The following is a 56,234-nucleotide window of genomic DNA, read 5'->3' on the forward strand; positions in this document are numbered from 1 at the left end:
ACTGAACCACCCCATGCCGCGCGCATTCGGCCTGGTAGCGGGCCGCGGTGTACTCACTGCCCCTATCGGAGTGAAAGATCACACCGTCCACGTCATGATCTGAGCTGAACGACGTCATGCTCGCGCTACGTGAGGGCCATGCCATCACACCCGCTCGGGAGATGAGCGATGGCCTTCTGCGCTTCATGGCCATCGCGACCACTTTGATCACTCGCGGCCGGGATGTGGATCTCGGTGGCTTGCCGGACCACGAACGCCCTGTGACCGTGGTCATCGAAGAACTGGAGAACGGGCTACATCCCTCGCAGGCGGGTAAAGCTCTCGAACTCGTACGTAGGGCAGTCAAGGACGACGGAGCGCAGGTGCTGTTCACCACGCACAGTCCCGCACTGCTATCAGGACTATCCGCCGAGGACCACAGGTCCGTCATCGTTTGTTCACGGGACCCGGAGACGCAGGAGTCGATGCTCACTCCACTACCCGAGCTGGACGGATATCCCCGGCTTATGGCCCAGGGCGACCTGGGGTCCGTCGTGACCGCGGGACTGCTGAGCGAGGAGCGGCACAGCGACTTCTCCGAGTTCGACCGGCTCATGGGGATCAGCTGATCATGGCTCGCCGCGTGGAGTTCGTGGACACATCGATCCTCTGCAATCTTCTCGACGTACCGGGCAAGAACCAGCACCAGCGAGAGATCGCGGAAGAGCTGCGGCTGAAGCGACGCCAGTGCGATCTAATCCTGCCCGTCACCGCGAATCGAGACCGGCAACCACATCGCACAGCTCGGGAACGGGCACGACCGACGGGATCGAGCAGAGAAGCTTCATGCGCTCCTCGACCTGGTCATCAGGGGTCAGGCGCCGTGGGTACTGCACACAGTGGAGTGGGGCGAGCTCTTTCTGCGCGAACTCCTCGGAGGCGGCGGCACGGGAATCGGACTTGCGGACCACGCGATGAGTGGGCTTGGCCTCGGCGACCTGTGCATCCTGACCGAGCGGGAGATGTACAGACGACGCGTGGCCGGGGTCGAAGTCGGGATATGGACGCTGGACGGACAGCTCAAAGCGCACGAGTGACCTGACCCTGCCGCGGGACAACGGCGTACGGACGGCCGCCGCGATCGGGGGCCGTCCGTACGCCGATGAGACGTCAGAACGGGCAGGTGCTGCGAAACTCCTCGACGAGCAGGCCGCTGCTCGGGCCGGGGCAGAGGAACGTGCCGTAGCGGGTGTCGTCGTCGACGAACCGCTTCATCCAGGCCACGGCGTACTTGCCGATGGTGGTGTTGGTCGTGTTCGGCGCGAAGTGGGTGGCGTTGTTCAGCTCCAGGTACGCCTTGTCGAGCGACGAGGGCAGGCTGGTGTAGAAGGGCACCGCGTGCGAGGCGACCGGCGCGACCGTGTCGTTGTCCGCACCGATGATCAGCGTGGGGGTCTGCACGCCCGGCCAGGTCTTGTCGAGGTTCCACGGCGTCAGTGGGACCGCGGCCCGCAGGGAGGGCCGGTCGGCCACGGCCTCCAGCGTGCCGCCGCCGCCCATCGAGTGGCCCATGACGCCGAGCCTGGTCGCGTCCACCCGGCCGCGGACCGAGCTGCGCTGGGTCAGGTAGTCGAGCGCGGCCAGCAGTTGCCGGCCCCGGCTGTCGGGCTGGTCGAGCCTCGTCAGCGTGTCGATGTTGAACACCACGAAGCCGTGCGAGGCGAGCCGGGCGGCCAGCCAGGCGAGGCTCGACTTGTCGGCCGTGTAGCCGGGGGCGACGGCCACGCCGCCGAAGGTCCCCTCGGACGTGGTCGTCGGGTAGTAGATGGTCCCACCGCCGAAGCCGCTCACCGACAGCGACGACACGTCGATCTGCGCGGTCGCGTACGGCCCGCGCGACGCCTCCAGCAGGGCGTCGGTGGGGTCGGGGCCGTGTACGGCGGCGTGGGCGGCGGGAGCGGCGAGGCCGCCGGCCAGTGCGAGCAGCACGACGAGCGCCAGCGTCGTGACCGCGGAGGACATGCGTCGCAGCAGTGGGGTTGGGGGGTGTGTCGGCACGTCGGTGCACTCCCTGGGGGTAGGAGTGGGACCGGCCACGCGGGCCGGTTCCCGCGAAACGGTTTGACCGCCGTCACTGTCGCGCCGTCAACCCCGGACGCGCATCGGTGAAATCACCGGTCCCCGCGACTCACCGGCCTCACGACAGAAGGCGGGTCAGTTCGACCCGGGAGCGCACGCCGAGCCTGGCGAAGATGTTCCTCAGGTGGTGCTCGACCGTCCGCGGGCTGATGAACAGCCGGGCCGCCACCTCGCGGTTCGTCGCGCCCTCCGCCACGAGGCCGGCGATCTGGAACTGCTGCGCCGTGAGCAGCCGGCCGGCCTCGGAGCGGGAGCCCGAGGGCCGCACCGACTCCCCGGCCGCGCGCAACTCCGCGCGAGCGTGCTCGCTCCACCGGCGGGCGCCGTACCGCTCGAACGTCTCCAGGGCGCCGTGCAGATGCTCGCGGGCGGCGCCGGGGCGGCGCGACCGCCGGAGCATGCCGCCGTACAGCAGCCGCGTGCGCGCGGTCTCGAACGCGCACGCGCCCTGACGGTGCAGTTCCAGCGCCTGTGTGAAGCGCTCCCCGGCCTCGGCCGGAGGCGCGAGCAGCGCGTGGCACCGGGCGGCCAGCGCCAGCCGGTCGGGGTCGCGGGTGCTGTCGGCCCAGCGGTCCAGCACGACCAGCGCGTCCCGCGCCTGCGCGAGGTCCCCGGTGCGTACGGCGCTCTCGACGAGCAGCGGCGTCGCCATCACCCGCACGACGAGGGGGTCGCCGGTGCGGGCCACCGCGCGCAGGCGGTTCACGGCGTCGGCGTGGCGGTTCGCCGCGACGTCCAGGTGGGCCAGGGCCAGCGTGCCGAGCGCCTCGGCCACGCTGACGCCGTGGGCGGCGGCGAGCTCGACAGCCCGCGCCGCACGCAGGGCGCAGGTCTCCTCGTCGCCCGCGACGGCGGCGGTGAACGCGAGCCAGGCGAGGTGCTGCGCGCCGCTGGTGGCCCGGCCCGTCTCCTGCGCCAGGCGCAGGCCGTCCATGGCGTTGGCCGCGACCGCGTCGTAACGGCCGCTCCACAGCTGGGCCTGGATCAGGACCTCCAGCATCTGCGGCATGCTGGCGACCGCGCCGTGGGCACGCGCCACCTCGACCGCCCGGGACGCCAGGGTGAGCGCGTCGGCGCCGTTGCCGAGCAGGAGGTTCGCGACGCCGCCCCACACGAGCACCGAGGGGCTGCCGACCGAGGGCGTCACCTGGGCGACGTGGCGCAGCGACGCGGTGGCCTCGCGGTGCCGGCCCCGGAACGTCGCGGCCATGCCCGCGAGATACTCCAGCGCCAGGCGCGTGACGTGGTCGTCGTCGGGCCGTCGCAGCGCCTCGGCCCGCCGCGCGATCGCCAGGAACCGGCGGTTGTCCCCCGCCAGGTAGCTCGCCTCGCCCGCCCGGACCAGCGCGCGTACGGCCTGCTCGCGGTCGGTGTGCAGCAACCGCTCCGCGGCGTCGAGCAGCGTGTCGCAGGCGCTGTCGGTCTTGCCCGCACGCAATTCCAGGCTGCCCCTCACCAGTTCGGCCCGGCCGCGCACCTCGGCCCCGGCCGCGAGCGTGTCGATCCGGGACAGCAGCGACCTCGCGCGCTGTGGCTGTCCCGCCTGCCAGGCGTGCCGGGCGGCGGCGGCCAGCCGTGCGGCCCTGGCCTCGCCCTGCCCGGTGAGCTCGGCCGCCCGTTCGAGGACGCGGAACGGTTCGGGGAAGGCCACCGCCTTCGGCACCGCCGCGAGTGCCCGTACGAGGTCGTCGGCGAGTTGATCGGGGGGCCCGTCGAGGGCGGCGGCGCGGTGCCAGGCCCGCCGCAGCCGCTGGTGCTCCCCATCCAGAAGGCTCGCCAGCAGGCGGTGCGCGGCCCGCCGCCGGGCCAGGGACGACTCGGCGTACGCCACGTGCCGCAGGATCGGGTCGGCGAGGTCGAAGCCGCCGTCCGGCGACTCGACGACGACGCCCGCGGTCTCCGCCGCCTCCAGGGCCGCCAGCCCGCACCGCGACTCGGCCGCGCGCACCAGCGTGACCGCGTCGATGCCGGGATCGGCCGCGATCAGCAGGACGAGGTCGGCGGTGCCGGCGGGCAGGCCGCGGAGCCGGTCGGCGTACGCCCGCCACAGCCGTCCATCGCGCGGCGGCGTCTCGGGCGGTGGCGCCGAGCCCTCGCGGTGCCCGTCGGTCAGCGAACCGGCGAGTTCGGCCAGCGCGAGCGGGTTGCCCCGGGCCGCCCGGACCAGCGCCGCGCGCAGGTCCCCCGGGAGACCTTCGGGGATGAGGTCGTCGAGCACCTGCCGGGACGCCCGCTCGTCGAGCGGGGCGAGCGGAAGCGGCGGCAGGTCGCCGGGGGCCGTCCCGGGCTCCGCGGAGGCCAGCAGCACCGCGACGGGGGCCGTCCGCACCCGGCGGGCCACGAAGCAGATCGCCTCCCGGCTGGGGGCGTCGAGCCACTGGAGGTCGTCGGCGCACACCAGCACCGGGCGCCCGGCGGCCTGCAGGAGCCGCAGCAGCGCGGCCGGCAGCGCCAGGCCGCCCGCGCCGGCGCCGGTCCGCAGCGCCTCGGCGAGCACCCGCGCGCCGGATCCCCGGCCCGGCGCCGGCGCGTCCAGCCGGTCCGCGATCGGGCGGAGCAGGGCGTGCAGCCCGGCGTACGGCAGGTGGGTCTCGCCTCGCACACCCTGGGTGCGGAGCACGAGGAGCCCCTGCTCGTCCGGGGTGCCGGTGGCCGCGTGCGCGGCGGCGAGGTCGAGCAGTGCGGTCTTGCCCATACCCGGTCCGCCGAGGAGGAGCAGGCATCCGCCCGCACCGGCCCCGGCCCGGTCCACGAGCGCGCGCAGCGCGTCCGACTCCTTGTCACGACCCCTTAACGCCCCCGACCGAACACCGGTCAAATAAGACATGCATCAGTGTTACGCGCACATTACGCAATTGAGAAGGGCTTCCAATAAGTAACCCCGCCGGGCACGCACCCGGCGGGGTTATCAGGAGTGGTGACGCGTGGGGCGTCAGACGCAGACCGTGCGGACGACCTCCGCGAGACGGTCCGCCACGGCCTTGGCCTGGTCGTGCGACTCGGCCTCGACCATGACCCGGATCATGGGTTCGGTGCCGCTCGGGCGGATCAGCACGCGGCCCGTCTCCCCGAGCTCGGCCTCCGCCTCGGCCACGGCCGCCCGCAGTTCGGGCGCGGACGCCTTCGACTTCGCCACGTCCCGGACGTTGACGAGCACCTGCGGCAGCTTCGTCATCACCGACGCGAGGTCGGCGAGGGAGCGGCCCTGCCGGGCCACCTCGGCCATCAGGTGGAGCGAGGTGAGCAGGCCGTCCCCGGTGGTGGCGTGGTCCAGCATGATCACATGACCGGACTGCTCGCCGCCGAGGGTGTAGCCGCCGTCCTGCATCGCCTCCAGGACGTACCGGTCGCCGACCGCGGTCTCCACCACCGACAGGCCTGCCTCCCGCAAGGCGAGCTTGAACCCCAGGTTGGACATGACCGTCGCGACGACCGTGTCCTTGACGAGGCGGCCGTCGGCGTGCATCGACAGGGCCAGGATCGCCATGATCTGGTCGCCGTCGACCTCCTCGCCCGTCCCGGTCACCGCGAGGCAGCGGTCGGCGTCGCCGTCGTAGGCGATGCCCAGGTCGGCGCCGCTTTCGACGACGGCCTCCCGCAGGGCGGCCAGGTGGGTCGAGCCCACGCCGTCGTTGATGTTCAACCCGTCCGGGGCGGCGCCGATGGTCTCCACGGCCGCGCCGGCGCGCAGCAGCGCCTCCGGGGCGACCATGTGCGCCGCGCCGTGCGCGCAGTCGACGACGACCCGCAGCCCGTCGAGGCGGTGGGGCAGGGTGGTCAGCAGGTGTGAGACGTACCGGTCGGCCTCGCCGTACGCCTCCCGGACCCGGCCCACGGACGCGCCGACCGGGCGGTCCCACTTCTCCCCGAGCCGTTGCTCGATCTCGTTCTCCACCGCGTCGGGCAGCTTGTAGCCGCCGCGGGTGAAGAACTTGATGCCGTTGTCCGGCGCGGGGTTGTGCGACGCGGAGAGCATGACGCCGAGGTCGGCGCCCAGCGCGTTGGTCAGGTACGCGACCGCCGGGGTGGGCAGCACGCCGAGCCGCAGGACGTCCACGCCAGACGACGCGAGGCCGGCGACCACGGCGGCCTCCAGGAACTCTCCTGAAGCCCGCGGGTCCCGGCCTACGACCGCGATCGGGCGGCCGCGCCGCCCGACACTGGCGTGGAACGCCCCGGCGTCGCCGAGCACGTGCGCGGCGGCCACGGACAGGTCCATGGCCAGTTCCGCGGTGAGGTCGCGCCCGGCGACCCCACGTACCCCGTCGGTGCCGAAGAGGCGCCCCCGCGAGGGGGCGCCTACGGGCTCCCGCGACATTAACGCTTGCTGTACTGCGGAGCCTTGCGGGCCTTCTTGAGGCCGTACTTCTTCCGCTCCGTGGCGCGGGCGTCACGGGTGAGGAAGCCGGCCTTCTTCAGCGGCGGGCGGTTGACCTCGGCGTCCAGAGCGGCGAGCGCGCGGGACAGGCCCATGCGCAGCGCGCCGGCCTGGCCGGTCACGCCACCGCCGTCGATGCGGGCGATGACGTCGAACGCGTCCTCGGCGCCGAGCACGACGAACGGCTCGTTGACCAGCTGCTGGTGCACCTTGTTCGGGAAGTAGCTGTCCAGCGAGCGGCCGTTGATCGTCCACTTGCCGGTGCCCGGCACGATGCGGACACGGGCGATGGCCTCCTTGCGGCGGCCGGTGCCGTACGAGTTGCCCGTGGTGACGGGCTTGCGCACGACGCCCTCGCCGGCGGGGGCCGACTCGGTGGTGTACTCGGAGGGGAACTCCTCCGCGGAGTAGTCTTCCGGCTCGCCCTCGACGAGCGTCTCGATACCGGTGGGCTCGGCCACGGTTCTCCTCTTAACTTTCCTGGCTCGCGATTACTGGGCGATCTGGGTGATCTGGAAGGGCACCGGCTGCTGGGCCTGGTGCGGGTGCTCGCCGCCGGCGTACACCTTGAGCTTCTTGGCCATCTTGCGGCCCAGGGCGTTCTTGGGAAGCATGCCGCGGACGGCCTTCTCCACGGCCCGGTCCGGGCGCTTCTCCATGAGCTCGCCGTAGCTGACGGCGCGCAGACCGCCGGGGTAGCCCGAGTGGCGGTACGCCTTCTTCTGCTCGAGCTTGTTGCCGCTCAGGGCGATCTTGTCGGCGTTGATGACGATGACGAAGTCACCCGTGTCGACATGCGGAGCGAAGATCGGCTTGTGCTTCCCGCGGAGCAGGGTCGCCACCTGGCTGGCCAGCCGGCCGAGTACGACGTCGGTCGCGTCGATGACGTACCACTGACGTTCGACGTCGTTGGGCTTCGGTGAGAACGTGCGCACGGCAGTGCCTTCTGTCGGAATGTGAACTCTCGGTAGGTTGCGCAGGCACGGCGACAACCTCCGTCTCCACATATACGGGAGAAGACGCCGGACGCGCCGTGCACCGGTCTGCAGGCAGACCGATCCACACACAACGAACTAGCAGACTACCGACCCGATGCCGCCTGGTCAAAACGGCGAGAGGGACGGGCCATTGGAACGACTCATTTGAACGTTCATCAAATCCATACCCAATGGCCTCTTCTTCCCCATGACGCAGATCCCTATATTTGACTGCGGTATGTCGCAGACCCCTCACAAAAATCACACCTTCCGTGGCCCCTTAAGGGGGACTCAGATGGGTCTGCTGGCGTGCGCCGTGGCCATCCTGCTCACCGGCGTCGTGATCGGCAGGATGAGCGCCAGGTCGAGCGAGGTCGACGACGTCTATCTGCGCAAGTCGGAGCCGTCCCCGTCGCCCGGCGCGAGCACGGCGGGCGCGGTGCCGCGCGACCGGCCCACCCTCGACCACGTGCTGCGCACCGTGGCTCCGGTCGTCCCCCGGCAGGTGCCGCAGCGCCGGCCCCAGAAGGAAAGGCCGCCCTCCACATTGATCGACGGCTCCGGCGGCGGCTCCCAGTACTCCGTCATCACTCCGGGGACGGACGGTGGCGGCGACGCGTACGAAGCCGAGTCGATGCGGTCCGCCTCGATGGAGGCCGAGGTCGTGCGCCTGGTCAACGCCGAGCGCCGCAGGCACGGCTGCCGGCCCCTGCGCGTGGACCCCCGCCTGGTGGAGTCCGCCCGCGCGCACTCGGACGAGATGGCGTCGAGCAAGCTGTTCCGGCACAGCTCCCCAGGGGGCGCCTCTCCCTGGGACCGCATGGGCGCGGCGGGCTACTCCGACGGCGGGGCCGAGACGATCGCCAGGGGCTACCAGACCGCCGAGGCGGTCGTACGCGGCTGGATGGCCGGGCGGAGCGACCGCGCCACGCTGCTCGACTGCCGCCTGGTCGCGACCGGGGTCGGTGTGAGCACGGGCGAGGGCGGCCCGTGGTGGACCGAGGACTTCGGGTATTCCTGACCCTTCCTCGTCTGTCCAATTAGCCGACTAATCTCAGCGGCATGGGTTATCCCGGCGACCAGCAACCACCTCCGCCGCATCATCCCCCGGATCCCCGCAGGCGGGACCTGCCGCCGTACTCGGGCGGGGACGACTCGCCCCTCGCCGGCCATCGCGACGCGCCCCCCTATGGCGGCGGCCAGCCGCCGTACCAGCGCGAGCAGCCGCCGTACGCCGGAGAGCGATCGCCCTATGAACGCGAGCAGCCGCCATTCGAACGCGAGCAGTCGCCCTACCAGCGTGAACCGTCGCCGTACGCCCGCGAGCGATCGCCCTATGAACGCGAGCAGGCGCCCTACCCGCCCTACCAGCAGCAGCACCAGCCCGAGCAGCCGCCGTACGGCGGACGTGGGCCGTACGAGCAGGAGAGCCCGCACCGGATGGAGGAGCTCGCGTCCGGCCCCGGCCCGTACGCGTCCCCGTCCGCCGGCCAGCCGGTCGGCGGCGACTGGGACGCGCGGCGGCAGCCGGCGGCGCCGCGGGTGCCTCCGCCACCGGAGCCCGTGTGGGATCCGGACGCGAAGGGCCCGCTGTGGCGTCGCCCCTGGGCCCTCGGCCTCGCCCTGCTGGCCATGATCGGGGTGCTGTTCACCGGTCTGTGGTACGCCGCGCGCAACGAGAAGCCGCCGGTCGCCGCTCCGTCGCCCACCGCCCGTTCCTCGCCGCTCGTCCCCGAGGGCCCTCTCGGGAAGTTCGGCTACGCGGCCTCGCGGGCGACCGACAAAAGACCGCTGTCACTGCGGGAGCTGTTCGCCAAGGGCAAATTCGTCAAGAACAAGCGGTCGTACGTCCGCACCGTGTCGCGCAAGGAGAAGAAGTGCGCGGACGGCGTCACCGGCGACAAAATCACAAAGGCGCTCAAGGCGGGCGGATGCACGCAGCTTCTGCGGGCGAGCTTCGCGGACGCCAAGGGCACGGTCATCGGCACCGTGGGCGTCGCCAACCTGAGGACCTCCGCCGCGGCGAAGAAGGTCGCCTCCGCCGGAGGCGGCGGCGAGCGCAAGGACTACCTGAAGCCGCTGCCGGGCAAGGACGAGGCCACCAAGCACCTCGGCACCGGCGAGGCGTACGCGGGCGGCTGGACCCACGGCCACTACGCGATCCTGCTGTGGTTCCAGTTCAAGGACGGCCACAAACCAGCCAAGAACGAGCTGAAACGGCTGTACCAGACCGCGGTGGACGTCACCGACGCGACTGTTTTCCCTGCCCTCGACGCCCGCGCGCTGAACGGTGGCCCCAGCTGAGGCCAGGCGTTCCCTGAGGTGGGAGCCGGTGGGCGAGCCGGGGCGGCACGGACCGAAACGCCCATAGGGGCACGCCGATCGCGTCCGCGCCGTTACGCTTCCGGCTATGCGTGGCAAGGATTCCGGTTCCGAGCACGAACACGAAACGGCGTGGGCCCGCCACGAGGCGGACGCCGAGGGCTCGGCGACACCTCCGACGCCACCTCCGAGCTTCGGCCAGACCCCGCCGCCCGGGTTCGGGCAGCCCCCGGCGGACGACGGCACGGCCTGGGCCCCGGACGCCGCCGGCGCGGCTCCGGCCATGCCGCCTGCCGTTCCCTACCCCACCAGGTACGGCCTGCCCGGCGGCCTCAGCGCACCGGAACCGCCCGCCGACGACCCGGAGAGCACGAACCGCTTCAGGGCCGTTCCGGCGTACGGCCCTCCGCCGGCCACCCCGGGCGTACCGGGAGACGCCGGTGTGCCCAGGAACACCGGCGTATCGGGGGACGCCGGGTCCCTTCCCGCGCCGCGGCGCCCCGGCGACGAGGCGTTCGACCGGCCCGTGCCCGGCGAGCCGCACCCCGGAGCCGGCCACGGAGCCGGCCACAGTGCCGGCCCCGGAGCCAGCCACAGTGCCGTGCCGCCGCAGCCCGCGTACGGCGCGGGACCGCCCTCCTGGCAGCAGCCGGAGGGCCAGGGAGTCCACTCGTGGCAGGCCCCGGGCGGCCACGGCGACCAGCGATATCCCGGGTACGGCCCGCCCGCATGGCAGCCCCCGGCTCCGGCCGCGCCGCCGTGGCAGCCTCCGGTGGAGCACGCCGCCGATCCCCGGCCGCCCGCACCGGGCCCGGGCGCCCCGGCGTGGCAGCCGGAGGGCCAGGGTGCTCCGTCCTGGCAACCCGAGGGCCAGGGCGTTCACTCGTGGCAGCCCCCAGCCGACCCGAGCGCCCCGTCCTGGCAACCCGAGGGCCAGGGCGTCCACTCCTGGCAGCCCCCAGCCGACCCGAACGCCCCGTCCTGGCAACCCGGACAGCCGCCCTGGCAACCCGCCCAGAGCGCGGGCGGCCCCGCGTACCCGCAGGCTCCCTCGCCTCCGGGCCCGCAGCAGCCCGCACACGGCCCCGGCGCGCCCGGAGCGGGCACCGGGCCTCAGCCGCCCGCGTACGGCCCCGGGGCGCAGTCCTGGCAGTCGCCGGCGGAGGGAGCGAACCCGGCGGCCTGGCAGCCGTCCGCGGAGAGGGCCGACCCTGCGGCCGGCACGGGAGCGCAGGCGTGGCCTCCGCCCGGCCCTGGAACGCCCGCCTGGGAACCGCCCCCGGGCCCTGCCCCGCAGTCGTGGCAGCAGGAGCCGCCCCCTCCGGGCGCCAGGGCCCCGCACGTGTGGCCCGCCCCTGCCGACGAGCCCGGCGCGCATTCCGGGGTACAGCCAGGCGCACAGCCCGGGACACAGCCCGGCGGCGTCACCTCCTGGCCCTACTACTCCGGCAACGAGTCGCAGTGGCCGCAGGGCCCCGCGCATGCCGGGACGGGTGACACCGGCCCCACCGGCCCCGCCTCGGGGCCGCCCCCGGGAGCCGCCGAACCGGCCGCTCCCGGCGCCTTCGGCGCCTCCCCCTCGCCGTACGACACAGGACGGCAGGGGGAGGCCGGTGCCCGGGAGCCGTACGACGAGGGCTCTCACGGCCGGTCGTGGCACGACCCGGCGGGGCCCGCCGCCTGGTCGCAGCCCGGCGTCCCCGCGGCACCGGGCCCCTACGCGCCGGATCAGCGGAACACCGGTGGCCCGTGGGCCACTCAGCCCAGTGGGACGGCGCCCGGCGTGCCGTCGTTCCCCGAGTGGGGGCCCGCCCCCGCCGGGGGGCAGCCGTCCGGCGGGGAGGCGTGGCCCCAGGCGCAGACGTCCCAGCAGGGGTATCCACCCGCGAACCCGCCGCAGTACGGGCCCCAGCATGGGTCTCAGCATGGGTCTCAGTATGTGGCTCAGCACGCGCCGCAGGACGGGCCCCAGCATGAGCCGCAGCATGAGCCGCAGTACGGGCCGGCCCCGGAATCTCTGGCGCAGCCCGCACCGCCTTCGCCCGGTTCGGCGAACCCACCCGGGCAGGAGCAGGCCTCCGGCACCCCCGACCCCGGGGCGCACCATGGCGCGCCGCCCCAGCCCGGTCCGGGAGTCCCGGCCGCGCAGCCGCAGGCGTACCCGCAGGGGAGCACGTCCGCGGAGTCGATCCGCCCCGGAGAGCCCGGCGACGTGCCCGTGTGGCCACCGCGGCTGCCGGGCGAGCCGTACCCCCAGGGGGAAGTGCCGGCCGGCACCTCCTGGCCCCCCACGAACGCCTACCGGAACGAGCCCGGCACGGCGCAGGCGCCCGAGGACCCTCCCGGCGATCGGGCGGGCACGAGCGAGCCGGGCGACGCGCTCGCTCCCCCCGGCACACCCGACCACGCCGACATGCCCGGCCACGTCGGCGCGCCGGACCACACCAGGACACCCGCGGACACGCCCCATCACGCCGGTGCGCCCGCGGACGAGCGCCCGCCGACCGGTGACGCGTACCCGCCCGCCGGCGGCTCGCCCGCCGACGAGCAACCGCTCCCGGGCGGCGTGAACGCGGACGCCCCCGCCGGGCACCCGTCCCCCACCGCCGCGGGCGACGGCCCATATCCGTACGAGCGGACGACCGGGCAGGCTCATGCCGCTGCCACGGAATGGGCCACCGGAGAGGCCGCGGGGGCGGGTGCGCCCGCGCCGGGCGGTTCCACGCCGGACGCTCCCCCGGGGAGCGTCCCGCCACCGGACGCGCCGGCGTCGTATCCTTCCGCGCCGGGTCACGCCGGGCCGCCCGAGGGTTTCGGGACCGAGATCGCCCATGCGGTGACCCCGGTCGAGGGGTTCCCTGTGCCCGGCACACCGTACGAACCCGGTCAGGCTCTCGAATCGCAGCTCGCGTCCCTTGACAGGACGACGCAGCCGCTGCCCCCGCCGCAGGCCGGGGAGCCGTTCCAGGCACCCGCGCAGACATCGAGCGCGCCAGGTCAGGCGCAGGACAGCGCACCGTCCGGGACACCGCTGGGGAGACAGGACGAGGCACGGGATCACACCGCGTCCCAGTCACCGTCCCAGTCGCCGTCCGAGACGTCCCCCTCGGATGTCCCGCCATCCGCCGCGCCCCCGGGTGCGGCGTCATCCGACATGCCGCCCACGGGCCCGTCCGCGAGCGATGGCGCCACCGGGCCGGACTCCCCCGACCCCAATTCAGGACAGATGGCGACAACCTCTCCCACGACCGGTTCGTCCTCGCAGCCGACCGGCGAGACCCCGTTCGCGTTCACTCCCGTGACACCGGCCAAGGCGGGCAAGCCGGCGCCTCCACCCGGATTCGGGCCGAGTCCCTCCGCCCCCGGGGGCCTCGCCCCGGGGGGCAACCTCCCGGCGACGCCGGGCCCCGCCGGCCCTCCCCCCTCCGGCGGGAAGGTCAAGCGGATCCTGATGGCCGCCGGAGCGGTGGTCGTCGTGGGGGCGATCGGCACCGCGGCCTACTTCGCCTACTCCGGCGAGCCGGACGGCGAACAGGCCGCTCGTCCGCCGGCGGCCACCACCGCGCCCCCCTCCAACGAGCCGCAGCCGAGTTCCACGGTCGCCTCCGCCATCCTCGACTCGGAGCAGACCGACCCCAAGACCCTCAAGCCGGGAGAGGCGTTCCCGGACGAGAAGGTGACGCTGGCGGGGCGGACCTACCGCCGGGTCAAGGTCGACGTGACCGACGACTGCGCGAAGGCGGCGGCGGGCGCGTTCGCTCAGGCCCTCACCGAGCAGCAGTGCCGCAGGGTGCTCAGGGCCACGTATGTGGACGGCAAGCGCCGGTACGCGGTGACCACGGGCATCGCCGTGCTCCCCGGCAAGACCGAGGCCCTCGCCGCGGACCAGGCCAAGGATCTCGGCGCGAACGTCTGGTTCCGCGGCCTGGACGGCGACCAGGCGAGCGGAGCGGACAAGGTGTCGATCTCCGGTGGCTACGCCGCGGGCATGGTGTGGGGACGCTACATCGTCTTCAGCTACGCCACGTACGCCGACGGGCACACACCGGACGCAACCGACAAAAACCTCTCGCCGATCAGCGGCGTCTTCCGCGACAACATGGCCAAGGTGATCGAGAAGCGCGCCGCGCGCTGACGTTCCCGGCGCGTGGCCGGTGTCAGGGGCGTGGCCGGTGTCAGGGGCGTGGCCGGTGTCAGGGGCGTGGCCGGTGTCAGGGGCGTGGCCGGTGTCAGGGGCTCAGTGTGCGCACCCGGCGGGTGGCGGCGGCCCGCCGCGCCAGTTCCTCCGGCTCGGGGTAGCGCACCTCCTCGAGCGTGAGACCGTGCGCGGGCGCGACGTGCACACCCGAGTCGCGTACGGCTCTCGCCAGCACCTCGGCGGGCCACTCGACGGGCCGCCTGCCCTCCCCCACGGTCAGCAGCGAGCCGACCAGCGCCCGGACCATCGAGTGGCAGAAGGCGTCGGCGACCACGGTCGCGAGGAGGATCCCGTCCTCGCCCCTGACCCAGTCGAGCCGCTGCAGCTCGCGGATCGTGGTGGCGCCCTCGCGCCTGCGGCAGAAGGCGGCGAAGTCGTGCTCGCCCAGCAGCCGGGCGGCCGCCGCGTTCAGCAGGTCCACGTCCAGCGGCCGGGCGTACCACAGCACCTCGCGCCGCCGCAGCGGGTCCACGCCCCCGGGGGCGTCGCCGACGCGGTAGCCGTACCGGCGCGACAGCGCGGAGAACCGGGCGTCGAAGCCCTCGGGCGCCACGCTGACGGCGTGCACCCGCACGTCGGGGGGCAGCACACCGGCCAGCCGCCTCGTCAGCGCAGCGAGCCACTCAGCGCCGCGCTCCTCCCACGCCTCTTCCGGGTCCGCCGGGACGGGGGCGCGCCCGGACGAGGCGGCGGCCAGCGCGGCGAGCGGGAGGTCGACGTGCGCCACCTGCCCCCTCGCATGGACGCCGGCGTCGGTGCGTCCCGCTACGGTGAGCGACGGCGGGGCGTCCAGGCGCAGGATCCTGCCCAGCGCGTCCTCGATCTCCCCCTGCACGGTCCGTCGCCCCGGCTGGCGCGCCCACCCCGAGAAGTCCGTGCCGTCGTAGCCCAGGTCCAGCCTCAGCCGCAGTTCTCGCTCCACGCCATCCCTCGTACGGTGCCTCGTAGGGTGCACAAACGAAGAGCGGGCCCAGCGTCCCCGGAAGGGAAACTGGGCCCGCTCACAAAGCCTGGGATCAGGCCTCGTCCTTCTTGTCACCCTCGACCGGCTGGGCGGCGGCCTCGGGGGCCTCCGCCGTCTCGGCGGCGGTGCCCTCGGCGGCCTCGTCCTGCGCGGCCGGCGTCTCCTCGACCTCGGCCGGAGCGGCCTCGGCGGCGGGCGCGGCCGGAGCGGTGCGGGAGACCCTGACCGGGTTCAGCTGCTCGGTGACCAGCTCGATGACCGCCATCGGAGCGGCGTCGCCCTTGCGCGGGCCGAGCTTGGTGATCCGGGTGTAGCCACCGGGACGCTCGGCGTACGTCGGGGCGATCTCGGTGAAGAGGTGGTGGACGACGCCCTTGTCGCGGACGACCGTCAGCACCTGGCGACGGTTGTGGATGTCGCCCTTCTTCGCCTTGGTGATCAGCTTCTCCGCGAGCGGGCGGAGACGCCTGGCCTTGGCCTCGGTGGTGGTGATCCGGCCGTTCTGGAACAGCGAGGTGGCGAGGTTCGCCAGGATCAGCCGCTCGTGGGCCGGGCTGCCGCCGAGGCGGGCGCCCTTGGTGGGCTTGGGCATGTCATGCTCCTCATGGATAACCCGCTCCGGCCGTGTCAGGTACCGGGGTCGGGCCGACCGGCGTACCGGTCGTGACTTGTCATCGCCGTCTCATGCCGCCCTCGACGGGCGGCACGAGACGGTGTGATGCGGGTGCCGCTCAGTACTGCTCGGTCTCGATGAACCCGCCGTCCTCGTCGTCGTACCCGCCACCGGCGACGGCGGAGGGGTCGAACCCGGGCGGGGAGTCCTTGAGAGCCAGGCCCATCTCGTGCAGCTTCTGCTTGACCTCTTCGATCGACTTGGCGCCGAAGTTGCGGATGTCCAGCAGGTCCTGCTCGCTGCGGGCGACGAGCTCACCCACGGTGTGGATGCCCTCGCGCTTGAGGCAGTTGTACGAACGGACGGTGAGGTTGAGCTCCTCGATCGGCAGCGCCAGGTCGGCCGCGAGAGCCGCGTCCGTCGGCGACGGGCCGATGTCGATGCCCTCGGCCTCGACGTTGAGCTCACGGGCCAGGCCGAACAGCTCGACCAGGGTCTTGCCGGCCGAGGCCACCGCGTCGCGGGGCTTCATGGACGGCTTGGTCTCGACGTCGAGGATCAGGCGGTCGAAGTCCGTGCGCTGCTCGACACGGGTGGCCTCGACCTTGTAGGTGACCTTGAGGACCGGGGAGTAGATCGAGTCGATCGGAATCCGGCCGATCTCCTGGCCCGGCTGCTTGTTCTGGGCGGCGGAGACGTAGCCGCGGCCGCGCTCGACGGTCAGCTCCATCTCCAGCTTCGCCTTGCCGTTCAGCGTGGCGATGTGCAGGTCGGGGTTGTGCACCTCCACACCGGCCGGAGGCGCGATGTCGGCGGCGGTGACCTCACCCGGGCCCTGCTTGCGCAGGTACATCACCACGGGCTCGTCGTGCTCGGACGAGACGACCAGCGACTTGAGGTTCAGGATGATGTCGGTGACGTCTTCCTTGACCCCGGGCACGGTCGAGAACTCGTGCAGCACGCCCTCGATGCGGATGCTGGTGACCGCCGCCCCCGGGATGGAGGACAGCAGCGTGCGCCGCAGCGAGTTGCCGATGGTGTAGCCGAAGCCCGGCTCGAGCGGCTCGATGATGAACCTGGACCGGTGCTCCTCGAGCGACTCCTCCTGGAGGCTCGGGCGCTGTGCGATGAGCATCAGGATCTCCTGGATCCGGGACGGCCCCGCCACGGTCGACGAGGGGTCCCTGGGTTACGGCGACGCCCGCTATTTGACGCCGCTCGCCTACAACCATGATGCCGTACGGCCGGGAGTGTACCGGCCGTACGGCGTCATGAAGTGCCGGGGCCCTACTACTTGGAGTAGAGCTCGACGATCAGCTGCTCCTGGACCAGCGTGTCGATCTGCTGGCGGACCGGGAGCTGGTGCACGAGGATGCGCATGTTCTCGGCGGAGACGCCCAGCCACGCCGGGACGGTCTTGTCGCCGGCGGTCGCGCGGGCCACCTCGTACGGAAGCAGGTTGCGCGACTTCTCGCGGACCTCGATGATGTCGTGCTCGCGCACGCGGTACGACGGGATGTCGACCTTCTTGCCGTTCACGAGGAAGTGGCCGTGGCGCACCTGCTGGCGGGCCGCGTCACGCGACTCGGCGAAGCCGGCGCGGTAGACCACGTTGTCGAGACGGCTCTCCAGGATCTGGAGGAGGTTCTCACCCGTCTTGCCGGCCTTGCGGTTGGCTTCCTCGTAGTAGTTGTGGAACTGCTTCTCGAGGACGCCGTAGATGCGGCGGGTCTTCTGCTTCTCACGGAGCTGGAGCTGGTACTCCGACTCCTTCGGACGGCCGCGGCCGTGCTCACCCGGCGGGTACGGGCGGATCTCGATGGGGCACTTGGCGGACTCGCACTTCTTGCCCTTGAGGAAGAGCTTGGTCTTCTCACGGCGGCAGAGCTTGCAGTCCGGACCCGTGTAACGAGCCATTTCTCTCTACTCTCCTGAGCTCAGACGCGACGGCGCTTGGGCGGACGGCAGCCGTTGTGCGGGACCGGGGTCACGTCCTGGATGGACCCGACCTCGAGGCCGGTCGCCTGCAGCGAACGGATCGCGGTCTCACGGCCGGAACCGGGGCCCTTGACGAAGACGTCGACCTTGCGCATGCCGTGCTCCATGGCGCGGCGGGCGGCGTTCTCGGCAGCCATCTGCGCGGCGAACGGGGTGGACTTACGGGAGCCCTTGAACCCGACGTGGCCGGCGCTGGCCCAGGAGATCACGTTCCCGTTCGGGTCGGTGATCGAAACGATCGTGTTGTTGAACGTGCTCTTGATGTGGGCGTGCCCGTGAGCGACGTTCTTCTTTTCCTTGCGGCGCACCTTCTTCGGTGCGCCCTGGCGGCTCTTCGGCGGCATTGAAGCGCTAACTCCTGGAAATGTGGCTGCTAAGGACTACTTCTTGCCCGGCTTCTTCTTGCCGGCGACGGTCTTCTTCTTGCCCTTGCGGGTGCGCGCGTTCGTCTGCGTCCGCTGACCGTGGACAGGCAGCCCCTTGCGGTGCCGGATGCCCTGGTAGCAGCCGATCTCGATCTTGCGTCGGATGTCGGCCTGGATCTCGCGGCGGAGGTCACCCTCGATCTTGTAGTTCGCCTCGATGTAGTCACGCATCGGGACGAGCTCGGCGTCAGTCAGCTGGTGGACGCGCAGGTCGGGGCTGATGCCGGTCGCCTCAAGGATCTCCTGGGCGCGGGTGCGGCCGATTCCGAAAATGTAGGTGAGAGCGATCTCCAGCCGCTTGTCGCGGGGGAGGTCGACGCCAACCAGGCGGGCCATGGTCGGGCATTCTCCTTAGATGTGGCGGAGGTCTTGCGCCGCACTTCCCCTCCCATGCCCGGGCGAGGGCCCCGGCCTCCGACCGGGGGTCTCCCGCGTGGTACGGCTTTCGCCGCCTGCGCGGGTGTGAGACGCGATTTCGTTGTTCCGGCCCTCACGCGGGTCGAGCCCGCGCGTGACGGACTCAGCAGGGGCCTGGTGGCGACGTACCGAGAGCTGGGCTCAGCCCTGGCGCTGCTTGTGGCGCAGGTTGTCGCAGATCACCATGACGCGACCGTGCCGGCGAATCACCTTGCACTTGTCGCAGATCTTCTTGACGCTCGGCTTGACCTTCATAGTCCTTATTCGTTCCGCATACGGCCCGTCCCGCTGGCGGGGGGACCTACTTGTACCGGTAGACGATCCGCCCACGACTCAGGTCGTAGGGGCTCAGCTCTACGACCACTCGGTCGTCGGGCAGGATCCTGATGTAGTGCATCCGCATCCGCCCGCTGATGTGGGCCAGGACCTTGTGACCGTTGTCGAGCTGCACCCGGAACATGGCGTTCGGGAGCGACTCAATAACAGTGCCCTCAATCTCGATGGCGCCGTCTTTCTTGGCCATGGCCCTCGCGTTTCACTGATCGGATCGTCTGAGGCTTCGGAACACTAAGCAGCCGCGACCTTCGGGCGCTTCCAGAGAGCGGCGACCAGCCAGGTCGCCTAGGCGCAAAAGGTCATAGTGAACCGACAAAGGAGTGTACGACAACCCGGGCCGAATTGCGAAACGACGGCAGGGGTCCCGACACAACCAGATCACAGAGTACCCCCGGCGGGGGCATCCGGCCAATTCGGCGCCGGCCCGTTCCTCGGGCCGATTCCGGGGGAAGCCGCCGCACCCGCCCGCCCGGCACCGCCGAAATGCCGGGACGGGTGGGTGCGGCCTGATCACCGCGGGGGCACGGCCCGGACGGGGGCCGTACGTCGCGACACCGGACATCTACCCTCGTGCGGCTCCCGCGACGGCGACCCTCCGGTAAAGAAGGGGCCGCTCACCCGCAAGGGCTTCGGCGGACCCGCCCGACAGGACACGCTCGCGGCCTGCGGCCGTGCGGGGCGGTCAGGTGTTGCGCCGGGACTGTCCGGCCGTTCCGGAGATAGTGTTGATGAAGAGGATGACGCCCCAGGGGCCCATGACCCACAAGGGCCACGGATAGACGAAGTGGCCCGAGCTGACGCCGACGATGAGCCAGATCATCCAGTTCACGGCGCTGGCGCCCGCCCAGGCGGTCCAGGCGGCCTTCAGGCCGGCCCGCGCCTTGTCGTCACGCCGGGCCGGACGAGGCCGCGGTGCGGACTCGGTGGAGGCGGGCAGCCGGTGCAGGTCGATCTCGGGCAGGTCGGAGGTGAGCCTGGCCAGTTCCCCGTACGTACGGCTCTGGTAGACCTGCTCCAGCCGCTCGTTGAACTCGTCGATGGTGAGCCTGCCCTCGGCCACGTGCTCGCGCAGTGCCGCGGCGACCCGGTCCCGGTCGCCGTCCGAGGCCCGCATCTCAGGCGCTGCCGCCATCACCGTCTCCAGGCTGTTCGAGCGATACGACCATTATGGTGCACGTTCCGCCGGGGCGGGCGTGGCCGTCAGACGGTCTCTCCCGCCTGCGCGCCGGCGCCGGGGAAGCGGGAGGCTCCGCCGTCGAGCGCGGTGAGAACCAGGGGGCCGTTCTCCGTCACCGCGACGCTGTGCTCGAAGTGGGCGGAGGCCCGGCCGTCGAGCGTCACGACCGTCCAGTCGTCGGTCAGCACCTTCGTGCGGTCGGTGCCGAGGTTCACCATCGGCTCGACCGCGAAGCACATGCCCACCTCGAAGCGGGGGCCGCGCCCCGGCCTGCCGTGGTTGGCCACCCAGGGGTCCATGTGCATCTCGGTGCCGATGCCGTGCCCGCCGTACTCCTGGGGGATGCCGTAGCGGCCCTGAGAGCGCACGTACTGCTCGACCTGGTGGCCGATGTCGGACAGGTGCCCGCCGACCCGCAGGGCGGCGATGCCCCGCCACATGGCCTCCTCGGTCACCCGCATCAGCTCGGTCAGCGCGGGGTCGACCTCGCCGATCCCCACGGTGATCGCCGAGTCGCCGTGCCACCCGTCGAGGATCGCCCCGCAGTCGATCGAGATGATGTCGCCCTCGCGGAGCTTGCGGCGGTCGGTGGGGATGCCGTGAACGACCTCGTCGTTCACCGAGGCGCAGATCGTGGCGGGGAAGCCCTGGTAGCCCTTGAACGACGGGATCGCGCCCTCGCCGCGGATCGCCTCCTCGGCGATGGCGTCGAGGTCGAGCGGCGTCATCCCGGGCCGCACCGACGTCCGGAGCAGTTCCAGCGTCCGGGCGACGACCAGGCCGGCCGCACGCATCTTCTCCAGTTGCTCGGCGCTCTTGATCTGAATTCCGTGCCGGTTCTTCTTGAACACGTATCGCACCCCCTCCCGGAATTGTCCCATATAAGCCTGAACGCCACCCCATGAAGTGGAGTGGCGTTCCCGGCCGCGGTAATGATTCAGTCGGCGAACCGCCGCAGGGCCGACATCGCCCGCTGGGTGATCTCCTCGACCGGCCCGGTCGCGTCGACCCCCTGCAGGATCCCCTCGTCGGCGTAGAACGAGATCAGCGGCGCCGTCTGCTCCTGGTAGACCTCCAGGCGGCGCCTGATCGTCTCCTCGCGGTCGTCGTCCCGCTGGAAGAGCTCCCCGCCGCAGGCGTCGCAGACGCCCTCCACGGCGGGCGGGTCGAACACGACATGCCACACCTTGCCGCAGGATCGGCACGTACGGCGGCCCGCCAGGCGGCGTACGACCTCGTCGTCCTCGACGACCAGGTTGAGGACCACGTCGAGCGCCGTACCGAACTCGGCCAGCATCTTCTTGAGGACCTCGGCCTGGGGCACGTTGCGGGGGAAGCCGTCCAGGAGGAAGCCCTCCTGCGCGTCGTCCTCCGACAGCCGGTCCCGGACCATGGCCACGGTCACCTCGTCGGGAACGAGGTCGCCGCGGTCCATGTACTCCTTGGCGAGCTTGCCGAGCTCCGTGCCGCCGGAGACGTTGGCACGGAAGATGTCACCTGTCGAGATTTTCGGGATCGACAGGTGCGAAGCGATGAACTGGGCCTGCGTCCCCTTACCCGCTCCGGGGGGCCCTACCAGGACGACGCGCACTATCTCAGGAAGCCCTCGTAGTTGCGCTGCTGAAGCTGGCTCTCGATCTGCTTGACCGTGTCCAGACCAACACCAACCATGATCAGAATGCTGGTCCCTCCGAACGGGAAGTTCTGGCTCGCTCCGGCCACCGCCAGCGCGATGATCGGGATGAGCGAGATCACACCCAGATACGGAGCGCCTGCGGCCGTGAGCCTGTTGAGCACGTAGCTCAGGTACTCAGCGGTCGGCCGGCCCGGGCGGATGCCCGGGATGAACCCACCGTACTTCTTCATGTTGTCAGCCACTTCAGGGGGGTTGAAAGTGATGGACACGTAGAAGTAGGTGAAGAAGACGATCAGCAGGAAGAACGTGGCCATGTAGATCGGGTGGTCGCCCCTGATCATGTTCTGCGCCAGCCACTCGACCACCGCGTTGGGCTTCTGGCTGTTGCCGAACAGCGTGACCAGCAGCTGCGGCAGGTACAGCAGCGACGAGGCGAAGATGACCGGGATGATGCCGGCCTGGTTCACCTTGAGCGGGATGTAGGTCGAGGTGCCGCCGTACATCCGGCGGCCGACCATCCGCTTGGCGTACTGCACCGGGATGCGGCGCTGCGCCTGCTCGATGAACACGACGACGCCGATCATCACGACGCCGACGATCATCACGACGACGAACTTGAACGGGCTCTGCCGGTAGATGTTCACGAGCTCCGACGGGAACACCGCGATGACCTGGGTGAAGATCAGGATCGACATGCCGTTGCCGACGCCGCGGTCGGTCACCAGCTCGCCCAGCCACATGATCACTGCGGTGCCGGCGGTCATCGTGATGACCATGGTGACCAGCGGGAAGATGTCCTGGCTGAGCAGGATCTCCTTGTTGCAGTTCTGGAAGAGCTGCCCGGTGCGGGCCAGTGCGACGAACGCGGTCGACTGCAGCACCGCCAGCCCGATGGTCAGATAACGGGTGTACTGCGTGATCTTCGCCGTGCCCGCCTGGCCCTCCTTCTTGAGGGCTTCCAGCCGGGGGATCACCACCGTCAACAGCTGCAGGATGATGCTCGCGGTGATGTACGGCATGATGCCGAGCGCGAACACTGAAAGTTTCAACAAGGCGCCGCCGCTGAAGAGCTGCACCATCCCGTAGATGTTGGCAGCGTCTCCCGCCTGGGCCTCCTCCAGACACAGGGCCACGTTCCGGGCGTTGACGCCCGGAGTGGGAAGCACCGAGCCGAGCCGGAACAGCACGATGATGCCCAGTGTGAAGAGCAGCTTCTTGCGCAGGTCCGGCGTCCGGAACGCCCGGGTAATCGCGGTCAGCACGGTCCCTCCTGCGCGCCAGTGACGCGGTAACGGTCGGCGATGGCCCGCAAGGCGTCCATCGACATGTCTTCCTGCCAGAGTGCTTGGTCGGACACGGGTGGAGCCCCGTGCCAGGCGAACTCTAACGCACTACGGGCGCGGAGGCTCATAACGAACCTCCGCGCCTCGTGCAGCGTCATGCCTACAGCTCGGAAACCGAGCCACCGGCCGCGGCGATCTTCTCCTTCGCACTGGCGGAGAAGGCGTGCGCCTGCACGTTCAGCGCCACGGAGATCTCGCCGGTGCCCAGCACCTTCACGGGCTGGTTCTTGCGGACCGCACCCTTGGCCACCAGGTCGTCGAGCGTGACGTCGCCGCCCTGGGGGAACAGCTCCCCGAGCCTGTCCAGGTTGATGACCTGGTAGGTCGTCTTGAACAGGGCGTTGGAGAAGCCCTTCAGCTTCGGCAGCCGCCGCTGGAGCGGGACCTGGCCACCTTCGAAGCCCGGCATCACAGCAGTACGGGCCCTCGTGCCCTTGGTGCCACGGCCGGCCGTCTTGCCCTTGGAGCCCTCGCCGCGCCCCTTGCGGGTCTTGGCCTTGTTGGCGCCGGGGGCCGGACGGAGGTCGTGGATCTTGAGCGGAGCGTTCTCGGTCATGACTAGTCGACCTCCTCAACCTCGACGAGGTGCGACACCTTGGCGACCATGCCCCGGATCTCCGGGCGGTCCTCCTTGACGACGACGTCGCCGATTCGCTTCAGACCCAGCGAGCGCAGCGAGTCACGCTGGTTCTGCTGACCACCGATCTTGGACCGGGTCTGGGTGATCTTCAGACGAGCCATCGCTAGCTCACCGCCTTCGCGGCCGCCGCCGCCTCGGCCAGGCCCTCGGCGCGAGCCTTCAGCATCGCCTTGGGAGCGACGTCCTCGATCGGCAGGCCACGACGGGCGGCGATCTCCTCGGGCCGGCTGAGACCCTTCAGAGCGGCCACGGTGGCGTGCACGATGTTGATCGGATTGTCGGAGCCGAGCGACTTGGACAGCACGTCGTGGATCCCGGCGCACTCCAGGACCGCGCGAACCGGGCCACCCGCGATGACACCCGTACCGGGCGAGGCCGGACGCAGGAGGACGACGCCGGCGGCGTCCTCGCCCTGCACCGGGTGCGGGATGGTGCCCTGGATGCGCGGGACCTTGAAGAAGTGCTTCTTGGCCTCCTCGACACCCTTGGCGATCGCCGCGGGCACCTCCTTGGCCTTGCCGTAGCCGACCCCGACGAGACCGTTGCCGTCGCCGACGATGACCAGCGCGGTGAAGCTGAAGCGCCGACCGCCCTGGACGACCTTGGCCACTCGGTTGATCTTTACGACGCGCTCGATGTACGAGACGCCCTTGTCTGCGGCGCCACCGCGGCGGTCCTCACGACGGTCACGCCGCTCGCCACCGCCGCCGGCACCGCGACGCGGAGCTGCAGCCATCAGTGGTTCCTCTTCTCGTTGCTCTTGGGACGGGTCGTCGGTCGCGACCCACGGACCGGAGCCATCAGAACTCCAGCCCGCCTTCACGGGCGCTGTCCGCGAGAGCGGCGATGCGCCCCGCGTAGCGGTTGCCACCGCGGTCGAACACGACAGCGGTGATCCCGGCGGTCTTGGCCCGCTGAGCGAGAAGCTCGCCGACCTTCTTCGCCTTCTCGGTCTTGTCACCCTCGGCGCCGCGCAGCGAGACGTCCATCGTGGACGCGCTCACCAGCGTGTGGCCCTGAGTGTCGTCGACGATCTGCACGAACAGGTGACGCGTGGACCGGTTGACGACCAGGCGCGGACGCTCGGCCGTGCCGAAGACGTTCTTGCGGACACGGCGGTGCCGGCGGGCCCGGGAGACCGTGCGGGCGGCCGTGTGCTTGCCGAACGCAGTCTTTCCAGCCATGCCTACTTACCAGCCTTTCCGACCTTGCGGCGGACAACCTCGCCCTGGTAGCGCACGCCCTTGCCCTTGTACGGGTCCGGCTTACGCAGCTTCCTGATGTTGGCGGCGACCTCGCCGACCCTCTGCTTGTCGATGCCGTCCACGTGGAACAGGGTCGGCTTCTCGACGCGGAAGCTGACGCCCTCGGGGGCCTTGACGATCACCGGGTGGCTGAAGCCCAGCGAGAACTCCAGCTCCGTCGGACCCTTGGCCTGGACGCGGTAACCGACGCCGACGATCTCGAGCGTCTTCGTGTAGCCCTGCGTGACGCCCGCCACCATGTTGGCGATGAGCGTGCGGGACAGGCCGTGCAGCGCACGAACCTTGTTCTCGTCGTTCGGGCGGGTGACGGCGATGGTGCCGTCCTCGCCACGCGAGACCTCGATGGGCTCGGCGACGGTGTGAGTGAGCGTGCCCTTGGGCCCCTTGACCTGGACTTCCCGGCCGTCGATCGTGATGTCGACACCCGCCGGTACGGGGATGGGCAGCCGTCCGATTCGCGACATGCTGAGTGCCTCCCCTCGTTACCAGACGTAGGCGAGGACTTCCCCGCCCACTCCACGCTTGGTCGCCTGCCGGTCCGTCATGAGGCCGCCGGACGTCGAGATGATCGCGACGCCCAGACCGCCCAGAACGCGGGGCAGGTTGTCCTTCTTTGCATAGACCCGCAGACCGGGCTTCGACACCCGGCGCAGGCCGGCGATGGCGCGCTCGCGGCTGGGGCCGAACTTCAGCTCCATCACGAGGTTCTTGCCAACCTTGGCGTCCTCGACGCTCCAGCCCTGGATGTAGCCCTCCTGCTGGAGGATCTCCGCGATGTGCGCCTTGATCTTGGAGTAAGGCATGCTCACGGTGTCGTGATAGGCCGAGTTCGCGTTCCGCAGACGCGTCAGCATGTCTGCGATCGGGTCGGTCATCGTCATGGCCGGTGGCCTTCCTCACCGCGGTTTCCCCGATGGGACCTTCGGTGTGGTCGTGGGCGCTGTGGTCAGCGCCCGGTTGATATGACTTCTGTACGGCTGGCCCGCGGAGGGCTTACCAGCTCGACTTGGTGATGCCGGGCAGCTCGCCCCGGTGCGCCATCTCGCGGAAGCACACGCGGCACAGCCCGAACTTGCGGTAGACAGCGCGGGGACGGCCGCAGCGGGAGCACCGAGTGTACGCCCGCACCTCGAACTTCTGCTTGCGCGCTGCCTTGACCTTCAGCGACGTCTTCGCCATGATCAGGCCTCCTTGAAGGGGAAACCGAGGAGCTTCAGCAGCGCCCGGCCCTGCTCGTCGTTCTTCGCGGTGGTCACGACCGTGATGTCCATGCCCCGCTGCCGGTCCACCTTGTCCTGGTCGACCTCGTGGAACATGACCTGCTCGGTGAGGCCGAAGGTGTAGTTGCCGTTGCCGTCGAACTGCTTCGGCGACAGACCGCGGAAGTCCCGGATACGCGGCAGCGCCAGGGACAGCAGGCGGTCGAGGAACTCCCACATGCGGTCGCCGCGCAGCGTCACGTGTGCGCCGATCGGCATGCCCTCACGCAGCTTGAACTGCGCGATGGACTTGCGGGCGCGGGCGACGGCCGGCTTCTGGCCGGTGATGGCGGTCAGGTCGCGCACGGCGCCCTCGATGAGCTTCGAGTCGCGGGCGGCCTCGCCGACACCCATGTTCACCTTGATCTTGGTGATCGTGGGCACCTGCATGATGTTCTCGATGCCGAACTCCTCGCGCAGCTTCGCGATGATCTCCTCGCGGTAGCGCTGCTTGAGGCGCGGAACAACTCGCTCTTCAGTGGTGGCGGTCATCAGCTGTCCTCACCCGTCGCCTCGGCCTCGCCCTTGTCGGCGGCCTTCTTCTCGGGCTTCTTCTCGTCATCCTTGAGCTTCTTGACGTTGCTCACGTGGATGGGAGCCTCCATGGTCTGCACGCCGCCTTCCTTGGCGCCGCGCGGGCCCTGGTTGGTGACCTTGGAGTGCTTCTTGATCATGTTGACGCCCTCGACCACCACGCGCTCGTCACGCGGGTAGGCGGCGATGATCCGGCCCTTGGCGCCCTTGTCCTTGCCGGCGATGACCTGGACGAGGTCGCCCTTCTTCACGTGCAGCTTCGGCATCACAGCACCTCCGGCGCGAGCGAGATGATGCGCATGAACTTCTTGTCGCGCAGTTCTCGGCCCACCGGGCCGAAGATGCGGGTGCCCCGCGGGTCTCCGCTGTCCTTGATGATGACCGCGGCGTTCTCGTCGAAGCGGATGTAGGAGCCGTCGGGGCGGCGGCGCTCCTTCACGGTGCGCACCACGACAGCCTTGACAACGTCGCCTTTCTTAACGCCTCCGCCGGGAATGGCGTCCTTCACCGTGCCCACGATGATGTCGCCGATTCCCGCGTAGCGCCGACCCGAGCCACCGAGCACGCGGATGCAAAGGATCTCCTTGGCACCCGTGTTGTCGGCGACCTTGAGCCGCGACTCCTGCTGGATCACGTCTACTCCTGTGTGTCGTGCCGGTTCTCACCCTCGCGGTGAGCCTGGCCGAACCTGATGTGGTCTTTTTCCCTCGGCGACAGCCGTACGACCGCCGCCGCGGGCGGACGGGACCGATTGCCGGCCCCGCCCCTTGGACGCCATCATGGGGGGCGGTCTCCCACCCCCCACGAGGCGCGTCTGTGGTGTTACTTGGCCTTCTCGAGGATCTCGACGACCCGCCACCGCTTGGTGGCCGACAGCGGCCGGGTCTCCATCAGGAGGACACGGTCGCCGACGCCGCAGGCGTTCTGCTCGTCGTGGGCCTTGTACTTGGTCGTACGGCGGATGACCTTGCCGTACAGCGGGTGCTTGACGCGGTCCTCGACGGCGACGACGACGGTCTTGTCCATCTTGTCGCTGACGACCAGGCCCTCACGGGTCTTGCGGTAGTTCCGCTGCGTCTCCGCGGCCGTCTCAGTGGTCGGGGTCTCGGTTGCTTCAGACATCGCTCGGCTCCTTCTCGACCGTGACGATTCCGAGCTCGCGCTCGCGCATCACGGTGTAGATGCGGGCGATCTCGCGGCGGACGGCGCGCAGCCGCCCGTGGCTCTCCAGCTGACCCGTCGCCGCCTGGAAGCGGAGGTTGAACAGCTCCTCCTTGGCTTCCTTCAGCTTCTGGACCAGCACCTCCTGGTCCTCGACACGCAGCTCCGCGGCGGTCAGACCCTTAGCCATCACGCCTCACCCACTTCACGCTTGACGAAACGGCACTTCATGGGGAGCTTGTGCATCGCACGCCGCATGGCCTCGCGGGCCACGGGCTCGGCGACACCGGACAGCTCGAACATGACACGGCCGGGCTTGACATTGGCGATCCACCACTCCGGAGAGCCCTTACCGGAACCCATGCGGGTCTCGGCCGGCTTCTTCGTCAGGGGGCGGTCCGGGAAGATGTTGATCCACACCTTGCCGCCACGGCGGATGTGCCGGGTCATGGCGATACGCGCGGCCTCGATCTGGCGGTTGGTCACGTAGGAGTGCTCAAGCGCCTGGATGCCGAACTCGCCGAAGACGACCCGGGTGCCGCCCTTGGCGGCGCCGCTGCGGTCGGGCCGGTGCTGCTTGCGGTGCTTGACCCTGCGCGGGATCAGCATGGTCAGCTCCCTTCAGCACCCGGCTGCTCCGCCGGGCCGGTCTCGGGGGCGGCCTGCGCGGCCGCCTCAGTCCTGGGTGCACGGTCGTTACGGCCCGCGCCGCCACGGCGGGGACGGTCGCCGCCACGACGCGGACGCTCGCCCGCGCCACCGCGACGGTCGTCACGCTCACGACGCTGGCCCGCGCGGGCGCCGGCCGCGGCCGCCTCCCGCTCGGAACGGCTGGTCGGGGCCTCGCCCTTGTAGATCCACACCTTCACGCCGATGCGGCCGAAGGTGGTGCGGGCCTCGTAGAAGCCGAAGTCCACGTCCGCACGGAGCGTGTGCAGGGGCACGCGGCCCTCGCGGTAGAACTCCGAGCGCGACATCTCGGCGCCGCCCAGGCGGCCGGAGCACTGGACACGGATGCCCTTGGCCCCGCTCTTCATGGCGGACTGCATGGCCTTACGCATGGCCCGGCGGAACGAGACGCGGCTGGACAGCTGCTCGGCCACGCCCTGCGCGACGAGCTGCGCGTCGATCTCGGGGTTCTTCACCTCGAGGATGTTCAGCTGGACCTGCTTCTTGGTCAGCTTCTCCAGGTCGCCGCGGATGCGGTCGGCCTCGGCGCCGCGGCGGCCGATGACGATGCCCGGCCGAGCGGTGTGGATGTCGACCTGGACGCGGTCGGTCGTGCGCTCGATCTCGACCTTGGAGATGCCGGCCCGCTCCATGCCCTTCTGCAGCATGCGACGGATCGCCACGTCCTCGGCGACGTACGACTTGTACAGCTTGTCGGCGTACCACCGGCTCTTGAAGTCGGTCGTGATGCCGAGGCGGAACCCGTGCGGGTTAACCTTCTGGCCCACTAGCGGGTCCTTCCCTTCGGCTCGCGGGACTCCACGATCACAGTGATGTGGCTGGTCCGCTTGTTGATCCGATAGGCACGACCCTGGGCACGCGGGCGGAAGCGCTTGAGCGTCGGGCCCTCGTCGACCCACGCCCGGCTCACGAAGAGCGTGTCCCGGTCGAGCTTGAAGTTGTGCTCAGCGTTCGCGATCGCGCTCGAGAGCACCTTGTAAACGGTCTCGCTCGCCGCCTGGGGAGCGAACTGCAGCACGGCCTGCGCCTCCGAAGCGGGCAGCCCGCGAATGAGGTCCACCACGCGGCGGGCCTTCCGGGGCGTGTGGCGCGCGTACCGCGCCTGTGCCCTGGCTTCCATCGCTTTCTCCTCTAACTGCTGGCTTGAAGGCGCTTACCGCCGGCTGCGGCGGTCTTCCTTGACGTGGCTGCGGAACGTCCGCGTCGGGGCGAACTCACCGAGCTTGTGACCGATCATCGAGTCGGTGATGAACACCGGGACGTGCTTGCGGCCGTCGTGCACGGCGATCGTGTGACCGATCATGTCGGGCACGATCATGGAGCGCCGCGACCACGTCTTGATGACGTTCTTGGTGCCCTTCTCGTTCTGGGCGTCCACCTTCTTCTGAAGGTGATCGTCCACGAAGGGACCCTTCTTAAGACTACGTGGCATTTCGGCTGCTCCTACCGCTTCTTCCTCTTGCTCCGACGACGGATGATCAGCCGGTCGCTGGGCTTGTTCGGCTGCCGGGTGCGGCCCTCGGGCTTGCCCTTCGGGTTCACCGGGTGACGACCACCGGAGGTCTTGCCCTCACCACCACCGTGCGGGTGGTCGACCGGGTTCATGGCGACACCGCGGACCGTGGGGCGCTTGCCCTTCCAGCGGTTGCGGCCGGCCTTGCCGATGCTGATGTTGGACTGCTCGGCGTTGCCCACCTGGCCCACCGAGGCCCGGCAGCGCACGTCGACCTGACGCATTTCTCCGGACGGCATACGCAGCGTGGCGTACATGCCCTCCTTGGCGAGCAGCTGGATCTGCGCGCCGGCGCTGCGGCCGAGCTTGGCGCCGCCACCGGGACGCAGCTCCACCGCGTGGATGAAGGTACCGGTCGGGATGTTGCGCAGCGGCAGGCAGTTGCCCGGCTTGATGTCGGCCGTGGGGCCGTTCTCGACCTGGTCCCCCTGCTTGAGGCCGACCGGGGCGAGGATGTAGCGCTTCTCGCCGTCGGCGTAGTGCAGCAGCGCGATGCGGGAGGTGCGGTTGGGGTCGTACTCGATGTGAGCGACCTTGGCCGGGATCCCGTCCTTGTCGTGGCGGCGGAAGTCGATGATCCGGTAGGCGCGCTTGTGCCCGCCTCCCTGGTGCCGGGCGGTCACCCGGCCGTGGACGTTACGGCCGCCCTTGCTGTGCAGGGGGGCAAGCAGCGACTTCTCCGGCGTGCTGCGCGTGATCTCGGCGAAGTCCGAGACGCTCGCGCCGCGACGACCCGGAGTCGTCGGCTTGTACTTACGGATGCCCATCTCTTTCGTTCATCCTTCGTCGGTTCGTACCGGTCGGGGTCCGCCTCTCGGCGGTCCCCCCGGTGCTTGACTACTGGGGCGAGTCCCTCGCTCGGTGGCGAGGGGCCCCTCTCCCCGCTGCGGCAGGTGCTAGCCGATCTGACCGAAGATGTCGATCCGCTCGCCCTCGGCCAGGCTCACGATCGCGCGCTTGGTGTCCGGGCGCTGGCCGTAGCCGTGCCGGGTCCGCTTGCGCTTGCCCTGGCGGTTGATCGTGTTCACGCCGGTCACCTTGACGCCGAAGATCTGCTCGACGGCGATCTTCACCTGCGTCTTGTTGGCACCCTTGCGCACCAGGAACGTGTACTTGTTGTGCTCATCGATCAGGCCGTAGCTCTTCTCGGAGACGATCGGCTTGAGGATGATGTCGCGCGGGTCGGCGATCTTCTGCATCAGGCCTCTTCCTTCCCGCTGTTCGCCAGCCGGGCCACGACCTGGTCGTAGGCCTCACGGGTGAAGACCACGTCGTCGTGGCACAGCACGTCGTAGGTGTTCAGCTGTCCCGCGTCCAGCAGGTGGACCTCGGGCGCGTTGCGCAGGCTGAGCCAGGTCAGCTCGTCGTTCTCGTCGACCACGACGAGCACGCTGCGGGCCTGCGTGATCTTGCGCAGCGCCTCGAGGGTGGCCTTGGTCTTGGGCGTGTCACCCGTGACCAGGCTGCTCACCACGTGGACGCGGCCGCCGCCGGCGCGGTCGGACAGCGCGCCCTTCAGGGCCGCCGCCTTCATCTTCTTGGGCGTCCGCTGCTCGTACGAGCGCGGCTGCGGGCCGTGGACGGTGCCACCGCCGGCGAACTGCGGAGCGCGGGTCGAACCCTGGCGGGCGCGGCCGGTGCCCTTCTGCCGGTACGGCTTCTTGCCGCCGCCGGAGACGTCACCGCGGGTCTTGGTGGCGTGGGTGCCCTGCCGGCGAGCGGCGAGCTGGGCGACGACCACCTGGTGGATCAGCGGGACGTTGACCTTGGTCCCGAAGACCTCCTCGGGGAGGTCGACGGTCCCCGTCTTGGCGCCGCTGGCGTCGAGGACGTCAATGGTCGTGGTCACTTCGCAGCAACCCCCTTCTTGGCAGCGGTGCGGAGGAGGACCAGGCTGCCGTTGGCGCCGGGGATCGCACCCTTGATCAGGATGAGGCCCTTCTCGGCGTCCACGGCGTGCACCTTGAGGCTCTGGACCGTCGTGCGGACGTTGCCCATCCGGCCGGCCATGCGCAGGCCCTTGAAGACGCGGCCCGGGGTGGCGCAGCCACCGATGGAGCCCGGGGAGCGGTGCTTGCGCTGGGTACCGTGCGAAGCGCCCAGACCACGGAAGTTGTGGCGCTTCATGACACCGGCGTAGCCCTTGCCCTTGCTCTTGCCCGTGACGTCGACGTACTGCCCGGCCTCGAAGGTGTCGGCGAGGAGCTCCTGGCCGACCGTGTACTCGGAGGCGTCGTCGGTGCGAACCTCGGCGAAGTAGCGGCGCGGGGTGATGTCGTGCTTGCGCAGGTAGTCGCCCAGGGGCTTGTTCACCTTGCGCGGGTCGATCTGCCCGTAGCCGAGCTGGACGGCGGAGTAGCCGTCCTTCTCCGGAGTGCGGACCCGGGTCACCACGCACGGACCGGCCTCGACGACGGTGACCGGGATCACCCGGTTCGCCTCATCGAAGACCTGGGTCATGCCGAGCTTCTTGCCCAGGACGCCCTTGATCTGCTTAGCCATGTCAGTGCGTTCCTTAGAGCTTGATCGAGATGTCCACGCCGGCGGGAAGGTCGAGACGCATGAGCGAGTCGACCGTCTTCGGCGTCGGGTCGATGATGTCAATCAGCCGCTTGTGCGTACGCATCTCAAAGTGCTCGCGGCTGTCCTTGTACTTGTGCGGCGACCGGATGACGCAGTACACGTTCTTCTCGGTCGGCAGCGGCACCGGGCCAGCGACCTTGGCGCCGGTCCGCGTCACCGTCTCGACGATCTTCTTGGCCGAGCTGTCGATGACCTCGTGGTCATACGCCTTAAGCCGGATGCGGATCTTCTGTCCCGCCATAATGGCCTCGGTGTCCTTCGCTGTCGTCCTATAAAGCATCGCGCGGCCTGTTGCCGCAGGTCTGTTTCCACGTGACCGACGCCCGGATTCCGTCCGGTGTTCCGTGATCTGGCAGTGGCTTCGGTCGAAGTGCGGCCGAAAGCACTGCGAGATCACGGTCTCGTCGTCCGTGGAGGACCGTCTCCGGCCCCTGCGCGGTGCGGCGGTCAGGCCCTTGCGGACCCGACCGCCGCCCAGCGGTGCTGCTACTTGATGACCTTCGTGACGCGACCGGCGCCGACGGTGCGGCCACCCTCGCGGATCGCGAACTTCAGGCCCTCTTCCATGGCGACCGGCTGGATGAGCTGGACGGTCATCTCGGTGTTGTCACCGGGCATGACCATCTCGGTGCCCTCCGGCAGGTTCACCACGCCCGTCACGTCAGTCGTACGGAAGTAGAACTGAGGACGGTAGTTGTTGAAGAACGGCGTGTGGCGGCCGCCCTCGTCCTTGGACAGGATGTAGACCTGCGCCTCGAACTCGGTGTGCGGGGTGGTCGTGCCCGGCTTGATGACACACTGACCGCGCTCGACCTCCTCGCGCTTGATGCCACGCAGGAGCAGACCGACGTTGTCACCGGCCTGGCCCTCGTCGAGGAGCTTGCGGAACATCTCGACGCCGGTGACGGTCGTCGTGGTGCTCTTCTCCTTGATGCCGATGATGTCGACGGTCTCGTTGACCTTGACGACACCGCGCTCGATACGGCCGGTGACGACGGTGCCGCGACCGGTGATCGAGAACACGTCCTCGATCGGCATGAGGAACGGCTTGTCGGTGTCACGAACCGGCTCGGGGACGTTCTCGTCCACGGCGTTCATGAGCTCGATGATCGAGTCGCCCCACTTCTCGTCGCCCTCGAGCGCCTTGAGCGCCGATACGCGCACGACCGGCAGGTCGTCGCCCGGGAACTCCTGGGCGGACAGCAGCTCGCGGACCTCGAGCTCGACGAGCTCCAGGATCTCCTCGTCGTCGACCATGTCGGCCTTGTTGAGGGCCACGACGATGTAGGGAACGCCGACCTGGCGGGCCAGGAGGACGTGCTCCTTCGTCTGCGGCATCGGGCCGTCGGTGGCGGCGACCACCAGGATCGCGCCGTCCATCTGGGCGGCACCGGTGATCATGTTCTTCACGTAGTCGGCGTGACCGGGGCAGTCCACGTGGGCGTAGTGGCGCTTCTCGGTCTGGTACTCGACGTGCGCGATGGAGATGGTGATTCCGCGAGCCTTCTCCTCGGGCGCCTTGTCGATCTTGTCGAACGGGGTCGCCTCGTTGAGCTGCGGGAAACGGTCGTGAAGCACCTTGGTGATCGCCGCGGTCAGAGTGGTCTTGCCGTGGTCGATGTGCCCAATGGTGCCGATGTTCACGTGCGGCTTGTTCCGCTCGAACTTGGCCTTGGCCACTGGTCTGTCTCCTTAGAGATTCTGACTTGACTTGCGTCTTCTAACTCAGGCTGTGCACGGCGGGAGCACGCCCCCGCCCCGCACCGAGCGGAACTGCTCGTCCCGAGCCCTCTGGCGACGGGGCGACGATCTCTACGACGCCCCGCCACAGCGGTGCGGAACTATTCGCCCCGAGCCTTCGCGACGATCTCCTTGGCGATGCCCGGAGGCACCTCCGCGTAGGAGTCGAACAGCATGCTGTAGACGGCTCGGCCCTGGGTCCTGCTTCGCAGGTCGCCCACGTACCCGAACATTTCTGACAGCGGGACGAGGGCCCGGATGACCTTGGCCCCGGTCCGGTCTTCCATCGCCTGGATCTGCCCGCGACGACCGTTCAGGTCGCCGATGACGTCGCCCATGTAGTCCTCGGGCGTGGTGACCTCGACGGCCATCATCGGCTCGAGGAGCACGGGGTCGGCCTTGCGGGCGGCCTCCTTGAAAGCCATCGACCCGGCGATCTTGAAAGCCATTTCGGACGAGTCGACCTCGTGGAAGGCGCCGTCCTGCAGGGTGACCTTGACGCCGACCATCGGGTAGCCGGCCAGCACGCCGAACTCGGCGGCCTCCTGGCAGCCCGCGTCCACCGACGGGATGTACTCCCGCGGGATGCGGCCACCGGTCACCTTGTTCTCGAACTCGTAACCGTCGTTGCCCTCGCCCAGCGGCTCCAGGTCGATGATGACGCGACCGAACTGACCGGAACCACCGGTCTGCTTCTTGTGCGTGTACTCGACCTTCTCCACCTTGCGGCGGACGGTCTCGCGGTAGGCGACCTGCGGGCGGCCGACGTTCGCCTCGACCTTGAACTCGCGGCGCATCCGGTCGACGATGATCTCCAGGTGGAGCTCGCCCATACCCCAGATGACCGTCTGCCCGGTCTCCTCGTCACGGCGGACCTGGAAGGACGGGTCCTCCTCGGCCAGCCGCTGGATCGCGGTCGAGAGCTTCTCCTGGTCGCCCTTGGTCTTGGGCTCGATCGCCACGTTGATGACCGGGGCCGGGAACGTCATGGACTCCAGCACGACCTGGTTCGCCGGGTCGCAGAGGGTGTCACCGGTGGTGGTGTCCTTCAGGCCCATGACGGCGACGATCTGACCAGCCACCGCGGACGGGCGCTCCTCGCGCTTGTTCGCGTGCATCTGGTAGATCTTGCCGATCCGCTCCTTCTTGCCCTTCACCGAGTTGATCACGGTGGTGCCGGCCTCGAGCGTTCCGGAGTAGAGCCGGATGTAGGTGAGCTTGCCCAGGTGCGGGTCGCTCATGATCTTGAAGGCCAGGGCCGCGAACGGCTCGTTCGGGTCGGCGTGACGCTCGACGACCTGCTCCTCGTTGCCCACCGCGTGGCCCTTGAAGGCCGGGATGTCGGTGGGGGCGGGGAGGTAGGCGACGATCGCGTCGAGCAGGGGCTGCACGCCCTTGTTCTTGAACGCCGTGCCGCACAGGACCGGGTTGAGCGCACCGCTGATGGTCGCGCGCCGGATGGCGGCGACGAGCTGCTCCTCGGTGGGCTCGGTGCCCTCGAGGAAGAGCTCCATGAGCTCGTCGTCGTTCTCGGCGACGGTCTCGACGAGCTTGTCGCGCCACTCACGGGCCGCGTCGGCGTGGTCGGCCGGGATGTCGACGGTGTCGTACATCTCGCCCTTGGCCGCCTCGGCGCTCCAGAGCAGGCCCTTCATCTTCACCAGGTCGATGACGCCCTTGAAGTCGGCCTCGACGCCCCAGGGGAGCTGGACGACCAGCGGGGTCGCGCCCAGGCGGGACACGATCATGTCCACGCAGCGGTGGAACTCCGCGCCGACCCGGTCCATCTTGTTGACGAAGCAGATGCGGGGCACGCCGTAGCGGTCGGCCTGACGCCACACCGTCTCCGACTGCGGCTCGACGCCGGCGACGCCGTCGAACACCGCGACGGCGCCGTCGAGAACGCGGAGCGAGCGCTCCACCTCGACGGTGAAGTCCACGTGACCCGGAGTGTCGATGATGTTGATCGTGTGATCAAGCCAGCTACAGGTGGTCGCGGCGGAGGTGATGGTGATGCCGCGCTCCTGCTCCTGCTCCATCCAGTCCATGGTGGCAGCGCCCTCATGGACTTCACCCAGCTTGTAGTTGATGCCGGTGTAGAACAGGATGCGCTCAGTCGTCGTGGTCTTGCCCGCGTCGATATGGGCCATGATCCCGATGTTTCGGACCCTGGCCAGGTCAAGAGCGGTCGTGGTGGCCACTTCTTCGCGTCCTTAACTCGTCGTCGGTGCTCACTACCAGCGGTAGTGGGCGAAGGCCTTGTTGGACTCGGCCATCTTGTGCGTGTCCTCGCGCCGCTTGACGCTGGCGCCGAGGCCGTTGCTCGCGTCGAGCAGCTCGTTCATGAGCCGCTCGGTCATGGTCTTCTCACGGCGCGCGCGGGAGTACTGGACGATCCACCGCAGGGCCAGCGTGGTGCTGCGCGAGGCCTTGACCTCGACCGGCACCTGGTAGGTGGCGCCACCGACGCGGCGGCTCTTCACCTCGAGCGTCGGGCGGACGTTGTCGAGAGCGCGCTTGAGGGTGACGACCGGGTCGTTGCCGGTCTTCTCCCTGCAGCCCTCGAGGGCGCCGTAGACGATCGACTGCGCGAGGGAGCGCTTGCCGTCCAGGAGAACCTTGTTGATGAGCGCGGTGACCAGCGGCGAGTTGTGCACCGGGTCAGCGACCAGCTGGCGGCGGCCAGGGGAACCCTTGCGCGGCATGTCAGCTCTTCTCCTTCTTAGCGCCGTAACGGCTGCGGGCCTGCTTGCGGTTGCGGACGGCCTGGGTGTCCAGCGAACCACGGATGATCTTGTAGCGAACACCCGGCAGGTCCTTCACACGACCACCACGCACGAGCACCATCGAGTGCTCCTGGAGGTTGTGGCCCACCCCGGGGATGTAAGCCGTGACCTCGATGCCGTTGGTGAGCCGAACACGGGCCACCTTGCGCAGCGCCGAGTTGGGCTTCTTGGGGGTCGTCGTGTAAACGCGGGTGCAAACGCCACGCCGCTGCGGGCTCCCCTTGAGGGCAGGAGTCTTGGTCTTGCTGACCTTGTCCTGCCGGCCCTTTCGGACCAACTGCTGAATGGTGGGCACCGCGTCTCCGTTTCGTGCCTAGCCGGTGATACGTAGGACCCGATCGAGGTGGCGATGCCGCCTCTCACAGGCTCGCAGGTACTGCCGGTGTCATGACCTGCTGGTTTTCCATCCCCTTCGACCCCCGCGCTCGGGCGTGTCGCGCTCTAGTCGCATCACACCCGGGCGGACCCGGTCGATCTGGAGGAATCACACGGCGCCCCCCACACGCCTCTCTTATCGAGAAGCGGCATTTGAGCGCACGCGTGCGAGCCCACAGACGGGCACGAACGTAAAGCCTACCCGCCCCCGTACAACACGTCAAAACAGAGGAGGACGCCCCGGAGGGACGTGCCCCGCTGTCTCGACGTGCCGCTGCGCCGACGGCCCAAGCCGGACCGCCGAAGGACTCGGCCCCCCATCATACCGCCCCCACGAGCGGCTTCTCACGGTTTCCGCACCGTCCCCACCCGGCGTCGCGCGCCCGGCCCGCCCTCCGGCTCGCTCCAGAAGACTCGGACAGCGGAAAGCGGCCCGGAGCGGGATGCCCCGGGCCGCTTCCGTACGTCCCCGCCGCGGCGATCGCTCACCGCGGCGACCTGTCAACGGCCGTACTGGCCGAAGTCGTACTCCTCCAGCGGGACGGCCTCGCCGCTGCCCGAGCCGAAGGTGTAGTCCGCCGCCGAGCCGTCGTAGCCGCCGACCGTGTACATCGCGGCCTTGGCCTCCTCGGTCGGCTCCACCCGGATGTTGCGGTACTGGGGCATGCCCGTACCGGCCGGGATGAGCTTACCGATGATGACGTTCTCCTTGAGGCCGAGCAGCGAGTCCGACTTGGCGTGGATCGCCGCGTCGGTGAGGACTCGCGTCGTCTCCTGGAAGGACGCCGCCGACAGCCACGACTCCGTGGCCAGCGAGGCCTTGGTGATGCCCATCAGGACCGGACGGCCGGAGGCCGGCTGGCCGCCCTCCGCCACGGTCTGACGGTTGATCGCCTCGAAGCGCGGCCGCTCGACCAGCTCACCGGGCAGCAGCTCGGTGTCGCCGGACTCCAGCACGTTCACGCGCTTGAGCATCTGCCGGACGATGACCTCGATGTGCTTGTCGTGGATCGACACACCCTGCGAGCGGTAGACCTGCTGCACCTCGTCCACCAGGTGGAGCTGGACGGCACGCGGGCCGAGGATCCGCAGGACCTCGTTGGGGTTGCGCGCACCGGCGACCAGGAGCTGGCCGACGTCCACGCGCTGCCCCTCCGAGACCAGCAGCCGCGACCGCATCGACACCGGGTAGGCGACCTCGTCGGAGCCGTCGTCCGGAGTGATGACGATCTTGCGGGTCTTGTCGGTCTCGTCGATCCGGACCCGGCCGGCGACCTCGCTGATCGGAGCCACACCCTTGGGGATGCGGGCCTCGAACAGCTCCTGGACACGCGGCAGACCGTGGGTGATGTCGGCGCCCGCCACACCACCGGTGTGGAAGGTACGCATGGTCAGCTGGGTGCCGGGCTCACCGATCGACTGGGCCGCGATGATGCCGACGGCCTCACCGACGTCCACCAGCTTGCCGGTGGCCAGCGAACGGCCGTAGCAGGTCGCGCAGACACCGATCTTGGCCTCGCAGACGAGCGTGCTGCGGGTCCTGACCGTCTCGATGCCGGCGTTGACCAGCGCCGTCACCACGTCGTCGTTGATGTCGACGCCCGCCGACGCGACGAGCTTGCCGTCCACCTCGACGTCCTCGGCCAGGATGCGGCCGTGCACGTTGCTCTCGGCGTTCTCGGCCTTGACCAGGTTGCCCTGGGAGTCGCGCTCGCCGACGTGCAGCGGGACGGCCCGGTCGGTGCCGCAGTCGATCTCGCGCACGATGACGTCCTGCGCGACGTCGACCAGACGACGGGTCAGGTAACCGGAGTCGGCGGTCCGCAGAGCGGTGTCCGCCAGACCCTTCCGCTGGCCGTGGGTCGAGATGAAGTACTCCAGCACCGACAGGCCCTCGCGGAAGGAGGACTTGATCGGCCGCGGGATCGTCTCACCCTTGGTGTTGGACACCAGGCCGCGGATGCCGGCGATCTGCCGGACCTGCATGCGGTTACCGCGGGCGCCGGAGTTGACCATCATCCAGACCGGGTTGGTCGCCGGGAACGCGTTGACCATGTCGGTCTCGACGTCCGCCGTCGCGTGGGTCCAGATCTCGATGAGCTCCTGACGGCGCTCCTCGTCGGTGATCAGACCGCGGTCGTACTCCCGCTGGACCTTGTCGGCCCGCCTCTCGTACGACTCCATGATCTCGGCCTTGTTCGGCGGCGCCACGACGTCCTCGATGGAGATCGTGACACCGGCGCGGGTGGCCCAGTAGAAGCCGGCGTCCTTCAGCGAGTCGAGCGCGTTGGCCACCTCCACCTTCGGGTACCGCTCGGCCAGCTCGTTGACGATCGCCGAGAGCTGCTTCTTGCCGACCTGGTAGTTCACGAAGGGGTAGTTGGCGGGCAGCGTCTGGTTGAACAGGCACCGGCCCAGCGTGGTCTCCAGCCGGATCGGGTCGCCGGACTCCCAGCCCTCAGGGGCCTCCCAGCCGCGCGGCGGCGGGACGTCCTTGAGCCGCACGTGGACCTTGGCCTGGATGTCCAGCTCGTGGCGGTCGAAGGCCATGAGAGCCTCCGACACCGTGGCGAACACCCGGCCCTCGCCGAGGCCACCCTCCTTCTGGGTGGTCAGCCAGTACAGACCGATGACCATGTCCTGGGTGGGCATCGTCACCGGCTTGCCGTCCGCCGGCTTGAGGATGTTGTTGGTGGACAGCATCAGGATCCGGGCCTCGGCCTGGGCCTCGGCCGACAGCGGCAGGTGCACCGCCATCTGGTCGCCGTCGAAGTCCGCGTTGAACGCGGTGCAGACGAGCGGGTGGATCTGGATGGCCTTGCCCTCCACGAGCTGCGGCTCGAAGGCCTGGATGCCCAGGCGGTGCAGGGTGGGCGCGCGGTTGAGCAGCACCGGGTGCTCGGTGATGACCTCTTCCAGCACGTCCCACACGACCGGCTTGGACCGCTCGACCATCCGCTTGGCGGACTTGATGTTCTGCGCGTGGTTGAGGTCGACCAGGCGCTTCATCACGAACGGCTTGAACAGCTCCAGCGCCATCTGCTTGGGCAGGCCGCACTGGTGGAGCTTGAGCTGCGGGCCGACGACGATGACCGAACGGCCGGAGTAGTCCACGCGCTTGCCGAGCAGGTTCTGCCGGAAACGACCCTGCTTACCCTTCAGCATGTCGCTGAGGGACTTCAGCGGACGGTTGCCGGGGCCCGTGACCGGGCGGCCGCGGCGGCCGTTGTCGAACAGGGCGTCGACGGCCTCCTGGAGCATCCGCTTCTCGTTGTTCACGATGATCTCGGGCGCGCCGAGGTCGAGCAGACGCTTGAGGCGGTTGTTCCGGTTGATGACCCGGCGGTACAGGTCGTTCAGGTCCGAGGTGGCGAAGCGGCCACCGTCGAGCTGGACCATCGGCCGCAGGTCCGGCGGGATCACCGGAATGCAGTCGAGGACCATGCCGCTCGGCGAGTTGCGGGTGTTGAGGAACGCCGCGACGACCTTGAGCCGCTTGAGGGCGCGGGCCTTCTTCTGGCCCTTGCCGCTGCGGATGGTCTCCCGCAGGTTCTCCGCCTCGGCCTCCAGGTCGAAGCTGGCCAGCCGCTCCTGGATGGCCTGGGCGCCCATGCCGCCGCGGAAGTAGCGGCCGAACCGGTCGCGCATCTCGCGGTAGAGCAGCTCGTCGCCCTCCAGGTCCTGGACCTTGAGGTTCTTGAAGCGGCTCCAGACCTCCTCGAGCCGGTCCAGCTCGCGCTGGGCCCGGTCGCGGAGCTGGCGCATCTCGCGGTCGGCGCCCTCACGCACCTTGCGGCGGGCGTCGCCCTTGGCGCCGGTGGCCTCCAGCTCGGCCAGGTCCGCCTCGAGCTTCTTCTGGCGGGCCTCGATGTCGGCGTCACGGCGCTGCTCGATGTGCTGCCGCTCGACGGAGATCTTCGCCTCCAGCGACGGCAGGTCACGGTCACGCATCTCCGTGTCGACATGCGTGATCATGTACGCCGCGAAGTAGATGACCTTCTCCAGGTCCTTCGGGGCCAGGTCGAGCAGGTAACCGAGGCGCGACGGGACGCCCTTGAAGTACCAGATGTGGGTGACCGGAGCGGCCAGCTCGATGTGGCCCATCCGCTCGCGGCGCACCTTGGCGCGCGTGACCTCGACGCCACAGCGCTCACAGATGATGCCCTTGAAGCGGACGCGCTTGTACTTGCCGCAGTAGCACTCCCAGTCCCGGGTCGGACCGAAGATCTTCTCGCAGAAGAGCCCGTCCTTCTCCGGCTTGAGGGTCCGGTAGTTGATGGTCTCCGGCTTCTTCACCTCGCCGTGCGACCACTGCCTGATGTCGTCGGCGGTCGCGAGGCCGATGCGCAGCTCGTCGAAGAAGTTGACGTCGAGCACTAGATAATCCCCTTTTGAATCAGACCTCGTCGACGGTCATCGCGCCCTCGTGGGGACGCCGGGACAGGTCGATGCCAAGCTCCTCCGCCGCGCGGAACACGTCCTCGTCGGTGTCCCTCATCTCGATCGACATGCCGTCGCTGGAGAGGACCTCGACGTTCAGGCAGAGCGACTGCATCTCCTTGATGAGGACCTTGAAGGACTCGGGAATTCCCGCCTCGGGGATGTTCTCGCCCTTGACGATGGCCTCGTAGACCTTCACCCGGCCCAGGACGTCGTCGGACTTGATCGTCAGCAGCTCCTGCAGCGCGTAGGCCGCGCCGTAGGCCTCCAGCGCCCACACCTCCATCTCGCCGAAGCGCTGGCCGCCGAACTGCGCCTTACCACCCAGCGGCTGCTGGGTGATCATCGAGTACGGGCCGGTCGAGCGAGCGTGGATCTTGTCGTCGACCAGGTGCAGCAGCTTCAGGATGTAGATGTAGCCGACCGAGATCGGGTGCGGGAACGGCTCGCCGGAGCGGCCGTCGAACAGCCGCGCCTTGCCGTTCTCCCCCACCATGCGGGAGCCGTCCCGGTTGACCAGGGTGTTGCTGAGCAGGCCGACGATCTCCTCCTCGTGGGCGCCGTCGAACACCGGCGTGGCGACCTTGGTCCAGGGCTCGACCCTGTCCATGTCCTTCTCACGCAGGCGCTCGGCCCAGGCCTCCTCGAGGCCGGAGACGTCCCATCCGCGGGCGGCGATCCACCCGAGATGTGTCTCCAGCACCTGGCCGACGTTCATCCGGCCGGGCACGCCCAGCGGGTTGAGGACGATGTCGACCGGGGTGCCGTCCTCCAGGAACGGCATGTCCTCCACCGGCAGGATCTTGGAGATGACGCCCTTGTTGCCGTGACGGCCGGCGAGCTTGTCACCATCGGTGATCTTGCGCTTCTGCGCCACGTAGACGCGCACCAGCTCGTTGACGCCCGGAGGAAGCTCGTCGCCCTCCTCACGGCTGAACACGCGCACCCCGATGACCTTGCCCGACTCGCCGTGCGGCACCTTGAGCGAGGTGTCGCGGACCTCGCGCGCCTTCTCACCGAAGATCGCCCGCAGCAGCCGCTCCTCCGGCGTCAGCTCCGTCTCGCCCTTCGGGGTGACCTTGCCGACCAGGATGTCGCCGGTCACCACCTCGGCGCCGATCCGGATGATGCCGCGCTCGTCGAGGTCGGCCAGGGCGTCCTCGGAGGCGTTGGGGATGTCGCGGGTGATCTCCTCGGGGCCCAGCTTGGTGTCGCGGGCGTCGACCTCGTGCTCCTCGATGTGGATCGAGGACAGCACGTCGTCCTGCACCAGGCGCTGGGACAGGATGATCGCGTCCTCGTAGTTGTGGCCCTCCCACGGCATGAACGCCACCAGCAGGTTCTTACCGAGCGCCATCTCACCGTTGTCGGTGCACGGGCCGTCGGCGACGACCTGACCCTGCTCGACCCGGTCGCCCTCGGCGACGATCGGCTTCTGGTTGAAGCAGGTGCCCTGGTTCGACCGCTTGAACTTCGCCACCCGGTAGGTCGTCCGCGTGCCGTCGTCGTTCATCACCGTGATGTAGTCGGCCGAGACCTCCTCCACCACACCGGCCTTCTCGGCCGAGATCACGTCACCGGCGTCGGTCGCGGCGCGATACTCCATGCCGGTCCCGACCAGCGGCGCCTCGCTCTTGAGCAGGGGCACCGACTGACGCTGCATGTTCGAACCCATGAGCGCGCGGTTGGCGTCGTCGTGCTCGAGGAAGGGGATCATGGCGGTCGCGACCGACACCATCTGGCGCGGCGAGACGTCCATGTAGTCGACCTCGGACGGGTGGACGGCCTCGAACTCGCCGCCCTTGCGGCGGGCGAGCACGCGGGTCTCGGCGAAGCTGCCGTCGGCGTTCAGGGCCGTGTTGGCCTGCGCCACGACGTGCCGGTCCTCCTCATCCGCGGTCAGGTAGTCGATCTCGTCGGTGACCCGGCCGTCGACGACGCGGCGGTACGGGGTCTCGACGAAGCCGAACGAGTTGACCCGCCCGAAGGAGGACAGCGAGCCGATCAGACCGATGTTCGGGCCTTCCGGCGTCTCGATCGGGCACATCCGGCCGTAGTGCGAGGGGTGCACGTCGCGGACCTCGAAGCCGGCCCGCTCACGGGACAGACCGCCGGGGCCGAGGGCCGAAAGACGCCGCTTGTGGGTCAGGCCGGCCAGCGGGTTGGTCTGGTCCATGAACTGCGACAGCTGCGAGGTGCCGAAGAACTCCCGGATCGACGCGGTCACCGGGCGGACGTTGATCAGGGTCTGCGGCGTGATCGCCTCGACGTCCTGCGTGGTCATCCGCTCGCGCACCACGCGCTCCATGCGGGCCAGGCCCAGGCGGACCTGGTTCTGGATGAGCTCGCCCACCGTGCGCAGACGGCGGTTGCCGAAGTGGTCGATGTCGTCGGTCTCGACGATCGCGACACGGCCGTTGGCCCCGGCCATCGTCTCCTCGCCGGCGTGCAGCCGGACGAGGTATTCGATGGTGGCAACGACGTCTTCCTCGGTGAGGGTGCCCTGGGTGATGTCCGAGTCCACCCCCAGCTTCTTGTTGATCTTGTAGCGGCCCACCTTCGCCAGGTCGTACCGCTTCGGGTTGAAGTACAGGTTCTCCAGCAACGCCTGCGCCGACTCCTTGGTCGGCGGCTCACCCGGACGCAACTTGCGGTAGATGTCCAGCAGCGCGTCCTCCTGGCCGGAGGTGTGGTCCTTCTCCAGCGTCGCCCGCATCGACTCGTACTGCCCGAAACGCTCCAGAATCTGGTCGTTGGTCCAGCCGAGCGCCTTGAGCAGCACGGTGACGGGCTGCTTGCGCTTACGGTCGATCCGCACACCGACGCTGTCGCGCTTGTCGATCTCGAACTCCAGCCACGCGCCCCGCGAGGGGATCACCCGGCAGCCGAACAGATCCTTGTCGGAGGTCTTGTCGACCGAACGGTCGAAGTAGACACCCGGCGAGCGGACCAGCTGGGAGACCACGACACGCTCGGTGCCGTTGATGATGAACGTGCCCTTCGAGGTCATGAGCGGGAAGTCGCCCATGAACACCGTCTGGCTCTTGATCTCACCTGTGGTGTTATTGATGAACTCCGCCGTCACGAACAGCGAGGCGGAATAGGTCATGTCCTTGTCTTTGCACTCCTCGACCGAGTGCTTGGGCGGCTCGAACCTGTGGTCCCGGAACGACAGGGACATGGTTCCGGAGAAGTCCTCGATGGGACTGATCTCCTCGAAGATCTCTTCGAGACCGGATTGGGTCGGAGTGTCCTTGCGCCCGGCCTGACGAGCCGCCTCAACCCGGGCCTTCCAGCGTTCGTTGCCCACCAGCCAGTCAAAGGACTCGGTCTGCAGGGCGAGAAGGTCGGGAACTTCGAGCGGCTCCTCGATTCGTGCGAACGACACGGTACGGGGACCGGCGGGTACGGCGGAGGCGTTGCGCGAGGCTGCCAACAGATGTCCTTCCGAGGGCTCGCGGACTGACTACACGCACGCCAGACGACCAGGACCAGGAGTAACGCGGTTACTCAGAGAAGCGGTCGTCAAAGGGCAGCGCAAAGGGGCAGTGTAGCCGATTGGCATACACCTGTCCACTCCGCTCTCGCTCTGCGCTCCACGTTGGTGGCAGCATCACCCGCCAGCGCCGAAACGTCAAGCCCGAGAGCCGACATTTCGCCTAACCGACAGGCGTCATGCTGGGTTTTTCCGCCCTCGCGACCGCGCGAACGCCCGGGGTCCAGTCCCTACCCGGGACCGGAGACGGGTAACGCTCAGTCACGCGAACGGCCCAACGCTGACCATGCGCCAACGCCGCTGTGCCCTGGATACCCACCCGCAGGCCGGGCCCAAACCTCTTCTTTGCTAACAATTTAGCCACGGGCTCAGGGGACGGGCGTGTCCCCCAGGAGCGTGGACAGCCGGGAGGCCCGCCAGCCGTCGCCCTGCGTCACCATCACCAGACGCGCCCTGCCCTGGCTGACCTGCTGCTTCGCCGTCTCCTGCCCCGGGCCGGACCGGGTCGTGACCATGTTCACGAACAGCAGCACCCGGACCTCGCGGGGCGTCGCCGACTCCACGCCGGCGGCGGCCACCACCGCCTGCTGGACGGTCCGCCGCTCGCGCGCCTGCGGCCCGAGCGTCGCCCCGAGCCTCCGGTAGTGCTCCGCCAGCCGCCCCGTGGCGTGCGCGCCCGCCCTCGCCATGTCCCGGTCGATCGTACGGTAGTCGTACGACAACATGTCGGGGGCGTAGGCCCGTGCGGCGGCGAGCGCCTCGGCGGCGGCCCTTTCGCCCCCCTGCAGACGCCGCAGATCCAGGAACATGGTCACCACCGCGACCGCGAGCGCGGCGGCCGCGAGCACCGGCAGGGCCCTCAGCGCCCACCTCACTGGACGAGCTCCGAACGCGACACGAGCCAGAGCCCGGAGGCTCTGGTGACCTCCATGCGCCAGCGGTAGAAGCGCTCCTCGGGCGGGGTCTTCCTGCCGTCCTCCCAATGGACCACGGCATCGGCGACGATCAGCACCTGCGCCGTGCGCCGGTCGCCGCTCATGGACGCCAGCGCGGCCCCGCGGAGGACCCCCGTCTGCACCACCTTGTTCTTCAGGGCGGCGGCCTTCAGCGCGTCCCTGCCCCTGTCGTACTCCTCGCGTTCGGGGCCTGCCGAAGTGGCGAGCACCCGTTTGATGTCGTCGTCGACCGTGCGGTGGTCGAGCGACAGCAGGCTCACGGCGTGCGCCGCCGCGGCGCGGACCGCCGCCTGCCGGTCGGCCGCCAGCTCTTCCTCCCCGCTCACCGCCCCCCTGAGCCAGTAGGCCGTCCCCGCCAGCACGACGACGGACACGGCCAGCAGGATCGTCAGCGGCGCCCGGGAAGACCGAGGAGCCCGCGAGGCGTCGGCCATGCCCATCCTCCCGTCGATCGGCTCCCGCACCGGGGCGGTCGGCCGGATCATAACCCGGCCCGCCCCGCCCGCAGGGGCGCTGTGACGCGGGGATCTGGACGCGCCCGGCCCGGGCCTGTCAGGCCGCCGCCCTCAGGGCCGTGCGCAGGAAGGAGACCACGGTGGGCCAGGCGTCCCTGCTCGCCGCCTCGTCGGGCTCCCTGCCGCCCCCCATGAGGATCGGCCCGAACCGGTGCCCGCCGGGGCCGTACATCGTCCCGGGCACGCCGATCAGATGTCCCGCCTCGGCGTAGTGGAGGTGCCGGTATGGGAAGGGATGCCCGTAATCGGCCAGCCTCCTCATCACGGCCTCGGCGAAGTCGCCCGACGGCCAGAGCCGGTCGGCGCCGCCGCTCAGGAGCAGCACGGGGCCGTTGATCTTCTCGACCGCTATGGCGGCCGCGGCCACGGCCTCCCGCTGCCCCATCGCGCGTTCGAAGAAGGGCCGGAAGGCCACGGGCTCGCCCCTGAGGAACGACAGGAACACCGCCCCCTCGGCCGCGGTCGGTCTCGCGGCGGGTACGAAGGGCACCGGCCGTCCCCCGAGGGTCCACGAGGAGCGGGGAGCCGACGGCATGGCGGCGGGGTCCGCGGGGGTCGCCTGCCAGACCACGCCGCTGGCCACGTACGCCGCCACCGCGCCGATCGCGTCGGGGTAGGTCGAGGCGAGGAGCAGGGCCAGCTCGCCGCCCCGGGACCGGCCGAGGACGCCGAGCCGCCGCCGGTCGACCTCCTCCCGGCCCCTCAGCCACTCGATGACGCCCGCGAAGTACTCGAGGGGGATCTCGACCAGGTGCCGTGGCAGGGGATCCACGCCGAAGTACGCCGTGGCCATCGCGGCGAAGCCCTCGCCCGCCAGGGCCGCGGCGGCCCGCTCCGGCACGCCCCCTTCGGATCCGCCGAGGACGATCACCGTGGGGTGGGGTCCCTCGGACGGAGGGCTGAAGAGCACCCCGACCAGTCCCTTCTCCCTGACCTCCGTCCGACGCGGCCCGGTGGAACCCATCGCCGTCACCTCATCCGTCTCCGTGTCCGTCTCCGTGTCCGTCTCCGTGTCCGTCTCCGTGTCCGTCTCCGTGTCCGTCTCCGTGTCCGTCTCTCCGTGTCCGTCTCTCCCCGCGGCTACAGGCACTCGTGCTCGTAGTAGTCCCCGGGCTCCCTGCCGCCGCCGATCATGATCTGGATCAGGCTGGTCAGCGGGCCGTCCTCCAGTCCCAGGAGCCTGTTGGTCTGGCGCACGCTGTAGCCGAGGTTGGCGTGGCACTTCAGCCCCAGGGCCGCCGACGCCAGATAGAGCCGCTGCAGCAGGATGCCCGCCTCCATGTTCTGGATCCGGTACCACCGGTCCCCGTACGTGCCGAGCCCGCTCTCGTAGGCCGCCACCGGATAGACGCACAGGCTCGTGTGGGACAGGTTGAACAGCCGCACCAGCAGGCTGGCCTGCAGCTCGTCGCCGATCTCCGCGTCGCGGATCTGCTCCAGGGCGTGCGTCCGCGGCCGGTAGCAGTAGACGCCGGGCCGCAGGCCCGACACGTGGTTGACGGCGCAGAACAGCAACGTGCTGCCGGGCCCGTCGCCGATGTCACTGGAGTAGCCGCCGGCGGTGGCGCCGAGCAGATCCGCGAGCTCGTCGAGGCTCAGCTCCCGCCGTTCGAAGTAGCCCATCGACGACCGCCTGCGCCGCAGCCCGGCGAGCAGGTCCGCCCGGCGTTCCGGCAGCGGGACGGACCGCAGCGACCGTACGGGACCGGGGACGACGACGGGAGCGGCATGGCCGAGGGCGGCGGGGTCCGTCATCCGCGCGGCCCGGTGCAACCGGGCCGGCAGCGGAAAGGCCTCCAGTGACCAGGTCTCCCCGCTCCCCGAGGTGCCCGCCGCCGGGACCGGCTCGGGCGCCACGGTCGCGGGTTCCGCCGGCAGCGGGCCGCCGGTGCGCCGGCCGGTGTCGACCGTGATCGCCACGTAGACGCTCTCCCGTCCGGGGTCGAGCCCCAGGAGGCCGTCGAGGTCGTCGTCCAGGAAGCGGTAGCGGACCCGGACCCGGCGTTCGTACCGGCCGGTCACCGCCAGGGTCTGGCCGATCAGCGCGCCCAGGTCGAGGCCGCAGAGCCGGTAGCTCAGCTCGCCGTACTTGAAGGCGTTCTTCCAGAAGAAGACGCTCAGGAGCAGGGTGAGCCGCGGCGCCTCCCCGGCCGGAAGGCCCAGGGCCCGCGCCAGGGCGAGCCGGTGGTCTCCGGTGCGGAGCGTCACCAGCGCGTGATGGGCCGGGTCGTAGTGGTGGACGCCGGTCGGCAGGCACTCGCCGGGCCCGGCCACCACGTACAGCTCACCCGGGAAACGCGCGCCTCCCGAGGGCACGGGCCTGAGGGTGTTCATCGCCAGCCCCCGATATCCGGACGGGGCCGCCGAGCCCCGGGTGCCCACGATCCACCGCAGCGCGTCGGACGCCGTCCACCGCTGCCGGGTGAGCCCGTACACGTCGGCCAGCAACTGCCCGGCCTGCTCGAACCCCCACACCGATCCCGGGGCGGCGCGCGGCCGATCGTAGCCGAGCGGCGTTCTCGGCAACCCCCGGTCGTACAGCTTGAACTGGCGCGGGGCGCCGGCCCAGTCCACCTCGTCGGGGATGGGGAGGTTCTCCCCGACCTCCACGTAACGCCGGCCGAGGCCGCCCTCCACGCCGCTCACCACGAGCCCGCCGGCTGTGCCACGAAGTCGTCGGCGCGGACGCCGAAGTAATCCTCCACGGTGGCGGCGGCCAGGTAGCAGAGCACGAACCGCTCGAACGGCCGGATGCCGATCCGGTTGAGGTGCAGATACATGTAGTTGAGGGCCAGCCGGAAGCCGAGGAATCCCGGATCCTCGCGCATCGTCGCGAGCAGGGCGCCGTTGCCCTGCAACAGCCGGTGGAAGGTGCTGTGCCGCAGCAGGTCGGCCCCCCAGGTCCGGCCCGTCTCCCGATCTTCGCCCCCGCCGAAGGCGATCTCGCCGGAGGCGATGAGGGGCTCGGCCCGCCTCCTGAAGTCGCCCAGCCTGGAGACCCAGTCGACGACGAACGGGACCGTCTCGCGCCCGTCGTCGAGCGTCTCGAGCACCGCCCGCAGCCTGTCCCGCAGACCTTCCGCCTGGGACCGGTACTTCTCCTCGCACGCCGCGCGCCGGGCCTCCGGGTCGGCCGCCTGGACGATGAAGCCCTCGGAATGGGATCGGTAGGAGATGAACCCGCGCCGGATGTCGGGCCACATGGCGTGCGCGGTGGCGAACATCAGGTCGAGGGCCAGGACGAGGCGGTTGTCACCGGCCCGCACCCGGTCCAGCATCAGGAAGGCCGTCTCGTTGGTCTCGTGGTAGAAGTCCTCGAGCAGCCGCGCGGCCGCCTCGCTGCCGAGGACGCCGACACGCCGGTCGTACGGCTCGTATCGCACGCTGTTGTCCGGGAACAGGGGCGTGAGCGGTCCCGTCTCCCGTTCCTGGACCGCGAGCGCCTGATGGGCGGCCAGCAGCTCCGCCGCGTCCACCCTGGCCGTCGAGGGGGACCGCGCCAGGTACGCCTCCGTGTGGCGCTCGATTTCCGGGCGTACGAGGTCCCGGAAGGAGGGCTCGTCCGTCAGGACGCACAGGCGCACGTGCGGCCCGTGCAGCCAGTGCCGGACGAAGAAGAGCCGCGACACTGCGGGCGCCACGGCCCGGAAGACCGGCCGGACGCAGTCGAGGACGAGCCCGTCCTTGGGCTCCTCGTAATAGAAGATCTGCGCGCTGTGCCATTGCTTCGCGCTCATGAATCGCCTTCCCTGTGAGGTCGCCTGTGAGGTTGCCGTGAGGTCGCCGTGAGGTCGCCGTGAGGTCGCCGTGAGGTTCCGTGCCGTGCCTACGGCGGGCCCACCGGCCTGCCGGCGTCCGTGACGACCCGCCACAGCAGGTACATCAGGTAGGCCTCCTCGGTGAGCGAGATGCCGAGCCGGTTGTTGTTCATGTGGGAGCACAGCAGCAGGACGCTCCGCAGGCCCGGGTGCTCCTCCTCGTCCCGCCCTCCGGACAGCAGGGGCTCGCCGGGCCGGAACAGGCCGTCCCGTTCCAGACGGAGCAGGCCGTCCCGCAGGGCGCCCACCGAACGCGCCCACCGTGCGGCGGGGGCGCCGGAGTCCGCCGTCGCGCCGTCGCGGACCATCGCGGCGAGCCCGTCCACCAGGTGGTGCAGATGGTCGCGCTGACGCCGGAACCGCTCCTCGAACGCGGTTTCCTCCAGGCGGGGGTCGCCGAACGCGAGCTTGCTCCCCCAGTCCCCCCGGCCCGCCGTGAAGAAGGCGGCGAGCCCGCCGGGAGTGGCCTCGCCGACCGCCGCGCAGAGGAACATCATCGCGAGGGCCTGGCCGGTCCGGTGGTCGCGGCCCCTCCCCGAGGCGATCACGTCGAGCGCGATGCCGGTGGACTCGGCGAAGTGGCGCTCCACCGTCTCCAGCGCGGCGGCCGTCCCTCCGTAGCGCCCGTATTCGCGCTCGTACGGCACCCACCGGATGGAGTTGTTCGGCTGGAGGGGCTCGATCTCGCCCTGCCCCCGTTCCCTGCGTGCGAGCGGCCCGGCGACCCGCAGGTAGCCCTCCTGTTCCACCACGGCCGTCGACGGGTGCTTCGCGAGGAACAGCCCGACGTGCTCGGCGACCCGCCGGGAGACCTCGGCCGGGTCGGCGCCGGCCGCCGGCCGCAGCCGCAGCCTCAGGTGCGGTCCCCCCTGCCAGTGCCGTACGAAGAACCGGCCGTCGATCGCCCCGCTCGCGGCCAGTTCCGCGGCGAGGGGCCGTACCACGCCCTCGATGAGCGCGTCCAGGTCGTCGTGGTAGTAGATGTGCGCGCTGAGCCAGGTGTTATCCATCGCCCTCCCTCCGGCCGGTGAGCTCGACGACGAACTCGCTCGCGTACGAGCCCCGTCCGTCCCGTACGACCAGGTCCGACGGGCCGGGAAGCATCTCCTCGAAGACGATGAGGCGGTCGGGCCCGCTCACCAGCTGGTCGAGCACGCGGAGGAAGAAGGGGCTCGAGAAGTCGACGTACAGGGGCTTGCGGGACTTCTCCAGCAGCCCGTCCAGCCGCGCCCTCGCGGAGCCGGCGCGCTCCCCCGCGAAGGCCCGGACGAAGCACCGCTCGGGGATCCCGTGCCGCTCCCGCCAGCGGCGCAGGGCGAGGAGGTGGTCCAGCGGCGACTGGCCCTTCTCCTGTCTCGGCACCCGCGCGGCGGGCACCGTCCACAGCGCCCGGTTCACGACGACGTCTCCCAGGCACAGCCGGGGGTGGCCGCGCACGTCCCCGGACTCCCGGTGGGCGCCGGCGGTCGCGAGCTGCTTGACGAACTCGAACCGGGGCACCGCCTGCCCGAACATCTGGATGAGGAACCGGTAGGCGGCGGGCAGCAGGAACTCGACCATCAGCCCGAGGTGCACCGGCGTGATCTCCTCCCCCCGGCTCTTGGACATGAGGCGGAGGCGTCCCGCGGTGGGGTCGTGCACGACGAGCAGGTCGTTCATGGGGATGCGCCGGTCGCGCGGGCGGGCGCTCACCGTGCCCGGATAGTGGATCTCGCAGGAGGTGAGCGGGTGCTTCAGGTTGAGGTTCGACCCCGTCGCTCCGGCGATCTCGGCGTGCCGGCCGTCCGGCTCCTCCCACCGGGAGTGCTCGAAGGCGCCGCCGCCGCACATCTCGTCGAGCCTCAGCAGGCGCGCCCGGCTTCGGCCGAAGCCCGTGGTGAGCTCGTTGACGACCGCCTCGGTGCGGCCGCCGCGGTCGGCGACCTGACAGTAGAAGGCCATCGACTCGATGGGCCGCACGACGTCCGGGAGCCCGGCGACGAAGTCCCGCAGCCGCTCCCTGTCGATGCGGCGCCTGCCCTCCCCGTCGACCGGTGCCGCGGCCACCTGGCGGACGATCTCCCGCTGGAGACGGGCCACGTCGTCCAGCGGCCCCAGCCCGGTCGCGGGCACGGGGAACGGCTCCTCGTAGCAGGTCAGCAGGTCGGCCCCGCTGATCCGGTAGCCGGGCCGCCACCCGGGCGGCTCCTTGGTCTCCGCGCAGAAGTCCCGGTAGAAGTCCATCAGGCTTCTGACGGCGCCGGTGCCGTAGTGGTCCTCGAAGAAGGCCGCGGCGGCCAGCCGCCCGGGCAGGAAGCGGTCGTACAGCCCGGCGAGGCGGCGCAGGAGGTCGAGGTCCTCCAGCAGGCCCTCGAACGAGGCCTCCGACCACCGGATGTCCGCGCCGCGGATCAGGCTGTCCTCGTAGAAGGGGTTCTTCGGGACCTCCTCCCCATCCGGGTTCCAGCCGAGTCCGCGGTAGATCTCGTCGAGGTCGCGCCGGACGACGCCCGCCAGCCGGAACCGCTCGGAGGGGTCGTCCGCCCGGGGGTAGGCCTCCAGATCCGCCCGCAGCCGGGCGAGCAGGCCCCGCATGTGCGCGACCTCGCCGTCCGGGAACGGTTCGAGGGCCGCCACGAGCCGCCCCAGCGGGTCGGGGTCGCCGTCCGGGATGCCGAAGCCCGTCTCCAGCAGCCCGATCTCGATGAGCTTGTCGAGGAACCGGGCGATCTCCTCGGCGTGGCCCTCCTCATCCGGGCCGGCGAGGCGGGCGACCACACCCCCGTACGTGCGGTCCGGCCCGTCGCGCACCTCGTCGAGGACCCGGCGGATCGCGGGGCCGGCGGCGAGCTCCAGGATCGCCTCGTCTCCCTGGCTGCCGAGGAAGCGCAGCACCCTGCCGTCGTCCTGGAGGCTGCCGTTGATCTCCAGGGTCAGATGCGGGCGGATCGGCGGCCGGCGCGCGAGTGCCCGGCGGATCTGCCGCAGCGTGAACGCGTGCGGTTCCACGACGCTCACCCGGGAGAACTCCGGCGAGCTGCGCACCGCCCGGTCTCCGTCCGCGGACCAGCGTCCCTCCGCGCTGCCGGTGAAGGTGCTGTACGGGCTGGTCTTCGCCGCCATGCGGGACAGGTACTTGACCAGCCTGCGCTCCAGCTGCCGGTCCTCGCGCGGCTCGCCCTCCGCCGCCAGCCACTTCACCAGCTCCGAGTAGAGGTCCCTGCTGGCGAGCACGAGACCGCTCAGGAACGCCGGATCGCCCGCGGCCTCCCTGAGCTCGCGCCGCTTGCGCCGGGACTCGTCGGCCAGCTCCGTCCGGGCCGCCGCGGTGAGCGCGGCCAGCCGCTCGGCCCGCGCGCACCACTCACCGATCTCCGCCGCCGGCCCCTCGGGGACCTCCCGCAGCAGGTCCTCGTCCGGCCTGCCTCCCCTGGGCATCCGGCCCTGGAAGAGGTCCCGGCGCAACGCGATCAGGCGCCGCCTCCGCTCCCTGTCCTCGGTCCGCCCGATCACGTCGTGGAGCGGGTCGGACAGGGCGGCCCCGCGCTCGGCGAGCCACCGCTCGATCTCCACGATCTCGTCGGCCAGCCGTGTCGTCCGGTCGAACCGCAGCCGGTCGAGGATCTCCATCGGCAGGCCGGCGACCCGGACCACGAAGGCCGGTGCGTGCTCCACTGTCGGACGGTGCTCCACTGTCGGACGGTGCTCCACTGTCGGACGGTGCTCCACTCTCGGACGGTGCTCCGCTGTCGTGCGGTGTGACGGCGCCACGGCGAACGACGACCCCTTCAGAACAGAATCGGGAGCCCGTACTGGACCCCCGGCCGGTTGTGTGCGACGGCCACCTGGAAGAGCGGCGTGAGACCGGACTCCTCGATCCCCAGCACCCTCTCGACCGTGGCCGCGTCGTACCCGTTGTGGATCCGCGCCGCCAGCCCGTACGCCCCGCTCATCACGCAGATCCGCTGGGCGACCAGTCCGGCCTCCATGTTGAGGATCCGGTAGGCGCGGTTGCCGAACGCGCGGCTCGCCGCGGGGTGGTCGCCGGCGACGTAGAGGACCATGTTCGACGCGCACAGGTTGAGGTTCGGCACGGCGATCGCGCCCTGCAGGGGCAGGGAGACGTCGCCGCTCCCGACGAGGTGGAGCCCTTCGTGCGCGGTGCAGTAGCGGTAGACGCCGGCGGGCACGTCCGCCACGTCGAGCACCACGACGTACAGGCGCAGGCCGGGCGCCGTGCCGAGGTCGGCGACGACCGGGCTCATCGCGTACCGCACGATCTCCCAGAACTCCTCCGTCGCCAGCGGCGCGGAGACCGGGTTGAACAGCACGTTGCCCGAGCACCGCGACCGCAGGGCCTCCGCCAGGTCCGTCCCGCGTGCCGTGGGCGGGCTCGGCGGCCGCAGCGCCGACGGTTCCGGGCAGGCGTCCGGCTCCGGGCCGCGCCGGCCGAACTCGCTCACGCCGCGGAGCAGGCAGTTGCCCGCGATGCTCGAGAACAGCTCGCCGTGGACGTGCTCGAAGCCCTCGGTCCGCGCGTACGGCGGGCTGATCGACGTGAGGGGGCCGGGGGGCGGGTTCCCCGGCTCCGGCCGCACCTCGTCCCGCCCCTCCCACGGATACAGGGGCACCGCCGCGAACAGGTTCTCCTCGGCGAGGTCCAGCCCCAGCAGCCCGCCCGCCCGCTCGTCCAGGAACTGGTAGTGGACGTGTCCCCGCAGCCCGAGAGCGCCCCCCACCATCAGCGCGTTGCCGACCGTCATCCCCGCCTCCTGCGAGCAGAGGCGGTAGGAGTAGGCGTGGTACTTGTAGGCGTTCTTCCAGAACAGCGAGGAGAACAGCAGCACGCACCGCGCACCGTCCAGATCGGCGCCGAGGACGTGCGACAGCTCCTCCCTGTGGTCGCCCTCCCGGAGGAGCTCCACCTGATGGTGGAGGGAGTCGTAGTGGTAGATCCCGGGGGGCAGAGCGCCGGTGCGCGGGATCCACACGTACAACTCCGTGGGGAACAGGCACCGCGCCGAGGGGACGAACCGGTGGAAGGGCCACACCGCGCCGGGGCCGACGTCCCGGCGCGAGAACCCGTACGTGTAGTAGAGGAGAGCCGACAGCAGACCGGCGTCGAACACGGGCTCGCCGGGCCCGCCGCCGGCCGCCTCGCGACGGAACTCCTCGAACGACCAGCGGGCGTCGCCGAGCCGGAGGGGCAGGCTCCGGCCCAGCTCAAACCGCGGCACGTCCCGGTAGACCTTGAACGGCGAGGGGGTGTGGCCGGTCCCCTTCTCGCTCAGCACCTCGGTGAAGAGGTCCCGCGCGTCGTAGAGAGTCGCCCGCATGTAGCGGGCGCCCGCGTCGCGATCCCAGTTGCCCATGTCAGCTCCGCCGTCCGTCAGGGGAAGGGGTGCGGGTGCGGGTTGACGTCCGCGTCGGTGAGCGGTCTGTCGGAGTAGCCGAGCTGCTGCGGCAGCCGGTGGAGCCGCTCGAATCCGGAGACGCGCCGCGCGTGGTGCCCGAACGTCATCGGCAGGCAGCCGGGGATGATCACCTTGACGCAGCGGAAGTCGGCCGCCGCGTGCTCCGGG

58 protein-coding genes (1 of these 58 running past the window's edge) are annotated in these 56,234 nt (G+C 70.1%); 4 read left to right on the forward strand and 54 right to left on the reverse strand.

All coding sequences use genetic code 11. The features are described from left to right. Positions 1-116: 116 nt before the first annotated feature. Positions 117-608: an AAA family ATPase gene (locus tag ABZ857_RS18780; protein WP_357044502.1), complete on the forward strand. Its 492-nt coding sequence runs from the start codon at positions 117-119 to the stop codon at positions 606-608. A 138-nt stretch (positions 609-746) separates the two neighbouring features. Here ABZ857_RS18780 and ABZ857_RS18785 read toward each other — a convergent pair whose 3' ends face one another. The 6 genes from ABZ857_RS18785 to rplM form a co-directional block, all read right to left on the reverse strand. Further along, positions 747-1,070, reverse strand: coding sequence for a hypothetical protein (locus tag ABZ857_RS18785; RefSeq protein ID WP_357044504.1), 324 nt, complete (start codon positions 1,068-1,070; stop codon positions 747-749). A gap of 79 nt (positions 1,071-1,149) precedes the next feature. Beyond that, positions 1,150-2,001, reverse strand: coding sequence for an alpha/beta hydrolase (locus ABZ857_RS18790; RefSeq protein ID WP_357044506.1), 852 nt, complete (start codon positions 1,999-2,001; stop codon positions 1,150-1,152). Between the two features lie 175 nt (positions 2,002-2,176). Then, positions 2,177-4,945, reverse strand: coding sequence for an AAA family ATPase (locus tag ABZ857_RS18795; RefSeq protein ID WP_357044508.1), 2,769 nt, complete (start codon positions 4,943-4,945; stop codon positions 2,177-2,179). Positions 4,946-5,050: 105 nt separating this feature from the next. Continuing rightward, a complete protein-coding gene (gene glmM, locus ABZ857_RS18800; RefSeq protein ID WP_357044510.1) occupies positions 5,051-6,436 on the reverse strand; it encodes a phosphoglucosamine mutase in 1,386 nt (461 codons plus the stop codon). Continuing rightward, a complete protein-coding gene (gene rpsI / locus ABZ857_RS18805) occupies positions 6,436-6,957 on the reverse strand; it encodes a 30S ribosomal protein S9 (RefSeq protein WP_357044512.1) in 522 nt (173 codons plus the stop codon). The genes glmM and rpsI overlap by 1 nt, the downstream gene beginning before the upstream one ends. Positions 6,958-6,987: 30 nt before the next feature. Then, on the reverse strand, positions 6,988-7,431 hold the full coding sequence (gene rplM / locus ABZ857_RS18810) for a 50S ribosomal protein L13 (protein ID WP_030508353.1): 444 nt from the start codon (positions 7,429-7,431) through the stop codon (positions 6,988-6,990). A 337-nt stretch (positions 7,432-7,768) separates the two neighbouring features. Here rplM and ABZ857_RS18815 point away from each other — a divergent pair, with 337 nt between their 5' ends. The 3 genes from ABZ857_RS18815 (at position 7,769) to ABZ857_RS18825 (ending at position 13,930) form a co-directional block, all read left to right on the forward strand. After that, positions 7,769-8,494, forward strand: a complete 726-nt coding sequence (locus ABZ857_RS18815; protein WP_357044515.1) for a CAP domain-containing protein — start codon at positions 7,769-7,771, stop codon at positions 8,492-8,494. A gap of 41 nt (positions 8,495-8,535) precedes the next feature. Further along, positions 8,536-9,777, forward strand: coding sequence for a hypothetical protein (locus ABZ857_RS18820; RefSeq protein ID WP_357044517.1), 1,242 nt, complete (start codon positions 8,536-8,538; stop codon positions 9,775-9,777). 106 nt (positions 9,778-9,883) lie between these two features. Then, the gene (locus tag ABZ857_RS18825; RefSeq protein WP_357044519.1) at positions 9,884-13,930 is read left to right on the forward strand and encodes a hypothetical protein; all 4,047 of its coding nucleotides are present in this window, start codon (positions 9,884-9,886) and stop codon (positions 13,928-13,930) included. A gap of 94 nt (positions 13,931-14,024) precedes the next feature. Here ABZ857_RS18825 and truA read toward each other — a convergent pair whose 3' ends face one another. The 48 genes from truA to ABZ857_RS19065 form a co-directional block, all read right to left on the reverse strand. Beyond that, entirely contained in the window at positions 14,025-14,915 is an 891-nt protein-coding gene (gene truA / locus ABZ857_RS18830) for a tRNA pseudouridine(38-40) synthase TruA (protein ID WP_357044521.1), read from the reverse strand. Between the two features lie 94 nt (positions 14,916-15,009). Further along, positions 15,010-15,549, reverse strand: a complete 540-nt coding sequence (rplQ, locus tag ABZ857_RS18835) for a 50S ribosomal protein L17 (RefSeq protein ID WP_357044522.1) — start codon at positions 15,547-15,549, stop codon at positions 15,010-15,012. Positions 15,550-15,688: 139 nt separating this feature from the next. Then, positions 15,689-16,705: a DNA-directed RNA polymerase subunit alpha gene (locus tag ABZ857_RS18840; protein WP_030508347.1), complete on the reverse strand. Its 1,017-nt coding sequence runs from the start codon at positions 16,703-16,705 to the stop codon at positions 15,689-15,691. A 155-nt stretch (positions 16,706-16,860) separates the two neighbouring features. Beyond that, positions 16,861-17,487, reverse strand: a complete 627-nt coding sequence (gene rpsD / locus ABZ857_RS18845) for a 30S ribosomal protein S4 (RefSeq protein WP_142563118.1) — start codon at positions 17,485-17,487, stop codon at positions 16,861-16,863. Between the two features lie 20 nt (positions 17,488-17,507). Further along, the gene (rpsK, locus tag ABZ857_RS18850; RefSeq protein WP_020542285.1) at positions 17,508-17,912 is read right to left on the reverse strand and encodes a 30S ribosomal protein S11; all 405 of its coding nucleotides are present in this window, start codon (positions 17,910-17,912) and stop codon (positions 17,508-17,510) included. A gap of 36 nt (positions 17,913-17,948) precedes the next feature. Next, complete coding sequence (rpsM, locus tag ABZ857_RS18855) at positions 17,949-18,329, reverse strand: 30S ribosomal protein S13 (RefSeq protein WP_193206986.1); 381 nt, start codon at positions 18,327-18,329, stop codon at positions 17,949-17,951. A gap of 222 nt (positions 18,330-18,551) precedes the next feature. Beyond that, complete coding sequence (gene rpmJ, locus ABZ857_RS18860; RefSeq protein ID WP_003956441.1) at positions 18,552-18,665, reverse strand: 50S ribosomal protein L36; 114 nt, start codon at positions 18,663-18,665, stop codon at positions 18,552-18,554. Between the two features lie 46 nt (positions 18,666-18,711). Next, positions 18,712-18,933: a translation initiation factor IF-1 gene (gene infA / locus ABZ857_RS18865; RefSeq protein WP_030508344.1), complete on the reverse strand. Its 222-nt coding sequence runs from the start codon at positions 18,931-18,933 to the stop codon at positions 18,712-18,714. A gap of 495 nt (positions 18,934-19,428) precedes the next feature. Then, entirely contained in the window at positions 19,429-19,878 is a 450-nt protein-coding gene (locus ABZ857_RS18870; protein ID WP_357044525.1) for a DUF1707 domain-containing protein, read from the reverse strand. Between the two features lie 68 nt (positions 19,879-19,946). Then, on the reverse strand, positions 19,947-20,774 hold the full coding sequence (map, locus tag ABZ857_RS18875; protein WP_357044527.1) for a type I methionyl aminopeptidase: 828 nt from the start codon (positions 20,772-20,774) through the stop codon (positions 19,947-19,949). Positions 20,775-20,860: 86 nt separating this feature from the next. Then, positions 20,861-21,514: an adenylate kinase gene (locus ABZ857_RS18880; protein WP_079319854.1), complete on the reverse strand. Its 654-nt coding sequence runs from the start codon at positions 21,512-21,514 to the stop codon at positions 20,861-20,863. Continuing rightward, positions 21,514-22,821 (reverse strand): preprotein translocase subunit SecY, encoded by a 1,308-nt coding sequence (gene secY / locus ABZ857_RS18885; RefSeq protein ID WP_357044530.1) that lies wholly within the window; start codon positions 22,819-22,821, stop codon positions 21,514-21,516. Before secY ends, ABZ857_RS18880 begins: the two co-directional genes overlap by 1 nt. Positions 22,822-23,002: 181 nt before the next feature. Beyond that, complete coding sequence (gene rplO / locus ABZ857_RS18890; protein ID WP_357044532.1) at positions 23,003-23,458, reverse strand: 50S ribosomal protein L15; 456 nt, start codon at positions 23,456-23,458, stop codon at positions 23,003-23,005. A gap of 2 nt (positions 23,459-23,460) precedes the next feature. Next, the gene (rpmD, locus tag ABZ857_RS18895; RefSeq protein ID WP_079319858.1) at positions 23,461-23,643 is read right to left on the reverse strand and encodes a 50S ribosomal protein L30; all 183 of its coding nucleotides are present in this window, start codon (positions 23,641-23,643) and stop codon (positions 23,461-23,463) included. Between the two features lie 2 nt (positions 23,644-23,645). Beyond that, on the reverse strand, positions 23,646-24,278 hold the full coding sequence (gene rpsE, locus ABZ857_RS18900) for a 30S ribosomal protein S5 (protein ID WP_079319859.1): 633 nt from the start codon (positions 24,276-24,278) through the stop codon (positions 23,646-23,648). Between the two features lie 64 nt (positions 24,279-24,342). Next, a complete protein-coding gene (gene rplR / locus ABZ857_RS18905) occupies positions 24,343-24,726 on the reverse strand; it encodes a 50S ribosomal protein L18 (RefSeq protein WP_079319860.1) in 384 nt (127 codons plus the stop codon). Positions 24,727-24,728: 2 nt separating this feature from the next. Then, positions 24,729-25,271 (reverse strand): 50S ribosomal protein L6, encoded by a 543-nt coding sequence (gene rplF / locus ABZ857_RS18910; RefSeq protein WP_079319861.1) that lies wholly within the window; start codon positions 25,269-25,271, stop codon positions 24,729-24,731. 18 nt (positions 25,272-25,289) lie between these two features. Continuing rightward, the gene (rpsH, locus tag ABZ857_RS18915; RefSeq protein ID WP_357044533.1) at positions 25,290-25,688 is read right to left on the reverse strand and encodes a 30S ribosomal protein S8; all 399 of its coding nucleotides are present in this window, start codon (positions 25,686-25,688) and stop codon (positions 25,290-25,292) included. Between the two features lie 112 nt (positions 25,689-25,800). Continuing rightward, positions 25,801-25,986, reverse strand: a complete 186-nt coding sequence (locus ABZ857_RS18920; protein WP_030451489.1) for a type Z 30S ribosomal protein S14 — start codon at positions 25,984-25,986, stop codon at positions 25,801-25,803. 2 nt (positions 25,987-25,988) lie between these two features. Beyond that, entirely contained in the window at positions 25,989-26,558 is a 570-nt protein-coding gene (gene rplE, locus ABZ857_RS18925) for a 50S ribosomal protein L5 (RefSeq protein WP_204014549.1), read from the reverse strand. Further along, positions 26,558-26,857 (reverse strand): 50S ribosomal protein L24, encoded by a 300-nt coding sequence (rplX, locus tag ABZ857_RS18930; protein ID WP_204050016.1) that lies wholly within the window; start codon positions 26,855-26,857, stop codon positions 26,558-26,560. The genes rplE and rplX overlap by 1 nt, the downstream gene beginning before the upstream one ends. Positions 26,858-26,865: 8 nt before the next feature. Continuing rightward, positions 26,866-27,234 (reverse strand): 50S ribosomal protein L14, encoded by a 369-nt coding sequence (gene rplN / locus ABZ857_RS18935; RefSeq protein WP_030508330.1) that lies wholly within the window; start codon positions 27,232-27,234, stop codon positions 26,866-26,868. Between the two features lie 188 nt (positions 27,235-27,422). Continuing rightward, complete coding sequence (rpsQ, locus tag ABZ857_RS18940; RefSeq protein WP_357044535.1) at positions 27,423-27,722, reverse strand: 30S ribosomal protein S17; 300 nt, start codon at positions 27,720-27,722, stop codon at positions 27,423-27,425. Next, positions 27,715-27,951 (reverse strand): 50S ribosomal protein L29, encoded by a 237-nt coding sequence (rpmC, locus tag ABZ857_RS18945; protein WP_079319874.1) that lies wholly within the window; start codon positions 27,949-27,951, stop codon positions 27,715-27,717. The genes rpsQ and rpmC overlap by 8 nt, the downstream gene beginning before the upstream one ends. Further along, positions 27,951-28,370, reverse strand: coding sequence for a 50S ribosomal protein L16 (gene rplP, locus ABZ857_RS18950; RefSeq protein WP_030508327.1), 420 nt, complete (start codon positions 28,368-28,370; stop codon positions 27,951-27,953). Before rplP ends, rpmC begins: the two co-directional genes overlap by 1 nt. Before the next feature lie 2 nt (positions 28,371-28,372). Beyond that, positions 28,373-29,218 carry a 30S ribosomal protein S3 gene (gene rpsC, locus ABZ857_RS18955; RefSeq protein WP_079319863.1) on the reverse strand — a complete coding sequence of 282 codons (846 nt, stop codon included), beginning with the start codon at positions 29,216-29,218 and terminating at the stop codon, positions 28,373-28,375. Then, complete coding sequence (gene rplV / locus ABZ857_RS18960; protein WP_079319864.1) at positions 29,218-29,571, reverse strand: 50S ribosomal protein L22; 354 nt, start codon at positions 29,569-29,571, stop codon at positions 29,218-29,220. Before rplV ends, rpsC begins: the two co-directional genes overlap by 1 nt. Before the next feature lie 33 nt (positions 29,572-29,604). After that, positions 29,605-29,883 (reverse strand): 30S ribosomal protein S19, encoded by a 279-nt coding sequence (gene rpsS / locus ABZ857_RS18965; RefSeq protein ID WP_182898488.1) that lies wholly within the window; start codon positions 29,881-29,883, stop codon positions 29,605-29,607. Between the two features lie 11 nt (positions 29,884-29,894). Beyond that, on the reverse strand, positions 29,895-30,731 hold the full coding sequence (gene rplB / locus ABZ857_RS18970) for a 50S ribosomal protein L2 (RefSeq protein ID WP_357044538.1): 837 nt from the start codon (positions 30,729-30,731) through the stop codon (positions 29,895-29,897). A gap of 129 nt (positions 30,732-30,860) precedes the next feature. Continuing rightward, the gene (rplW, locus tag ABZ857_RS18975; protein WP_076432505.1) at positions 30,861-31,163 is read right to left on the reverse strand and encodes a 50S ribosomal protein L23; all 303 of its coding nucleotides are present in this window, start codon (positions 31,161-31,163) and stop codon (positions 30,861-30,863) included. Next, complete coding sequence (gene rplD / locus ABZ857_RS18980; protein WP_357044540.1) at positions 31,163-31,813, reverse strand: 50S ribosomal protein L4; 651 nt, start codon at positions 31,811-31,813, stop codon at positions 31,163-31,165. Before rplD ends, rplW begins: the two co-directional genes overlap by 1 nt. Beyond that, positions 31,810-32,466: a 50S ribosomal protein L3 gene (rplC, locus tag ABZ857_RS18985; RefSeq protein ID WP_357044543.1), complete on the reverse strand. Its 657-nt coding sequence runs from the start codon at positions 32,464-32,466 to the stop codon at positions 31,810-31,812. Before rplC ends, rplD begins: the two co-directional genes overlap by 4 nt. Before the next feature lie 13 nt (positions 32,467-32,479). After that, positions 32,480-32,788, reverse strand: a complete 309-nt coding sequence (gene rpsJ / locus ABZ857_RS18990) for a 30S ribosomal protein S10 (protein ID WP_012887830.1) — start codon at positions 32,786-32,788, stop codon at positions 32,480-32,482. A gap of 245 nt (positions 32,789-33,033) precedes the next feature. Then, entirely contained in the window at positions 33,034-34,227 is a 1,194-nt protein-coding gene (tuf, locus tag ABZ857_RS18995; RefSeq protein WP_079319869.1) for an elongation factor Tu, read from the reverse strand. 161 nt (positions 34,228-34,388) lie between these two features. Further along, a complete protein-coding gene (gene fusA / locus ABZ857_RS19000; RefSeq protein ID WP_357044545.1) occupies positions 34,389-36,488 on the reverse strand; it encodes an elongation factor G in 2,100 nt (699 codons plus the stop codon). Between the two features lie 33 nt (positions 36,489-36,521). Then, positions 36,522-36,992, reverse strand: coding sequence for a 30S ribosomal protein S7 (gene rpsG, locus ABZ857_RS19005; RefSeq protein WP_142616379.1), 471 nt, complete (start codon positions 36,990-36,992; stop codon positions 36,522-36,524). Between the two features lies 1 nt (position 36,993). Further along, positions 36,994-37,368 carry a 30S ribosomal protein S12 gene (gene rpsL / locus ABZ857_RS19010; RefSeq protein ID WP_030508316.1) on the reverse strand — a complete coding sequence of 125 codons (375 nt, stop codon included), beginning with the start codon at positions 37,366-37,368 and terminating at the stop codon, positions 36,994-36,996. Positions 37,369-37,949: 581 nt separating this feature from the next. Next, the gene (locus tag ABZ857_RS19015) at positions 37,950-41,825 is read right to left on the reverse strand and encodes a DNA-directed RNA polymerase subunit beta' (RefSeq protein WP_357044547.1); all 3,876 of its coding nucleotides are present in this window, start codon (positions 41,823-41,825) and stop codon (positions 37,950-37,952) included. 19 nt (positions 41,826-41,844) lie between these two features. Beyond that, entirely contained in the window at positions 41,845-45,324 is a 3,480-nt protein-coding gene (gene rpoB, locus ABZ857_RS19020; RefSeq protein ID WP_357044549.1) for a DNA-directed RNA polymerase subunit beta, read from the reverse strand. 428 nt (positions 45,325-45,752) lie between these two features. Further along, positions 45,753-46,259, reverse strand: coding sequence for a hypothetical protein (locus ABZ857_RS19025; protein WP_357044551.1), 507 nt, complete (start codon positions 46,257-46,259; stop codon positions 45,753-45,755). Next, positions 46,256-46,825 (reverse strand): hypothetical protein, encoded by a 570-nt coding sequence (locus ABZ857_RS19030; protein ID WP_357044553.1) that lies wholly within the window; start codon positions 46,823-46,825, stop codon positions 46,256-46,258. The genes ABZ857_RS19025 and ABZ857_RS19030 overlap by 4 nt, the downstream gene beginning before the upstream one ends. 67 nt (positions 46,826-46,892) lie before the next feature. Next, a complete protein-coding gene (locus tag ABZ857_RS19035; RefSeq protein ID WP_357044555.1) occupies positions 46,893-47,819 on the reverse strand; it encodes an acyl-CoA thioester hydrolase/BAAT C-terminal domain-containing protein in 927 nt (308 codons plus the stop codon). A gap of 116 nt (positions 47,820-47,935) precedes the next feature. Beyond that, positions 47,936-49,492, reverse strand: a complete 1,557-nt coding sequence (locus tag ABZ857_RS19040; RefSeq protein ID WP_357044557.1) for a SagB/ThcOx family dehydrogenase — start codon at positions 49,490-49,492, stop codon at positions 47,936-47,938. Positions 49,493-49,497: 5 nt separating this feature from the next. Continuing rightward, positions 49,498-50,592 carry a thiopeptide maturation pyridine synthase gene (locus tag ABZ857_RS19045; protein ID WP_357044559.1) on the reverse strand — a complete coding sequence of 365 codons (1,095 nt, stop codon included), beginning with the start codon at positions 50,590-50,592 and terminating at the stop codon, positions 49,498-49,500. Between the two features lie 89 nt (positions 50,593-50,681). Next, on the reverse strand, positions 50,682-51,683 hold the full coding sequence (locus ABZ857_RS19050) for a lantibiotic dehydratase C-terminal domain-containing protein (RefSeq protein WP_357044561.1): 1,002 nt from the start codon (positions 51,681-51,683) through the stop codon (positions 50,682-50,684). After that, a complete protein-coding gene (locus ABZ857_RS19055) occupies positions 51,676-54,327 on the reverse strand; it encodes a lantibiotic dehydratase (RefSeq protein WP_357044563.1) in 2,652 nt (883 codons plus the stop codon). The genes ABZ857_RS19050 and ABZ857_RS19055 overlap by 8 nt, the downstream gene beginning before the upstream one ends. A gap of 113 nt (positions 54,328-54,440) precedes the next feature. Next, positions 54,441-56,024, reverse strand: a complete 1,584-nt coding sequence (locus ABZ857_RS19060; RefSeq protein WP_357044565.1) for a SagB family peptide dehydrogenase — start codon at positions 56,022-56,024, stop codon at positions 54,441-54,443. A gap of 17 nt (positions 56,025-56,041) precedes the next feature. Further along, positions 56,042-56,234, reverse strand: the final stretch of a protein-coding gene (locus ABZ857_RS19065) for a TOMM precursor leader peptide-binding protein (protein ID WP_357044567.1). The gene runs 1,817 nt beyond the window's last position; 193 of the gene's 2,010 nt are visible here — the last part of the coding sequence; its start codon lies off the right edge, out of view — the gene reads right to left on this strand; its stop codon occupies positions 56,042-56,044.

The sequence above is a fragment of the Microbispora sp. NPDC046933 genome (genome assembly GCF_040644635.1).
In the GTDB taxonomy this organism is placed as follows: Bacteria; Actinomycetota; Actinomycetes; order Streptosporangiales; family Streptosporangiaceae; genus Microbispora.

Excerpts from the sequence above, each read along its gene's own strand:
- ABZ857_RS18790 (WP_357044506.1), bottom strand. The coding sequence starts at position 2,001 with ATGTCCTCCGCGGTCACGACGCTGGCGCTCGTCGTGCTGCTCGCACTG.
- rplC (WP_357044543.1), bottom strand. The coding sequence starts at position 32,466 with ATGGCTAAGCAGATCAAGGGCGTCCTGGGCAAGAAGCTCGGCATGACC.
- rpsD (WP_142563118.1), bottom strand. The coding sequence starts at position 17,487 with ATGGCTCGTTACACGGGTCCGGACTGCAAGCTCTGCCGCCGTGAGAAG.
- rpsK (WP_020542285.1), bottom strand. The coding sequence starts at position 17,912 with ATGCCGCCGAAGAGCCGCCAGGGCGCACCGAAGAAGGTGCGCCGCAAG.
- rpsS (WP_182898488.1), bottom strand. The coding sequence starts at position 29,883 with ATGCCACGTAGTCTTAAGAAGGGTCCCTTCGTGGACGATCACCTTCAG.
- rplO (WP_357044532.1), bottom strand. The coding sequence starts at position 23,458 with ATGACCGAGAACGCTCCGCTCAAGATCCACGACCTCCGTCCGGCCCCC.
- glmM (WP_357044510.1), bottom strand. The coding sequence starts at position 6,436 with ATGTCGCGGGAGCCCGTAGGCGCCCCCTCGCGGGGGCGCCTCTTCGGC.
- rpsQ (WP_357044535.1), bottom strand. The coding sequence starts at position 27,722 with ATGTCTGAAGCAACCGAGACCCCGACCACTGAGACGGCCGCGGAGACG.
- rplR (WP_079319860.1), bottom strand. The coding sequence starts at position 24,726 with ATGGCTGGAAAGACTGCGTTCGGCAAGCACACGGCCGCCCGCACGGTC.
- rpsH (WP_357044533.1), bottom strand. The coding sequence starts at position 25,688 with ATGACGATGACCGACCCGATCGCAGACATGCTGACGCGTCTGCGGAAC.
- rpsE (WP_079319859.1), bottom strand. The coding sequence starts at position 24,278 with ATGGCTGCAGCTCCGCGTCGCGGTGCCGGCGGCGGTGGCGAGCGGCGT.
- ABZ857_RS19035 (WP_357044555.1), bottom strand. The coding sequence starts at position 47,819 with ATGGGTTCCACCGGGCCGCGTCGGACGGAGGTCAGGGAGAAGGGACTG.
- rplB (WP_357044538.1), bottom strand. The coding sequence starts at position 30,731 with ATGGGCATCCGTAAGTACAAGCCGACGACTCCGGGTCGTCGCGGCGCG.
- ABZ857_RS18825 (WP_357044519.1), top strand. The coding sequence starts at position 9,884 with ATGCGTGGCAAGGATTCCGGTTCCGAGCACGAACACGAAACGGCGTGG.
- rpmD (WP_079319858.1), bottom strand. The coding sequence starts at position 23,643 with ATGGCTCGTCTGAAGATCACCCAGACCCGGTCCAAGATCGGTGGTCAG.
- rplV (WP_079319864.1), bottom strand. The coding sequence starts at position 29,571 with ATGGAAGCCAGGGCACAGGCGCGGTACGCGCGCCACACGCCCCGGAAG.
- ABZ857_RS19045 (WP_357044559.1), bottom strand. The coding sequence starts at position 50,592 with ATGAGCGCGAAGCAATGGCACAGCGCGCAGATCTTCTATTACGAGGAG.
- ABZ857_RS18920 (WP_030451489.1), bottom strand. The coding sequence starts at position 25,986 with ATGGCGAAGACGTCGCTGAAGGTCAAGGCAGCGCGCAAGCAGAAGTTC.
- rpsG (WP_142616379.1), bottom strand. The coding sequence starts at position 36,992 with ATGCCGCGCAAGGGTTCCCCTGGCCGCCGCCAGCTGGTCGCTGACCCG.
- ABZ857_RS19050 (WP_357044561.1), bottom strand. The coding sequence starts at position 51,683 with ATGGATAACACCTGGCTCAGCGCGCACATCTACTACCACGACGACCTG.
- ABZ857_RS18780 (WP_357044502.1), top strand. The coding sequence starts at position 117 with ATGCTCGCGCTACGTGAGGGCCATGCCATCACACCCGCTCGGGAGATG.
- rplF (WP_079319861.1), bottom strand. The coding sequence starts at position 25,271 with ATGTCGCGAATCGGACGGCTGCCCATCCCCGTACCGGCGGGTGTCGAC.
- ABZ857_RS18815 (WP_357044515.1), top strand. The coding sequence starts at position 7,769 with ATGGGTCTGCTGGCGTGCGCCGTGGCCATCCTGCTCACCGGCGTCGTG.
- rplW (WP_076432505.1), bottom strand. The coding sequence starts at position 31,163 with ATGCAGAAGATCGCCGACCCGCGCGACATCATCCTCAAGCCGATCGTC.
- ABZ857_RS18820 (WP_357044517.1), top strand. The coding sequence starts at position 8,536 with ATGGGTTATCCCGGCGACCAGCAACCACCTCCGCCGCATCATCCCCCG.
- ABZ857_RS18870 (WP_357044525.1), bottom strand. The coding sequence starts at position 19,878 with ATGGCGGCAGCGCCTGAGATGCGGGCCTCGGACGGCGACCGGGACCGG.
- ABZ857_RS18840 (WP_030508347.1), bottom strand. The coding sequence starts at position 16,705 with ATGCTCATCGCACAGCGCCCGAGCCTCCAGGAGGAGTCGCTCGAGGAG.
- rpmJ (WP_003956441.1), bottom strand. The coding sequence starts at position 18,665 with ATGAAGGTCAAGCCGAGCGTCAAGAAGATCTGCGACAAGTGCAAGGTG.
- rplE (WP_204014549.1), bottom strand. The coding sequence starts at position 26,558 with ATGACCGCCACCACTGAAGAGCGAGTTGTTCCGCGCCTCAAGCAGCGC.
- rplP (WP_030508327.1), bottom strand. The coding sequence starts at position 28,370 with ATGCTGATCCCGCGCAGGGTCAAGCACCGCAAGCAGCACCGGCCCGAC.
- rpmC (WP_079319874.1), bottom strand. The coding sequence starts at position 27,951 with ATGGCTAAGGGTCTGACCGCCGCGGAGCTGCGTGTCGAGGACCAGGAG.
- ABZ857_RS18795 (WP_357044508.1), bottom strand. The coding sequence starts at position 4,945 with ATGTCTTATTTGACCGGTGTTCGGTCGGGGGCGTTAAGGGGTCGTGAC.
- ABZ857_RS19060 (WP_357044565.1), bottom strand. The coding sequence starts at position 56,024 with ATGGGCAACTGGGATCGCGACGCGGGCGCCCGCTACATGCGGGCGACT.
- rpsM (WP_193206986.1), bottom strand. The coding sequence starts at position 18,329 with ATGGCCCGCCTGGTTGGCGTCGACCTCCCCCGCGACAAGCGGCTGGAG.
- infA (WP_030508344.1), bottom strand. The coding sequence starts at position 18,933 with ATGGCCAAGAAAGACGGCGCCATCGAGATTGAGGGCACTGTTATTGAG.
- rplQ (WP_357044522.1), bottom strand. The coding sequence starts at position 15,549 with ATGCCCAAGCCCACCAAGGGCGCCCGCCTCGGCGGCAGCCCGGCCCAC.
- ABZ857_RS19030 (WP_357044553.1), bottom strand. The coding sequence starts at position 46,825 with ATGATCCGGCCGACCGCCCCGGTGCGGGAGCCGATCGACGGGAGGATG.
- rpsJ (WP_012887830.1), bottom strand. The coding sequence starts at position 32,788 with ATGGCGGGACAGAAGATCCGCATCCGGCTTAAGGCGTATGACCACGAG.